The organism is Streptomyces liangshanensis, from assembly GCF_011694815.1.
GTDB lineage: Bacteria > Actinomycetota > Actinomycetes > Streptomycetales > Streptomycetaceae > Streptomyces > Streptomyces liangshanensis.
Genome location: NZ_CP050177.1, coordinates 2781078 through 2838748 on the forward strand (window position 1 = coordinate 2781078; position 57671 = coordinate 2838748).

Sequence of the window (57671 nt, forward strand, 5' to 3'; positions counted from 1 at the left end):
CGGTCAGGGACAGCGGCGGGATGATGACGTTGACACGCTCGCCCGAGGGGAGACGGGCGTCGACCATCGGATTGGCCTCGTCCACGCGGCGGTTGACGGTCGACACGATGCGCTCGATGGTCTGCATGAGCTGATCGTTCGACGCGAACCGCAGGGGCAGCATCTCCAGCCGGCCGCCGCGCTCGACGAAGACCTGGTCGGCGCCGTTGACCATGATCTCGCTGATGGAGGCGTCCTCCAGCAGCGGTTCGAGGATGCCGAGGCCCAGGGCCTCGTCCACGACGCGGCGGATGAGCTGGGAGCGCTCGACGGTGGAGAGGACCGGGCCCTCGCGGCTGATGATGTGGCCGAGGACGCGTTCCAGCCGGGCCCGGCGTTCGGCGGCGGCCAGCGCGGACATCTCCGCGAGGTCGATCTCTTCGAGGAGTTTGGCCCGGTAGGCCCCGACGAGGAGGCTCTCCTCGCCGTGCCCGTTCGACGGCTCGGGGCTGTTGATGCGTGCCCGCAGGCTCATGTCCTCACCTCCCACGTTTCGTTCGTGTGTTGCCGGTGTGCCGGATGCGCGCGCCGTGCGCGTCGCCGGTGTGGCGCCGATGCCCGTGCCCCGGGGTCAGTCCTTGGGCATGGTGGCTCTCCTGACCGCGGGGCCGAACTGGAAGAGCGGCAGTACGGACGGGACTTGGACGGTGGCGGTGGCCGTCACCGCTTCCCCGGTGTCGCCCACGTCGACCTCGGCGTCGAGCCAGCCGCTGACGGCCGCGTTCCCCGCGGTGACGGGGTCGACGTCGGCCTCCCGGTAGGACGCGGTACGGGCCGCGGCCCGCGCCGCCGTCCCCGCCTGCTGTACGGCGTAGGCCGCCAGGCCCAGTTGTACGGCGGACAGCCCGACGATGAGCAGCAGCGTGACCACGCCGACGAACTCCAGGGCCGCCTGGCCCCTCTCCCGGTCCCGGCGCGCGCTCATGGCGTGGTCTCCCTCAGGGCGGACCCGTGGGCCGTGATGTTGACCGGGATGTTGAAGCCGGGGAAGAGCACGGGGGTGTTGAGGCCGATGTCCACGGTGACCAGGTCACCGTCGCCTCCGCCGCAGTCGACCGTGCCGAGGCTCCAGGAGCCGGGCAGGTCCTCCGCCGCGGCGGCGCCGCACGGCTCGCCCACCGCCGCGGCCCGCGCGGCCTTGTCGGCCGCGTTGCCCGCGAGCGAGAAGGTGTAGCCGATCAGGGCCGCCTGCCAGAGCAGGACGATCGTGCCGAGGATGATCGGGACCATGCCTGTGAACTCGAAGGCGGCCTGTCCCCGGTCCTCGCGCAGCCGCGCGCGGACCCTCTCCGGGTACGACGCGTCACCGGACCATGCGTGTCCGAAGCGCGCCTCTCCGTACCGTGTGCGTGTCCCCGTGGGTGTCCCAGGACGGTTCATGGCTCGATCTGCCCTCTCGCCCGCCTCGCTCCGATCGCGCTCGGGCCGGGGTTCCTGACCCGGTCCCGGTCCGCCCTGTTCCTCCCCGGCCTGCCGCCCGGCCGGCCGTGCTTCCGCTCGCCGCCCTCCTGGGCCTTCACCAGGCCCAGTTCGCCGGCCAGGCCCCAGATCGCCTGCTTCACGGTGGACTTGGGGTCCAGGTCCTGCAACCGGCCCGCGTCCACGACCGCCTGGAGTTCCTTGAAGTGCGCGGGGATCGCCGACCGTGCGACCCTGGTGCCGGTGATCCGCTCGATCAACTGGGGTTGGATCTCGGTGTTCTTCGTGTGGCGGTTGACGACCGTCACGGTCTCCTCGGCCTTGCGGATCTGGAGCCGGTCCCACAGCCGCACCATGCGCTTGGTCGCCCGCACCGCCACCACGTCCGGTGTGGTCAGCAGCAGGGTGGTGTCGGCCATCTCGATCGCCGCCGCGTTCGCGGCGTTCATCTGCGTGCCGCAGTCGATGACCACGACGTCGTAGCGGTTGCGCAGGGCGCTGACGATCTGCCGTACGGACCGCTCGCTGACCTCCTCGCCCCGCTCCCCCTCCCCCGGCGCCAGCAGCAGGCCGATGCCCGTGTGGTGGATGAAGACGGCGTCCTGGAGGACCCGGGGCGATATGTCCTGGATGGTGGCGAGGTCCACGATCGACCGCCGGAACTGCACGTCGAGGTACGAGGCGACGTCCCCGGCCTGGAGGTCCAGGTCGGCCAGCGCGGTGGTCATGCCCGACGCCCGCGCCGCCAGGGCGAGTTGTACGGCGGTCAGGGTCGTCCCGACACCACCCTTCGCGCCGCTGACCGTGACCACGATCCCGCCGGGGCCGCTGAACACCTCGGCGCCCTGGCCGAGGTGGCGCCGTACGCCCACCGACCATCCGGCGGCGGCCTGGACGCGCTGCGCCAACTCCTCGTACGAGAGGGGCAGTCCGACCAGGCCCCGGGCGCCGGAGTCCATGGCGGCCGAGAACAGCATGGGGCTGGCGTCGGAGGTGACCAGGACGACGCCGACGGCCGGGAAGCGCAGCGCCACCTCCCGGATGAGTTCGAGCGCGGGCACCGGCCCGATCCGCTCGTGGACCAGGACCACTTCCGGCAGTTCGTCGATCGACTCGGCGGCCAGCCTGGCCAGCGTGTCGATCAGCGAGGTCGAGTCCCCGACCGGCGCGGCCGGCTCCGCGTCGGGGAGCTGGCTGAGGAGGGTGGTGATGGCGCGGGCGGCGTCGGCGTCACCGACGACCGGAAGGATTCGGGTGGTCATGCGTCCCTCACTTGTCCCCTTCGAGCGTGTAGGTGCTCTCCCCGGGGCGCAGCGTGGTCGGGTTGCCGTCGGGGAGGAGGGCGAGTCGTACGTGGTCCGCGAAGGACTCGGCGTACGCGACCCGTTGGGCGTCCTTGGTCTTCAGCGCGAAGGTGATGGGGACGGCCTGCTGGAGTCCGCTCCGGTTCCGGTCGTTCTCCTTGGGTTCGAGGGCGGTGAGTTTGCCGACGTCGAGGACCCTGGCGTTGGGGACGATGATCCGGGACTGCGCCTTGGCGCCGTCGTTGTCGCCGGGGAAGGTCGCGAAGATGTTGACCAGGTCGCCGGGCCTGATCTTGCCCGCGACGCCGGTCTCCGCGTCGATCATGATGGCGATCTCCTGCTCGTCGGCGGCCAGTTCGGGCCGTTTGACGATCATGTCGTCCTGGAGCAGGGACCCCTTCTTCAACGTGGTGACCGCGATTTTCCCGTTCAGTACGGAAAGGTCGGTCACCGCGTTCTCGGACAGCCAGCGTTCCGGCATCTCGATCTTCTCGAACTGCGCGCTCCGCAGCGGTGTGTACGGGGCGACATCCGCCTTCAGCCGGTACGCGTCGACTTCCGGTCCGACCTTCGAATTCACGTCCCGTATCACCGAGAGCACCCCCGCGAAGGCCGCGACGGCGCAGAGGATCGAGAGGAGAAGGAGTATGACGCCGCGGCGTTGCCGTGCATTCATGGGAGGGGCAACCTCGTTCGAAGACGTGGGTCAGGGAAGCGTGACATGTCGGGGCACCTGTCGGGGCGGATACGGGGAGGTCGCCGGGGTGTCCGGCCGGCGGTCTACGCCCCTTGCCGCGTGGGGCTTCCCCTGGTCAGCGTGCCGGTGACGCGGCCGCGGCTCTCGGGCGGGCCGAGGGGCGCGGAGCAGAATCCGCAGCGGTCTCCTATGAGTTCTATTCCGCACCAGCCGCACGTCTCGCGGCGGACCGACGCGACCAGTTGGTAGAGCACGGAGATGTCCGGCAGGAACGCGGCGAACTCGATCATCTTCGGCGTGCCCCACCAGCGCGGGGATTCCGCCGGGAGCGCGCACTCCTGGACGCCCTGGACGCGCCAGGAGGGTGCGAGGGTCTCCGTCACCCAGTCGGATTGCAGGGTTCCCTGGCCGATGACGAGATGGGTGGCGAAATCGGGTCCGGTGAGTTCTCCGGACCCGATCTTGATCAATTGGGGATCGGGATTCGCGAGCACGCCGAACTGCGCGCCGGGAACCCAGGACTTGGCGTGCGCCTTCAGGCTCACCGGGACCCGGTCGAGCCGGGAGACCGAGTTCAGCAGGGCGCCCGCGTGAATGTAGTGCGACAGGAGCCGGGCGGCCGAGGCGATGATCCCGGGGTGGAAGTCGCAGAGGGACAACTGCCGCAGCTGGCGCACCAGTACGGCGACGCCGAGCGGGGGCAGGTCCACCTTGAGCAGCGCGATCCGGTCGCTCTCCAGGAGGGCGCGGACGGTGTGCAGCCGCTGTTCGTGCGCGGCGGGAATGGTCGCGGGATAGACGGCGACGACGTAGCCGTACTGCTCCACCAGCACCTGCGTGTCGGCCAGCGCGTCGCCCAACGGCTGGGCCTCGGGCGGCTGGAGCAGGGTCGCGGTGGGTGTCTGCTGGTCGGTCGGCGGCAGCACCAGGTCGGGGCTGGTGACAGCGATCGCGGTCGGCACGTTGGTTTCCCCGTTCAGCCCGGGACGCCGGAGCCCCGGCGACCGCAGATCTGTCCTGCTCCGTTCTCCTGCCCCAGCACTTTATCCACGCCTTACGGTGCAGAGAACATCTTTCGGATACCCGTGATGTGGCCGTCACATGACGGACAGCTACAAATTCGGGCGAAGCAGCGCGCCGGGGACGCCGGGGGCCGCGCGGGAGCGCTCCCGTATACGACCTTGTGCCAGAGGTCTTGACAACTTGATTGGTCTGGACCAGTTTCTAGGTCCAACGGTGGCCACCGTTCCCCCTCTCTTTACGTACCTCCATCCCCGAACCCCAGCGGAGGCAGCAAGTGGAACGTGCACCAGGCTCCAGAGGACGCGTCAGAACGTTGATCGGCGGGGCGGTGGCCGTCGCGGCCGCCGGAGCGCTGAGTGTGACCGGGCTCGCCGGGACCGCACAGGCCGCCGACATCAACGTGGCCAAGAACGCGGGGTTCGAGTCCGGGCTCGGGAGTTGGACGTGTACCGCCGGCAGCGGCTCCACGGTCGGCTCCCCCGTGCACGGCGGCGCCGCGGCCCTCAAGGGCACGCCCGCCGGCCAGGACAACGCCAAGTGCTCGCAGGTCGTCGCCGTACAGCCCAACTCGACCTACACGCTGAGCGCCTGGGTGCAGGGCGGGCTCACCTACCTCGGGGCCGAGGGGACCGGGACGACCGACGTGTCGACCTGGACGCCCGACGGCTCCTCGTGGAAGCAGCTCACCACCAGCTTCAGGACCGGCGCGTCGACCCGCTCCGTGACCGTGTACACCCACGGCTGGTACGGCACGGCCGCCTACTTCGCCGACGACATCTCCGTCTTCGGCCCCGACGGCGGCGGTGGCAGCGACCCCGGCCCGTCGATCCCCGGTTCGCCCTCGGGCCTCTCGGCCGGCTCGGTGACCTCGTCGTCCGTGACGCTCAACTGGGCGGGGGTGTCCGGCGCGACCGGGTACAACATCTACCGCAACGGTACGAGGATCCAGTCCTCGACCTCCCCCTCCGCGACCGTGACCGGCCTCTCGGCCAGCACGTCGTACTCGTTCCAGGTGACCGCGACCAACTCGGCCGGCGAGGGCCCCCGGTCCGCGACGGTCAACGCCACCACCTCGGCGACCGGCGGCGGCAACGGGGGCGGCAACAACCCCGCCGTGCCGAAGCACGCGGTGACCGGCTACTGGCAGAACTTCAACAACGGCGCGACCGTCCAGAAGCTCCGTGACGTGCCGTCGCAGTACGACATCATCGCCGTGTCGTTCGCCGACGCGACCGCCACACCCGGCCAGATCGCCTTCAACCTGGACCCGGCCGTCGGCTACTCCTCCGTCGCCGAGTTCAAGTCGGACATTGCCGCGAAGAAGGCCGCCGGCAAGTCGGTCATCCTCTCGATCGGTGGCGAGACGGGCACCATCAGCATCAACAACGCCGCCTCCGCGACGGCGTTCGCCAACAGCGCGTACGCGCTGATGCAGGAGTACGGCTTCAACGGCGTCGACATCGACCTGGAGAACGGCCTCAACTCCACGTACATGAGCAGCGCCCTGCACCAGCTGTCCGCGAAGGCCGGTTCGAGCATGGTCCTCACGATGGCCCCGCAGACCATCGACATGCAGAACACGAGCGGCGAGTACTTCAAGACCGCGCTGGCCGTGCGGGACATCCTCACCGTCGTCAACATGCAGTACTACAACAGCGGTTCGATGCTCGGCTGCGACGGCAAGGTCTACTCGCAGGGTTCGGTGGACTTCCTCACCGCGCTCGCCTGCATCCAGCTGGAGGGCGGCCTCGCCCCCTCGCAGGTCGGCATCGGCGTCCCCGCCTCCACCCGGGGCGCGGGCAGCGGTTACGTCTCCCCGACGATCGTGAACAACGCGCTGGACTGCCTCACCGTGGGCACCAACTGCGGTTCGTTCAAGCCGTCGAAGACCTACCCGGGCCTGCGTGGCGCCATGACCTGGTCCACCAACTGGGACGCGACGGCCGGCAACGCCTGGTCGAACGCGGTCGGCCCGAAGGTCCACTCGCTCCCGTAGCGGACCGCACGACCGAAGACCGCATTACCGAAGACCGCACCACCGCACGACCGCACGATCGAAGACCCCCCACAGGGCCGGCAGCGCCGTCGAACCCCACCCGACGGCGCTGTCGCGCGTCCGGCCCCGGACCACCCCGGAGGCCGCCGCCGCTGTCAGGGCGGGCTCACCAGATCAGGTCCTTCACCTGCTTCGCGCACAGCACCACGAACAGCAGCCCCGCGGCCGTGAGCATCACGTTGCTCAGCAGGCCGTTGCGCCACTGGGCGGGCGTACGGCCCGAGTTGAGCAGCCAGATCAGGGTCAGCGCCAGGAACGGCATGAAGAACGCGCCCAGGACGCCGTACACCACGACCAGCCCGAACGGCTCGTCCAGGAAGAGCAGGCCGATCGGCGGGAAGGTCAGCCACAGCAGGTACGCGCGGAACATGAAGGAGCGCTCCCGCTGCCCCGAGGCGACCATCTCCACCATGTCCTCGGTGTCGACCCCGAAGCGCTCCCGGATGAAGCGGTCCACGAAGTCGGCGAACATCAGGCTCACCCCGTGCCACACGCCGATCAGGGCGCCGAAGGACGTGGCGAAGAAGCCGACCAGGAAGAGCTTCGCGGTGACCACGCCGAAGCGGTCCTCCAGGATGGTGCCGAGGTCGATCAGGCCCCGGTCCCCCGAGGTCAGCGCGATCTGCGAGGAGTGCAGCAGCTCGGCGCCGATGATGAGCATGGCGACGACGAAGAACCCCGTGGTGATGTACGCGACGCGGTTGTCCAGCCGCATCACCTTCATCCAGCGGGAGTCGGTCCACCCCTTGGCGTTGACCCAGTAGCCGTACGCGGCCATCGTGATGGTGCCGCCGACCCCGCCGATCAGCCCCAGCGTGTAGAGCAGCGAGCCGTCCGGCAGCACCGGTACGAGCCCCGCGACCGCGTCGCCGAGGCGGGGCGCGACCCGAATCGCTACGTACATGACAATCAGGAACTTCATGCCGATCAGCACCGTCATGACCTTCTCGAAGACGGCGTACCGGTTGAACCAGACGAAGACCAGCCCCACCAGGCCCGTGATCACCGCCCAGGTCTTGAGGCCGGGGCCCTCGGGGAAGAGCGCGACGAGCGGCAGCGCGCTGGAGGACATGGCGGTCGCGCCGTACACGAAGCCCCAGACGACGACGTAGACGGCGAAGTAGACCGTCGTCCAGTGGCCGAGGCTGCGCCAGCCCTCGAAAAGGGTGGTGCCGGTGGCGAGATGCCAGCGCCCGGCGGCCTCGGCGAGCGAGATCTTGACGACGCAGCCGATGATCGCGGCCCACAGCAGGGTGTAGCCGAACGTGCTGCCCGCGATGAGCGTCGCGACGAGGTCACCCGCGCCGACCCCGGTCGCCGCGACGACGATCCCGGGGCCGATGTACCGCCAACTGGACCTGCGGGGGCCGGGGTTGGCGGCGGTCCCCGCCGGGGGAGCCGCCGCCGGGCCTGCCCGGTCAGGGGCGACGCCGCCCGTACCGCCGTACTCGCCCGTGCCGCTGTCCGTGGTGCCTGCCATGCGTATCGCGCCTCCACTCGTCCCCGTACGTGACCCAGGTCACGAAAGCGGGGCGGGCGGTGATCGCGCAAGAGGGCGTGCGGCGCCACGGACAGCGGTGCGAGGGGTACGAAGAGGAAGGGACCGGGCCCTACGACAGGCCCTAGATGACCAGGCTCAGCAGCGCCGCCACCACGAATCCCGCCACCGACAGGACCGTCTCCAGGACCGTCCACGACTTCAGGGTGTCGCGCTCCGAGATGCCGAAGTACTTCGCGACCATCCAGAACCCGCCGTCGTTGACGTGCGAGGCGAAGATCGAGCCCGCCGAGATCGCCATGATGATCAGGGCGAGGTGCGCCTGCGAGAAGCCCTGGCCCTCGACCAGCGGGACGACGATGCCCGCGGTGGTGACGATCGCGACGGTCGCCGATCCCTGCGCGACGCGCAGCACGACCGAGATCAGCCAGGCCAGCAGGATGACCGGCAGCCCCACGTCGTGGAAGGTGTCGGCGAGCGCGTCCGCGATGCCGCTGCCCTTGAGGACCGCGCCGAAGACCCCGCCGGCGCCGACGACGAGCAGGATGTTGCCGACCGGCTTGAGGGACGCGGTGGAGACCCGCTCCAGCGACTGGCGCGACCAGCCGCGCCGCAGCCCCAGCAGGTAGTACGCGAGCAGCAGTGCGATCGTCAGCGCCACGAACGGGTGGCCGAAGAACTCGATCACCGAGCGGCCGGTCGACGGGTCCAGCGCGATGGACGAGAACGTCGCCAGCAGGATCAGGACCAGCGGGGTGCCGATGATCGCGAGGACCGTGCCCAGGCCGACCGGCGCCTCCTGCGGGGCGACCCCGGCGGCGCGCTGCTCCTCGGCGACGGCGGCCTTGGCCTCCTCGGCCGCCTCCAGCATGTCCTGCGGGACCTCGACGTACAGGCGCTTGCCGATCCAGGCGGCGTACACCCAGGCGGCGAGGACGGCGGGGATCCCGACGAGCGCGCCCATCAGGATCATCCAGCCCAGGTCCACGTGGAAGAGGCCGGCGGCGGCGACGGGGCCGGGGTGCGGGGGCAGGAACGCGTGGGTCATGGAGAGGCCGGCGAGCAGCGGCATCGCGTACAGGACGATCGACTTGCCGGAGCGCTTGGTGGCCGCGTAGACGATCGGCGCGAGGACGAAGATGCCGACGTCGAAGAAGACGGGGATGCCGAAGATGACTCCGGTGACGCCCATGGCGAGCGGGGCGCGCTTCTCGCCGAAGAGGTTCAGCAGCCGGGCGCTCAACACCTCGGCGCCGCCGGACACTTCGAGGATCGCGCCGAGCATCGTACCGAGGCCGATGATGATCGCGACGTGGCCGAGGATGCCGCCCATGCCCGACTCGATCATCGAGACGGAGGTGGACCGCTGGACCGTCCCGAAGAGTTCGGTGACGGAGAGCCCGGCGGCGAGGCCGACGGCTATGGAGACGCCGAGCAGGGCGACGAAGGGCTGGATCCTGACCTTGATGATCAGGAAGAGGAGGAGTGCGATACCGAGGGCGGCGACGGTGAGCAGCCCGCCGGTACCGCCGAGTATGAGCAGGAACCCGCCGGTGTGGGGCGGGGTTTGAGGGGGTGCGTCGGCAGCGAGCAGCATGGGGGGACCTCGTGTCGTGGGCGTTCCGGGCAGGGGGGATCGCGGTACGGCGCCCCCTCGGACGGGCCGGAGGGGAGCGCCGTACCGGGCGGCGGCTGGAGGTAAGGCGGAAGGGCTCACCGGGGGTAAGGCGGAAGGGCTCAACCGAGGACGGCCAGCGCGTCGATCTCGATCAACAGCCCCTTGGGCAGGCCGACATAGACGGTCGTACGGGCGGCGGCGGCCTCCTTGAGGCCCTGCTCCTCGAAGTACGTGTTGTAGATCGCGTTCATCTCCGCGAAGTGGTCCACGTCCGTGAGGTAGACGCGGACCATCATGACGTCGTCCCAGCTCGCGCCGCCCTCCTCCAGGATCGCCTTGACGTTGGCGAAGGTCTGGAGCGTCTGCTCGCGCAGGGTGGGTCCGGCCGGGACCGGGGGCTGCCCGTCGACGGCGGGCAGGAAGCCGACCTGGCCGGCGACCTGGAGGAGGTTGCCCTTGCGGACGCCGTGCGAGAACTTCGCCGGCGGCGCGGTGTGCGTGGCGGGGGTCAGCGCGGTCTTCGGGAGCTGGGGCGTGTTCTCGCTCATGTGCGTGCTTCCTTGGAGTGGGTGGTGCCGGAGTACTCCCGGCTGATCGCGTCGGCGGTGCGGCGGAGCAGCGGGAGGAGGGTGAGGAGTTCCTCGGCGGTGACGACGACGTTCGGCGCGGAGACCGACATGGCGGCGACAACTCTGCCGTCCGTACCCCGGATCGGGGCGCCGATGCAGTTGATGGACTCCTCGTGGCCGCCGAGGTCGGTGGCCCAGCCCTGTTCGCGTACGGTCGCCAACTCCCTCAGGAAGGCGGCCGCGTTGGGGATCGAACGGGGTGTGTACATGGGGAAGTCGAGCCGCTCGGCGAGGGCGCGGCGCTCGGCCTCGGGGAGGTCGGCGAGGAGCAGCTTGGCGACGGCGGCGACGGTGATGGCGACCGGTTTGCCGATCCTGGAGTACATCCGGACCGGGTAGCGGCTCTCCACCTTGTCGATGTAGAGGACCTCGTTCTCCTCGTGGACCGCCAGGTGGACGGTGTGGCCGCACTGTTCGTTGAGGCCGACGAGGTGGGGGTGGGCGATCTCCCGTACGTCCAGGTTCTCCACGGCCTCCTGGGCGAGCGCGAAGAGGCGGGCGCCGAGGCGGTAGCGGTTGTCCTGCTGGCGGTAGACGAGCCCGTGTTCGTGGAGGGTACGGAGCAGCCGCAGCGCGGTGGACTTGTGGACGTCGAGGCGCTCGGCGACCTGTCCGAGGTCGGCGGGACCCTGCGCGAGCAGGGGGAGGATGCTCAGCGCGCGGTCGACGGTCTGGCTCATCGGGTACGTACCTCCTGCTCGATGGCCGCCGTCCAGCCGGGGCCGAGACGAAGTCTCCCCCAGGCGCGCGCGTCGAGGCCCGCGAGGCGGTCGGCGTCGGCCCTGGTGGGCGGGGTGCCGAGGTCGCCGGGGACGGTGAGGGTGGCGGCGGCCATGAGGTGGCCGTGGCGCAGGCGGGCGGCGGCGGGGAGGCCGCGCAGGGTCGCGGAGAGGAAGCCGGCGGCGAAGGCGTCACCGGCGCCGACGGGGGCGACGACGTCGACGTGGAGGGCGGGCATGTCGGTGACGGTGTCGGGGGCGGGGGCGTCCTGCGTGCTCTGAGCGGGGGCGCTTCCGGTGTCGTCACCGCTGTCACGCGCGCCGTCCGACCCCTCCCGCGTCAGCACCGTCGCCCCCGCGCTCCCGCGCTTCACCACCAGCGTGCGCGGCTCGGGGAGCGCCGCGCGGATCGCGTCCGCGCCCCGCAGCCCCCACGCCTGCGCCGCCTCGTCGTCGCCGACGAAGACCAGGTCGGCGCCGCGTGCCAGCTCCAGCAGGACGTCCGCGCCCGAGCCGTCGCGCCACAGGCCGGGGCGGTGGTTGACGTCGAAGGAGACGAGGGGGCGGCCGGGCCTCCGGCGGGTCAGCTCGCGCATGAGGGCCAGGCAGTCGGCGGAGAGCGCGGCGGTGATGCCGGACAGGTGCAGGACGCGTCCCGCCCACAGGTCGCGGTACGGCACGGTCGCCGGGGACATCGCGGAGGCGGCGGACCCGGCCCGGTAGTAGGCGACTTCGTGCGCGTCGGTGGCGCGGTCCGTGGCCGTACGGAAGTAGACGCCGGTGGGCCGGTCCGGGTCGCGCCGGACCCCCGAGGTGTCGACGCCGTACGCGCCGACGGCGGCCACCAGGTGGTCGCCGAAGCCGTCCGCGCCGACCCGGCTGACCCACTTCACCGCGTGCCCGGCGGCCGCTAGCGCGCACGCGACGTTCGACTCGGCGCCGCCGATGGCGCGGTCGAAGGACGGGACGTCGGCGAGGCGGCCGGGGCGGGAGGGCAGGAACGTGACCATGGACTCGCCGAGACAGACGACGTCCACGCGCGGGGGCACGGGTCCGGTCACTCCGGTCACTCTGGGGCTCCTCGCCGCTCGGCCGATGCGTGGAGGGGCCACCATTGACCCGACATCGGCTCGGATGTTAGACAGCGACAAGCGATATGCGCAATGGGTGTTGCAAATGTTGCAACGATGGTGATCAAACCGACCTCACTTCGACTCCGGAGGCCCGCATGGCGACCGACCGACCCGCCCCGCTCGGCGACGAGCACGGGGACCGCCCCGGCGACGTACGGGTGGACCGCCTCGCCGAAGAGCGGGTGGACCACCGGTTCAAGGGGCTCCCGCCGGACGCCGAGGGCCTCACGGTCGGCGCGCTCTCCGCGCAGCGCCGCGACCTGTTCACGGGCGGCTTCACCACCCCCGTGCTGGCCCTGTCGGCGGAGTCGCTCACGCACAACCTGGCCCTGCTGGAGACGTACGCCGAGCGCCACGGCCTCGCCTTCGCCCCGCACGGCAAGACCTCCATGTCCCCGCAGCTCTTCGCCCGCCAACTCGCCCACGGCGCCTGGGGCATCACCGCCGCCCTGCCCCACCAGGCCCGCGTCTACCGGGCGTTCGGCATCCAACGGATCTTCCTCGCCAACGAGGTGGTCGACGCGGCGGCGCTGCGCTGGGTGGCCGGCGAGCTGGACCGCGACCCCGACTTCCGCTTCCTCTGTTACGTGGACTCCGTGCGCGGCGTCGCGTTGATGGACGAGGCCCTGCGGGCGGCCGGCGCCACCCGCCCGGTGGAGGTCGTCGTCGAGCTGGGCGCGGGCGAGGGGGCCCGTACCGGAGCGCGTACGGAGGCGGACTGCGCGGCGGTCGCCGACGCGGTGGCCGCCGTGACCACCCTGCGGCTGGCGGGAGTCGCCGGGTACGAGGGCGAGGTGCCCGACGCCGACGCGGACCGGGTGCGGGCCTGGCTGCGCCGACTGGTCGCGCTGGCGGTGGAGTTCGACAAGGCCGGGCGCTTCGCGGGCGCGGAAGGAGAGGCAGGCCCGGACGAGATCGTCGTCAGCGCGGGCGGCAGCGCGTGGTTCGACGCGGTCGCCGACGTCTTCGCCGAGATCCCGGCGCTCTCCCTGCCCGTACGGAAGCTGCTGCGCTCGGGCGCGTACGTCTCGCACGACGACGGCCACTACAGCCGCCTCACCCCCTTCAACCGCGTACCCGAGGAAGGCGCCCTGGAGCCCGCGTTCCGGCTGTGGGCGCAGGTCGTCTCGCGCCCGTCAGCCGAGCAGGCGTTCCTCAACGCGGGCAAGCGGGACGCGGCGTACGACCTGGACCTCCCGCAGGCGCAGGTGATCCGCGACGGCCGGACGGGCGAGGTCAGGCCCGCGACCGGGCTGACCGTGACGGGCCTGTCCGACCAGCACACGTGGGTGTCGACGGACGAGGGCGCGGAGCTGGAGGTCGGCGACTGGGTCGGCCTGGGGCTGTCGCACCCGTGCACGTCGTTCGACAAGTGGCAGCTGATCCCGCTGGTGGAGGCGGACGGCACGGTCACGGACCTGATCCGCACGTTCTTCTGACGGCCCGTCAGGCACGCGGAGCAAGGAAACACGGCAGCGGAACCCGTAACCCGGACCCAGGACCCAGGACCCAGGACCCCAGGAGCGCAGACCATGGACCTCGTCATCCAGGACGTACAGGTCGTCGACGGCACCGGCGGCGCCTCCTACCGCGCGGACGTCGGCCTCACCGGGGGCCGTATCGACGCCATCCGCAGGGAGGACGGCGGCCCCCGCCTGAGCGGCGCGCGCACCCTCGACGCCGCCGGGCTCGCCCTCTCCCCCGGCTTCATCGACATGCACGCGCACAGCGACCTCGCCCTGCTGCGCGACCCCGACCACTCGGCGAAGGCCGCGCAGGGGGTCACGCTGGAGGTGATCGGGCAGGACGGCCTGTCGTACGCGCCCGTCGACGATGCGACGCTCGCGCAGGTCAGGCAGTCCATCACCGGCTGGAACGGCGACGGTTCGGACATCGACTTCGACTGGCGGACGGTCGGCGCGTACCTGGACCGGCTCGACCACGGCTTCGACGGCGCGGGCATCGCGGTCAACGCCGCGTACCTGGTCCCGCAGGGCACCGTCCGTATGTACGCGGTCGGTTGGGACGACCGCCCGGCCACCGCCACCGAACTGGCCCGCATGGAACAGCTGGTGGCCGAGGGCCTGGAACAGGGCGCGGTCGGCATGTCGTCCGGGCTGACGTACACACCGGGCATGTACGCGAACGACTCCGAACTGACCGCGCTGTGCCGGGTGGTGGCGCGGTACGGCGGCTACTACTGCCCGCACCACCGGTCGTACGGCGCCGGCGCGCTCCAGGCGTACGAGGAGATGGTCACGCTCACCCGGCGGGCGGGCTGCGCGCTCCATCTGGCCCACGCCACCATGAACTTCGGCGTCAACGAGGGCAAGGCCCCCGACCTGCTGGCCCTGTTGGACGGCGCGCTGGACGCGGGCGCCGACATCACGCTCGACACCTACCCGTACACCCCCGGCTCGACCACCCTCGCGGCGATGCTGCCCAGTTGGGCGAGCGAGGGCGGCCCCGACAGCGTCCTGGCGCGGCTGCGCGACGACGCCACCGCCGAGAAGATCCGCCACCACATGGAGGTCATCGGGGCCGACGGCTGCCACGGGGTGCCCATCGAGTGGGACACCATCGAGATCTCCGGGGTCTCGGCGCCCGGCCTGGCCTCGTACGTGGGGAGAACCGTCGCGGAGTCGGCGGCCGGGCTCGGGGAGGAGCCCTGGGTCACGGCGCGCAGGCTGCTGGTGGAGGACGGTCTCGGCTCGACGATCCTCCAGCACGTGGGCCACGAGGACAACGTCCGGGAGATCATGCGCCACCCCGTGCACACGGGCGGCAGCGACGGCATCCTCCAGGGCGCCAAGCCGCATCCGCGCGCGTACGGCACGTTCCCGCGGTATCTCGGGCGGTACGTGCGGGAGTTGGGCGTCCTGAGCCTGGAGGAGTGCGTGGCGCACCTGACCTCGCGCCCGGCCGCGCGCCTGCGCCTCCCCGACCGCGGGCTCGTCCGGGAGGGCTACCGCGCGGACCTGGTCCTCTTCGACCCGGCCACGGTCGCGGCCGGCTCGACGTTCGAGGCGCCGCGCACGCCGCCGGTGGGCATCCCGCACGTGCTGATCGACGGCCGCTTCGTGATCGAGGACGGCCGCCGCACGGACACGCTGGCAGGGCGGTCGGTGCGGCGCACGGGGTGAGCCCGCCCGGGGGGGGCGCGTCCGGGCGCGTGTCCGGCGGCGCGTCCGGGGGCACTTCCGGGGAGCACGCCGTACGAATCCTCAGGCCGACGCGAGCCGCAGCACCAACGCGGCGACGGCCAGCACCACGAACACCCCCGCCGGGGCGATCTCGTGGTTCTTGACGCGCAGGTGCGAGACGACAGCCCCGATGAAGTAGAGGAGCACCCCTACCGCGGCCGCCGCGCCGATCAGCGGCACCCACAGGCCCGCGACCAGTCCCAGCGCACCGAGCAACTTCAGGGTGGCCAGCCGCGGAAGCCAGGAGTCCGGGACGCCGACCTCCCGCATACCCGCGACGACCTTCTCGTCGCGTCGGAACGTACCGAAGGCGGAGAGAGTCAGTCCGAGGACGAGCAGCAGGCCGACGACGGCGTAGGCGATGAACACAGGGGCCCCTCTGGAGAAGCTGGAGAAGGTGGACGCGGAGGTGGAGGCGCGGAAGACCCGGCCGCCCCCGCACAACCTGGCGTCGCCAGGAGCGCCGAGGAAGTCCCGGCCGAGGCGGGTACTGGCAGGGCTACGATCGGAAGCCGGACCCGGCGTAGGTTGGCGGGGTGAGTCACAACGAGCTGGGCCTCTTCCTGCGCGCCCGCCGCGAGGCCCTGACACCGGCGCAGGTGGGCCTCCCCGGGGGTAGCCGCCGACGCACGCCCGGACTGCGCCGGTCCGAGCTGGCGATGCTGGCCGGCATCAGCGTCGAGTACCTGGCCCGCCTCGAACAGGGCCGCGACCGCCACCCCTCGCCCCAGGTCCTCGGCGCCCTCGCCGAGGCGCTGCGGCTGACGGACGACGAGCGTTTCGCGCTGATGCGCGCCGAGAAGGCCGCCACCGGCACGTTGGGGCTCTGCCCGGGGGCGGGCAGCGCGCCGGCCCGTACCGTACGGCCCAGCGTGCGCGCCCTGCTCGACCGGCTGGAGCCCACGCCCGCCGTCCTGGTCAACCGGCTGACCGAGGTGCTGGCGTACACGGAGGGGTACGAACGGCTCGTCGCCCCGCTGGGGGTGCTGGACTCCGCCGCACCGAATCTCGCCCGCTACGTGTTCACGGACCGGCGGGCCCGTACGGTCCTGGTGGACTGGGAGCGGGAGGCGGACGCGCTGGTCGCGCGGCTCAGGACGGGCTCCGTACCGGAGGACCACCACCTGGCGTCGTTCGTGGAGGAGCTGTCCGGAGCGGCGGGCGCGCTCTTCACGGACCGCTGGGCGCTCGCGGCCCGGACGCCCGAGAACCCGTTGGCGCAGCGGGTGGCTCATCCCGTGGCGGGCGCGCTCCACCTGACGACCGAGACGCTGGAGCTACCGGGTCTGGACAGCCCGCACCTGGTGGTGCACCTGCCGGCGGACGAGGCCACGTCCGCGGCGCTGGACCGGCTGACGGGGCGGAGGCCGGGGGCGCTGCACGTGGTGGCGGGCTGAGGCACGGCGACGCGACGCGGCGACGCGGGAGCCGTACGACCGAAATGGGCACTGGTGTCCGGGCCGGGTCCCACGAACTTATGACCATCCGGTGAGGACCGGATCCTCCCGCCCCCTCCGCTCGTCTCTCTCCCCGGACGACGCGACGCGACAGCGGGAGTGGTGGGGACGATGGCAGGCACGGGCATTCGACCGGCTCGAACAGCGGGGGTACGGGCAGGGACAGGGGTAGGGGCAGGGGCAGGGGTACGAGCGGAGGGCGGCGTACGGGCCCGGGCCGCCGTGCTCGTCCTGATCGCCGCCGTCCTGGTCACCGGCTGCGGTGGCCAGCGCGCGGACGGCTCCAAGGGGGCGGACGGCTCCGACGGCAAGGGCGGCGGCGTCCGGGTCGACGCACCCCGTACCCCCTCGGCCACACCCAGCACCCCCGCCACCCCGGCCGCTCCCACCCCACCCCCCACACCCCCCACCCCTCCCGGCCAGACCTCCTCCCCCGACCCGAAGCTCCCCCCTCCCCTCGTGAGCATGGACATCGCCCACGCGGTCGAGGGCGGCGGCCGGTCCGTCAACATCACCATCGACGACGGCCCCGACCCCACCTGGACCCCGAAGATCCTGAAGATCCTCCGGGACAACGGCGCCCGCGCGACCTTCTGCATGATCGGCCCGCAGGCCGAGGCCCACCCCGACCTGGTCAAGCGGGTGGTGGCCGACGGGCACCGGCTGTGCGACCACACCGTCACGCACAACACGTCGATGGACCACCGCTCGAAGGCGTACCAGAAGGACCAGATCCTGGTGGCGGCCGGGCAGATCACCCGGGCGTCGGGGGGCGTAAAGCCGCTGTACTACCGGGCGCCGGGCGGCGCGTTCACCCCGTACAGCCGGCAGATCGCCGCGTCGGCGGGCATGCGCCCGCTGGGCTGGAACGTCGACTCGAAGGACTACGAGGAGCCGGGCGTCCACGCCATCACGCACCTCGTGAAGCACGAGCTGGGCAACGGCCCGACCATCCTCTTCCACGACGGCGGCGGCGACCGCGGCCAGACGGCGGCGGCGCTGCGGAAGCTGCTGCCGTGGCTGCGGCACCACGGGTACGGCTTCGGCTTCCCGGTCCGCTGACGGGAGCGCCCTGATGTGTCCGCCCCGTAACCGGTACGGAGCAACGTGGGCAAAAACACGACGCGGCCTTCGTCACCCGGCCGTAAAGTGGCGGACATGCAGGTCATCCAGTCGACGAAGCTCGCCAATGTCTGTTACGAGATCCGGGGCCCGGTCCTGGAGGAGGCGACGCGGCTGGAGGCGGCGGGCCACCGCATCCTCAAGCTGAACACCGGCAACCCGGCGGCGTTCGGCTTCGAGTGCCCCCCGGAGATCCTGGAGGACGTGCTCCGCAACCTCGGGGACGCGCACGGCTACGGCGACGCGAAGGGCCTGCTGTCCGCGCGGCGCGCGGTGATGCAGCACTACCAGACCAAGGGCATCGAGCTGGACGTCGAGGACATCTACCTCGGCAACGGCGTGTCCGAGCTGATCCAGATGTCGATGCAGGCCCTGCTCGACGACGGCGACGAGGTGCTCGTACCGGCCCCTGACTACCCGCTCTGGACGGCGAGCGTGTCGCTGGCCGGGGGCACGGCCGTGCACTACCGGTGCGACGAGCAGGCCGAGTGGATGCCGGACCTCGCCGACATCGAGCGCAAGATCACCGACCGCACGAAGGCGATCGTGATCATCAACCCGAACAACCCGACCGGCGCGGTGTACGGGGACGAGATGCTCGCCTCGCTGACCGAGATCGCTCGCCGCCACAACCTGATCGTCTGCTCGGACGAGATCTACGACCGGATCCTGTACGACGGCGCCACGCACACCCCGACGGCCGCGATCGCGCCCGACCTGCTGACCCTCACCTTCAACGGGCTGTCCAAGAACTACCGCGTCGCCGGTTTCCGCTCCGGCTGGATGGCGGTGTGCGGCCCGAAGGCCCATGCCACGTCGTACATCGAGGGCCTGACGATCCTGGCCAACATGCGGCTGTGCGCCAACATGCCCTCGCAGCACGCGGTGGCCACGGCGCTGGGCGGCCGGCAGTCGATCCAGGACCTGGTGCTGCCGGGCGGCCGGATCCTGGAGCAGCGGGACACGGCGTACGACCTGCTCACCCAGATCCCCGGGGTGACGTGCGTGAAGCCGAAGGGCGCGCTCTACCTCTTCCCGCGGCTCGACCCGAAGGTCTACAAGATCAAGGACGACCGGGAAATGGTCCTCGACCTCCTCCGGGCCGAAAAGATCATGGTGGTCCACGGCACGGGCTTCAACTGGCCGGAACCGGATCACTTCCGCATCGTGACCCTCCCCACCACCCAGGACCTGACGGACGCTGTCACGCGGATCGGCAACTTCCTGGACGGCTACGCGCAGGTGTAGCCGTGGGCGACGGCATCCAGTGGCTCGCGGACCAGGACCACTGGGAGCACGGAGTGGTCTTCGCGCGCGGCATCGGGCCGACGGAACTGGCCGTGCGGATGGGCGGGATCCCGGGATCCCTCGCGTCCCCGCTCACGGAGACGGAGGCGTGGCACCTGGTCCTGGACCTGAGCACGGACGTCGAGGACGTGGTGCGGGTCGGGTCCTCCGGCGACTGGTCCTTCGCCGTCGAGTACGGGATGGGCGACGGCCGCGACAACCCGGCCGAGATCTCCCGGGACGGGGTGGAGGTCATCGTCCTGGAGCCGTCCCCCGACCATCCGCCCCGCACATTCTCCTACTCCAGGGACGGCGTGGTCGTCTGCGGCTTCGGACTGGGCGATGAACTTCGCCGCTGGGGCGAACACCCGTACCTCCTGCTCCCGGACCTGACAGCGGGAGCCACCCTGTATCCGGACGGCCGGTACGCCCGCCCGGATACGGAGCACTACCGCGCCCGCGACCGCCACACCCTGTCCCTCATCGAATCCCACTTCACCCTGTCCCTCCCCCGCGAAGAGGCGAACAACGAACGCCTCCCCGCTTTCGTGGTCGCCCTGTCGACCGAGTGGTGACGGCAGACCGCACGACCGCTGACCCGTACGGCCGACCCCGACGGGGCTCAACTTTAGACCGGATCCAATGTAGGATGGTTTCCTGACGTTGCCAGGAGGCCATCCCATGTACGAACCGATCCGTGCCAAGTCGGTCCACACGATGGCCGACGCCGACTTCCCCCACCGCAGCCGGGAGGAAGAGCTGGACATCCAGCTGGCGGGCCATCTCTCCGCGCTCCTCGCCGTGACCGATGAGCTGGGGCTTGTCGAGGCGGGTGGGGACATCGCGCGGCAGATCGCGCGGCTGCGGGGTGGGGAGCCTGTGCGGCTGTCCCCCGAGGCCGTCCGACCGGCGGAGGAGGGCCACGCCGACGCGGTCGCGGGTACGGGTGCCGATGTCGCGGGTACGGGTGCCGAGGGCGCCGGTCTCGCCGGGGTCGGGCGGGCCGAGCTGCACGCCCGGGCTCTCGCACTGGCCGGGCGGGCCCTCGTCGTCGCCGCCTCGCGGGCCGACACCGCCGCCGCGATCCTGTCCGCCGAGCGCATGGACGCGCACACCGCCGCCCTCGCCGAGCCGCCGGCCACCCCCGGCCGCCGGCTCGTGGGCGCCCACTGACGGCCCCGGTCCGCGGGCCGCGGAGGCGCGCGGGCCGGGTGCCACACACCCGGCCGGACCGGAGTCGGACGGGAGCCAGACCGGAGCTGATCCTGAGCCGATCCGGCTGACGTCCTGAAGGGCGCGCTCCGGTTCCTTACCGGGATGGGCACTTCACCCCCCGTACACCCAACTCCGCCCGGAATGTGGGTTTCCGCGAGCACGCTCGTCGTGTGAAACGCATCCTGGGAATCGTCCTGGCGGTGCTGCTGATCGGCGGCGTGGCAGCAGCCGTCGTGGCAGGCCGAGAGAGCCAAGACACCAGCACGGCAACGAAGACCGTGCGTGGAGTGATCGGGTCGGAGAAGGCGGAGTTCTTCGCCGATCCCGAGGTGGTGAAAGCGCTGGCTGCCCGGGGCTTCACCGTGAAGTCGGAGACCTCCGGCTCCTGGGCCATGGAGGAACTGCCCCTGAAGGGGTACGACTTCGCCTTCCCGTCCTCGAAGGCCCCGGCCGACGAGCTGGTGAGGAAGTACAAGGTGCAGGGCGGCCCCCTGCGCCCCTTCTACTCGCCGCTGGTCGTCGTCGCCCACCGCGGCGCCGCCCGGGTCCTCGCCGACAACGGCCTCGCCACCCTCGACGGCCCGTCCCGCGGCACCCTCCGCATGAAGCCGTACCTCGCGGCGGCCGGTGACGGGCGGACCTGGCAGCAGCTCAAGGGGGCCGCCGCGCATGCCGAGTTGAGCGGCACGGTCTTCATCACCAGCACCGACCCGGAGAGTTCCAGCTCGGGCGCGCTCTACCTCGCCGCCGCCTCCTACGTCGCGGACGGCGGACGCGTCGCCACCGACAAGGCCGCCGTCACCAGGACCGCCCCGCTGCTGAAGAAGCTCATCTCGGTGCAGGGCGCCCAACAGACCAGCTCGGACGCGCCGTTCAGGGACTTCATCAGCGGCGTCGGCAACCCGTTGGTGCTGGTGTACGAGTCCCAGGTCGCCTCGCTGCTGCTCCAGAAGCAGGACGTCGGGGACCTCGTGGTGCTCTACCCGGACACCACCGTCAACAGCGACCACACCCTCGTCCCGCTCACCGCGAACGGCCGGGCCCTGGGCGAACTGCTCTCCACCGACGCCACTTTGCGCGCGCTCGCGGTACGGCACGGCTTCCGCCCGCAGGGCGACGCGGCCGGGTTCACCGCCGCGACCGCCGGCGGCGCCGCCTATCTGAACCAGACACTTTCCGGGGTCCGCCAGGCACCCGTGCCCACCACCGAGGTGCTGCACGACATGGCCCTGCGCGCCCGGTCCTAGCACCACTCCCAGGGGGAAGAAGCACGATGAGCAACGAACTGATCCTCACCCCGCCCGAGCCGGTCGCCCCGGTACGCACCGAGCAGGCCGCGGGGCTCGTACCGCTGGACGACTCCGTGCACGACGAGATGACGCGGCGCGCCGCGGAGTACGTGGGGTCGCTGTCCGGGCTCGACGCGCGCTCGCCCGAGTTCAGCACGCGCGTCGGCGAGATCGCGAACCTCGGCTCCGGCGAGATCCGGGGCGCCGCCCAGCAGTCCAACCGCATGCTGGACCGTACGGTCCGTTCCCTCGCGTCGGGCGGCGAGGACGCGCAGTCGCGCGTGTCGTCGTCCCTGGTCGAACTCCGCCGTACCGTGGAGGACTTGGACCCCCGGGACACCCCGGGCAAGGGCGCCCGGCGGCTGCTCTCGAAGCTGCCCGGCGGCAACAAGCTGCGCGACCACGCGGCCAAGTACGCCTCCTCCCAGTCCACGTTGAACCGGATCGTCGGCTCGCTGCGGGGCGGCCAGGACGAACTGCGGCGCGACAACGCCGCGTTGCACACCGAGCGCAGCCGCCTGTGGGAGACGATGGGCAAGCTCCAGGAGTACGCGGTTCTCACCGCCGCCCTGGACGCGGCCGTCGGCGAGCGCATCGCCGAGGCCGACCTCACGGACCCCGCCCAGGCGGACGCCCTGCGCGCGGACGTGCTCTTCCCGGTCCGCCAGAAGCACCAGGACCTGCTGACGCAACTCGCCGTCTGCGCACAGGGTTACCTGGCGATGGACCTCGTACGGCGCAACAACGAGGAGCTGATCAAGGGCGTCGACCGGGCCGCCACCACCACCGTCTCCGCCCTGCGCATCGCGGTGATGCTGGCCTCGGCGCTGGAGAACCAGCGCAAGGTGACCGAGCAGGTGACCGTCCTGCGGGCGACCACGGAGGACCTGATCCGGGGCAACGCGGAGATGCTCGCCACCCAGAGCGGCGAGATCCAGCGGCTCGCGGCGGAGCCGGCCGTCGGGGCGGAAACGTTGCGCGCGGCCTTCCAGCAGATCTACACCACGCTCGACGCGATCGACACGTACAAGGTCCAGGCGACGGAGTCGATGGCGGCGACGGTCGAGTCGCTGACGACGGAATTGCAGAACGCGAGCGCGCACCTGGAGCGCACACGTTCGGCGGGCGCGCTCGAAGGCGGCGCCCGATGAGACGCCCGCCGTACAGGGGGCCGCTCCTGCGCGCGGCCGTCCATCTCGCCGCGCTCCTGACCGCCGTCACCACCGTCACCGCCTGCTCCTCGGGGGCCACCGGCGGCCCCGACACCACGAGCCGGCCGACCGGCGCACACGGGGACGCCCCGGACACCACGTACCGCAAGGGCACGCTCCGCGTGCTCGCCTCCAGTGAACTGTCCGACATGCAGGGCGTGTTGGACCTGGCGGAGAAGGCGACGGGGGTGAAGGTACGCCCCACCTGGAGCGGCACCCTGGACGCGGCGGACCTGATCGCCTCGGGCGGCGCCGACGGGAAGTACGACGCGGTGTGGCTGTCGTCCAACGACTACCTGCGGCTGAGCCCCGGCGTCTCGCGGCGCCTCACCAACGAGACCCCGATCATGTCCTCGCCCGTCGCCCTCGGCGTCAAGGCGGCGACGGTGAAGCGGCTCGGCTGGCGGCCGGACCAGGTCACCTGGTCCCAGGTGTACGAGGCGGTCGCGGCCGGCAAGCTCACGTACGGCATGACCGACCCCGTTCGGTCCAACTCCGGCTTCTCCGCCCTGATCTCGGTCACCTCCGGTCTCTCCGGCGCGCAGGCGGCGCTCACGGACGCCGATGTGCGGGGCACCACGGGGAAGTTGACGGAGTTCTTCGCCGGCCAGAAACTCACGTCCGGCTCGTCGGGGTGGCTCGCCACCGCGTACACCCGCCACGACACCGTCGACGCCCTCATCAACTACGAGTCGGTGCTGCTGTCCATGAACCGCGACAGCCACACCGGCCTCACCGTGATCCGCCCGAGGGACGGGGTGGTGACCGCCGACTACCCCTTCACGCTCCTCACGTCGGCGCCGCGGGAGGCGCGGGAAGCGGGCCAGGCCCTCACCACGTACCTGCGCGGCCCGGAGGCCCAACGGGCCCTGACGGAGGAGACGTTCCGCCGCCCGGTCGTCCCCTCGGTGAAGCCGGCCGCGGGCCTGGCCACCGACAAGCGCCGCGAACTCCCCTTCCCCGGAAGCCGATCGGTCGCGGACGGGCTGCTGGACGCGTACGAGAACCAACTGCGCCGCCCTTCGCGCACGGTGTACGTACTGGACACGTCCGGCTCGATGGAGGGCGGGCGCCTCGCCCGGCTGAAGGCCGCGCTGACCACCCTGACCGGCACGGGCGACTCGCCGACCGGCGACCGCTTCCGCGACCGGGAGGAGGTGACCTTCATGCCGTTCGGGGCGGAGGTGAAGGAGGTCACGAGCCACACCGTCGCCCCCGGCGACCCGTCGGCGGCACTGGACGCGATCCGCGCGGACGCCGCGTCCCTCACGGCGTCCGGCGAGACAGCGATCTACAGCAGCCTGGAGGAGGCGTACGCGCGCCTCGGGCAGGGCAGCACGGACACGTTCACCTCGATCGTGCTGATGACGGACGGCGAGAACACCACGGGCACGAGCGCCAAGGACTTCGACGCCTTCTACGCGCGGCTCCCGGCCGCGCGGCGCACCACACCGGTCTTCCCGATCGTCTTCGGCGACTCGGACCGGGGCGAACTGAACCACATCGCGGAACTCACCGGCGGGCGGCTCTTCGACGCCACGCGAGGTTCCCTGGACGGGGCATTCGAGGAGATCCGTGGCTACCAGTAGAGCGCTCGCGTTCCTCGAATCCCGCAAGAACCTCACCGGCAGCGCGTGCGGACTGGTGGGCCTGGCGGGCACGTTCACCGGAGTGGCCGGCACCTACTGGCCGTTGATCGTCGCGGGCCTGTACGGCGCTGGCGCGCTGATCGCCCCGCCGGAACGCCCCCGGACCCCGGCCTTCGACGACACGGCGGAACAACTCACCACCCTCCGGACGGACTTCACCACGCTCACCGCCTACCTGACCGAGGTGGACCTCCCTCCCGCGGCGGCCGGCCGCCTGACCGAACTGACAGAGGTCCTGGCCGCCCTCCTGGAACCAGGCTGGGTGGCGGACGCTCTCACGCAGGACCCGGAGGCGGTGCACGCCCTGTCGCGGGCGATCCGCCAGGACATCCCGGAGTCGGTGGACACGTACGTACGCACCCGCTGGTGGACCCGCCTCCAACCCACCACGGACCCCCCGGAACGCCACTTGGAACGCCAACTGACCGTCCTGTACGACGAATCCCGCACCCTGGCGACAGCCCTGCGCGAGGCGGAATCCCGCCGCCAGGAAACCCACACCCGCTACCTGGAGGACCGCCACAAGTCCCCGTGAGGGCCGCGCGGTCCGTGGTCTTGCCGCCGCCCGGCGCGATCGGCTCGACCACGAGCGGCGGCGTCGAGCGCAACGTGCAACCGGTACGAGGCGCGCCCGTGACGTACCCCCTTCACTCCTCCTCCAGCGGAACGCTCCCGCCCAGCCCCAACAACACCCGCTCCAGGAGCCGCCGGTAGGCCGACTCGGGCGGATCGGCCGTGACCGCGAAGACCAGCCCCTTCCCGGTGTGCGTCGGAACGACCCCCCACCCCGGCGCGAGCAGGTCGAGTAACTCCAGCCCCCGCCCATGGCTGTCCCACGCGGTGTGCGGGCGCCGCCGGGGCTCGGCCTTGCTGCGGTCGTGCACCTCGATCTGGACCGAACCCCGCACGGGCGAGTGGCAGATGAGGTCGAACCCACCACCGCCGGCGTGCAGCACGGCGTTGGTGGCGGTCTCGCTCACCAGCAGCTTGACGGTGTCGTGGTCCACCCACGGGTACGGCGCGTACACACGCCCCGCAAGCGCCCGCGCCTCCCCCACCGCGACAGCGGAACTGGGGTAGCGCTCGACCGCCAGTACGTATCCACGCTGATCCACCACTCGTACCTCCGGTAGGGGTCATGCCGGCCGTCGGGCGCGCATGACGGATGGGTGCGCATCCCGGGCGTCTCGCACTGGGGCGCGCCTTCAGCATGAGTCGCGCGACTAGTCGCGCGCAAGCAGAACCTGAGAAGTAGCTCGGACGAGTCATTCGCGTGGGTCTGCGCGCTACGCTGCTGCCCTCGGACGTCATGCCACCCGGAGGGACACCGGTGCCCGTCAGCGTGAACACCAACGCGATCTTCGCCATGCGAAAGGTCGGCGGGGAGCTCGCACGACTGCGCGAGCACGCGCGCCTCCGGCAGGACGACATCGCGGTACGCCTGGCGTGCTCGCGGCACAACATCAGCAAGATCGAACGCGGCAAGGCGTTCCCGAGCCCCGACCAGCTCGAACAGATGCTGGATGCGTACAAGGCGAGCATCGATGAACGCGCCGCCCTGAGGGCCGCGATCGACCAGGGCCGGTCGTTCGGCCGAGCCTGGTACGAACGCCCGGAGATCCAGGCCGTGTTCACGGCGGACTCGTACCGCTACCTCTACCTTGAGGACGCGGCGGAGAAGATCTTCTGCCACAGCGGCACGTACGTACCAGGGCTCCTCCAGACCAGGGACTACGTAGCCGCACTCGTCGAGTTCGGGCAACAGCACGAGGGCACCGAGCACCGCGAGATCTTCATCGACGTGCGCCAGAAGCGACAGGGTGTACTCACCCGAGAACATCCCGCTGCCCTGGACGCGTTGTGCCTTGAGTCGGCCTTGAGGGCCGTCGTCGGCGGACGGGACGTCATGCGGGCCCAGTTGGACCACATGCTGATGTCCGTCAAACGACAGAACGTCAACCTGCGCGTGATTCCGTTCGAGGCGGGCGCGGCCAGCGTCTCCAGCACACCTTTCTCCGTCCTTGACTTTCCCGGCGTCGAACACCGCAGTGTGGTCTCGTCCGAGATGCAACGGGGCGACTCCGTGACCGATGAAGCGGCGGCGATCCGGCATGCACGACGGAGGTACGCCGACCTGGCGGCCTTCGCCCTGAGCCCCGTACTCACCGTTCAGCTCATCGAAGAGATCAAGAAAGAACTGTCGTGACAGTCGAATCGAAGTCGGACCTGTACGAGCAGCCTCTCCACGGCGACTGGCAGAAGTCCGCGTTCAGCAGCGGTTCAAGCGAGAATTGCGTCCTCATCATGCCGATCGACGGCGGCGTCGCCTTCGGCGACTCCAAGCACCGCGCCCGCGACGGCGCACTCCGCTTCACCGACAAGGAAATGCTGGCCCACATACTCGCCGTCAAAGCCGGCCAGTACGACCACCTCATCCCCGACGGCACCGAACTCTGAGCAAACGGACCACCACGACCAAGACCGTGCCGGTCGAAAGGGAAGTTCGATGAGCGGCCCCAAGGACACCCTCTACTCCGCACCGCTCGACGGCGAGTGGGAGAAGTCCGCGTTCAGCAACGGCTCGGGAGACGCCTGCGTCCTCGTCATGCCGATCGAGGGCGGCGTCGCCTTCGGCGACTCCAAACACCGCAACCTCGACGGCGCACTCCGCTTCACCGACAAGGAAATGCTGGCCCACATACTCGCCGTCAAGGCAGGCCAGTACGACCACCTCATCCCCGACGACACCGAACTCTAGGCCCTGTCTTACGGATCTCGAGCCCCGCGGCCCGCAGGTATCCGGTGGCCGCCTTCTCTTCGGAGTCCGTACCGTAGGTGGAATGGCACAGAGCACTGCGGACCCGGCGGCAATCACGCCCGAGATGGCCACCCAAATCCGCACCTGGCGAGTAGATGAAGGCCGGACATGGCGTTCCGTAGCCCGCGCGGCGACCGACCTGTGGGGCTCGGAGTGGGGTAGCGCTCAGATCTACGGCCGTGACCTCTGCGTGGCCGCGGCGAGGATGAGGGGCGAAGACCCCGACCTGGAGCCGTGGAACTAACGTCCGCCGGACGGCTGGTGCGCGGGAAGAGCCCGGGATGAGTGGGCCCGGTCCGCCAGGGCCAAGAGCGGTGGGTGCGCGGTCGATCAACCCACCACACGAGCGCCCGGTGGCGTCGACCGGATCCCGTGGTCGGAAAGGACGGCCTAGCTGAGCAAGGCCGCCACCGTCATCGCGGTGGTGATCGAGTTGACGGCGATGTGCAGGTAGACCGAGACGCGTACCGACCCTGTCCTCCGTACGACAAGACCCATCACGCTCTGCACGACGAAGACGAACACCACCAACTCCGGCTCCCAGAAGTGGGTGGCGGCGAAGAGCGCCGCGCCGGTGACCGCGGCGGTCACCGGCCCGGTGGGCAGGCGTGCCATCAGGTGGCCCCGGTAGTAGAGCTCCTCGGCGACCGGGCTCAGCACACAGTCCCCGACGATGTTCAGCAGCAGGGCGACAACGGCCACCGTGGTGCTGAAGTGCGCCAGATCGTCGTTGCCGGACCGCATCCAGTCCGGCAGGTCCTCGAACACATGGTGTTCCAGGAAACCCGAGACCGGACTCAGTACCGCCAGCGTCACAGCGGTGAAGGCGATCAGCGCCACAACGAGCGGAACCAACCGCTGTACGGGCAGCTTCCGCCGGAAGCCGACCGAGGCGGCGACCGCCTCCCTCAGCGACCGGCCTCGCCCCCGCCCCCGCCGTACCAGATAGGCGAACTCGAAGGGCGTCACCAGCACCAGCCCGGCAAGGGTGAATCCGAGCGAGTCCGGCAGTCCCAGGCCCTCGGTCAAGGGCCGGAAGATCACGCACCCGGCGAAGAACAGCACCCCGGGCAGTAGATGCAGACCCACGGCGACGGGCCGGCGGTACGGCTCGGGCGCCTCGGCGGGCAGGACGGCCGAGGCGTCCACGGGTATCGACGAACCAACGGACATGACGCGCTTCGCTCTCGCTCGGACCGCGCGACACGCACACCAACACAGGTCGCGACAGCCAGGAATCGCCGCTCCCCTCCTCCCCCAGGAGGGCGGGACGCTGAGGCTGCCAGCATTCCCGACGGCACCCCCGCGACTCCATGACGCTTCCCGGCTTCCCCAGGTGGGGATAGCCCTACCGAGGGGAGCGCGGCGGAGTCGGGCTGCCCGTTGTTGTCAGTCGGTTGTCAGCGTTCTCAGGAAGTCCTGGAAAGTGTCGACGCCGCTGCCGGTCAAGGGCGCGCCGTGGGCGAAGCCGACCGCGTGGAGGTTGTCCGGGATACGGGCGAGGCTGCCCGGGCGCAGGGCCGGGTCGGCGGCCAGGGCGGCGGGGCCGAGGGCCAACTCGCCGCGGTTGAAGGCGGCGTCCCCCATGAGCACGGTGCGGGTGGGTTCGTGGAACAGGACGACGTGGCCGGGCGTGTGCCCAGGTGTGTGGATGACGCGGAGGCCTCCGCTGCCTTCGACCAGTTCTCCGTCGGCCAGGGTGCCGTCGGCAGGGACGGGGGTCCAGTGGAGTTTCGGCACCCGGTCGATGAGGCGGCCGAGGGCACCGGAGCGGCCTTCGGCCGGGACGCGGCCGGCTTCCAGCCAGGCACGGTCCGCCTCGTGGATGAGTATCCGCGCGCCGGTGCGGCGGCGCAGTTCGGCGGCGCCCTGGACGTGGTCGGGGTGGGCGTGGGTGATCACGATGCGGCGGATGTCGGAGGGGTGGTGCCCGAGTGCGGCGGCGGTGTCCAGCAGGGCGCCGGGGGCTTTGGCCCAGCCGACGTCGACGAGGGTGAGGCCGTCGTCGCCTTCGACGAGGAAGGCGTGGTCGCGTTTGGTGGTGGCGATCTGGGTGATGCCGGGGGCGAGTTGGGTGTGCATGGGGGTCCTTGAGAGGTGGGAGGGGGAACGGTGCTCGGCGACGAGGGAGGGTGGGGTGGTGGTCGTGCCTCGCCGGGACGGGGACATGGGGGGTGCCTCGCAGTTCGTGGTGGTCAGTCGAGGGCGCCGCGCACCGGTGCGGCGAGCAGGTGCACCAGGCGGTCGAGATCCGGCTGCGCTTCGAGGTCCAGGACGAGTCGTTCGATCTCCGCGGCCCGGTCGGCGTCGACGACGCGGGCGGTCAGCGCCCGGTACTTCTCGCGGATCTCGGTGTTCGTGAGCGGGTCGTCGGGTCCGCCGTGCGGCTGGTTGAGGGTCCGGGTGAGGGACGCGCCGCCGCGCAGGGTCACGGTGACGCGCGTGTTGTAGCCGGGCCGGTCCCACGACGGGTCCTGCCGCTCGTCGACCCGCTTCACCTCGGTACGGCGGATCACGTCCCACACGTCGTCGGCGTCGATCCGGCGGGGCAGGAACTGTTCGGGCCGCACATGACCGTCCAGGAGCGCGACGGCGGTGGCGTAGGCGATGTTCATCTGGGCGCCGACGGTGGTCAGCGGCCGTTCCGGCGGCCACCAGCCGTGGTGGTGGATGGCCTCCGGAACCTCGATCCGGACGGCCTCGATGTCGTCGGCGCCCAGCCCTCGATCGGCGCCCAGCCCGCGGCCGGCGGTCAGCCTGCGGTCGGCGGTCAGCCTGCGGTCGGCGGTCAGGGCGATGGCGGCGTCGATCGCGGGGTGCAGACCGCCCATCGCCGCGTGGATCTTCACCGTGATCTTCTCGGTGTTCCACGTCCGGCCCAGCTCCTTGGTGATCTGGGCGGGATCGGGGTGGTGGCCCTCGCCGAACGTGGAGAGGAAGCCGCCGTACGGCCGCTCGAAGACCCGCTTGATGCCCGTGTACCCGCCGTGGGCGAGCCCCGCGGCGTAGTAGCCGTTACGGGAGGCGAGGCCGTGGTGCATGCGCTTGGACATCGCCTCGTACTGCGCGGCCATCAGTCCGGCCGACTGGGTGCCGGCCAGGCCGAGCGCGTCCTCGAACTGCGCGGCGCTCAGACCGCGCAGCGCGCCGCAGGCGGCCGCCGCGGCGTGGGTGCCGAAGACGGACCCGGAGTGCCAGCCGCGCGCGAGCATCTCGGGGCCGTTCAGTGCCCTGCCCACCCGGGTGCCGGTCTCGAAGCCCAGCACCGTCGCGCGCAGGAACTCCGCGCCGCTCACGGGGCCCGCCTGCGCGGCGGTGGACAGGAGCGCGGGCAGCACGAGGGAGGCGCTGTGCAGGGGCGCGGCCGGGTAGTAGTCGTCGAGCTCGAAGCCCTGGATGAAGGTGCCGTTCAACACGGCGGCGGCCGGGGCGCCGGTGGTACGTCCCCAGCCGATGACCGGCACGTCCCCGGTGCCCTCCAGCGCCAGGACGGCCCGGACCGCGGTGCGCGACCAGGGGAGTTGGGCGCCGATCAGCGCGCAGGCCAGGCCGTCGAGCACCAGGTGTGCGGCCCGCTCGCGTACCGGGGCGGGGATGTCGGCCGACGTGGTGGTGGCCAGCCAGCCGGCCAGCTGCCCGGTGGGGCCTTCGGGGGCGCTGGGGGCGCGGGGGTCGCTGGGCTGTCGGGTGGTCGTCCGAGCCGGTACGGACACCGCGCTCACCTCCTCGTCGTAGGCCCCGGTGGGGCGGACGTACGGCCCTGCGGCCCCCCGAATCACCGTACATTCTAATTTATAACATCTAGTTTCGCGCGATCCCTGGGTACGATGACGACGTGGCCCTCCATCGAACCTCCCTCCCCCGTACCGCCGAGGCCGTGGCTCTCTTGGAGCTTCGGGAGGCGATCGTCCGGGGCGACCTGGCCCCCGGGGCGCCGATCCGCCAGAGCGCGGCAGCCGAGGAGCTGGGGCTGAGCGTCATCCCGGTCCGGGAGGCCCTCAAGACCCTGGCCGGGGAGGGGATCGTCACGTACGTCCCGCAGCGCGGCTACACCGTCACCGAACTCGACCCGCGCGGCGTGGAGGGCATCTTCCGGGTCAGGGAACTCCTGGAGGGCGAGGCCGAGGCGAACGCCGCCGCCCGGATGCGGCCCGAGGACATCGCCGCGCTGCGCGGCGCCCTGGACGCCCAGCGCGCCGCGGTCGCCGCGACGGACGTGCAGGGCGTGATCACCGGCAACCGGCGGTTCCACTTCGCGCTGCTCAACCGCTGCGACAACGAGTGGCTGCTGCGCTTCGTGACCCAGTTGTGGGAGGCGCTCGAACCGCACCGCGCCCTGTCCTACCGACGCGGAGCCGCCGCCGGAGACTATGCACGCGCCGAGGCGATCCTCGCCGAACACGACGCCATCGCCACCGCCTTCGAGAACGCCAGAATCCCCGACGCCTTGCGCCTGCTGGCCGAACACCGCTCGGGGGGCCTAGCCGACTTCCAACGCCTGCTCACCCCGGCCGAACAGAACAAGTAGGAGAGCAGCCCGCCGACGGCGGAAGCGGGGACGACTCAAAGCGGGCCGGCGCTTCACGAGGCACGAAGACCGCGACCGTCGACGCGCGGGCAGCCGCGGCCTGTCAGCTCATCCAGCACGGACTGGCACACCCCGAACCCCGAGCCAGCAACCCCAGAGCCCCCACACAACACACCCGCGCGCAACAGCCACACCTACGCAGTTCTGGCCTCAGCCACAGAAAGCGAGCCACAACGACGGTTGCGCCGAACGATCACCCGCCACGTATGCCCCCCTCAGCCCCGCACCCACACCAGCCCAGCTATTCAGTGTCTTCCGCCCCGCCATCGACTCCCCCGCAGGATGCTCAGTCAGCGACGAAGGGCGTATAGCCCGCCGGGACCTCGCTCACCCGAAGGTCGGAGAAGACCAAGGCCAGGTTGTGCGCGTCAGTTTCGATGCGAACCTCGTGGAAGTCGATCCCCACAGCAGCCGACCAACGGCGGGCTGCCTCCGACTCGGGGACTGATCTCGCCCCCGGGTACAGGCAGTGCCACTTCACGCCCCAGACGTATCCGTCCAGGTCGACCCCGGATTCGTGCTCGATGAGCCGGTCGTCCAACGAGTCCCGCCAGGTCTCCGCCGCCAGCGATGTCTCGCAACGGGCCTCGACGCAGAACCGGAAGAGATACCGCAGGTAGGACGGTACGGCGCCGGTACGAGGATCGGCAGTCGCGTGAACGATGACCTCGTAGTCACGCATGTAGTTGGTGTATCCGTGATGCACGACAGCCTGGTCGAAGACGTCGTCCAGCAACTGTTCCAGTACGCCGGTGTCCATAGCGCTCTTCTACCGCACCCGACGCGGTGTCCGACATCGCCATACGCGGCGCTCGGGCATCGGGTTCCGTGGCCGCAACGAACGACCGCCCGCCTCCGAGGGGTGGAGACGAGCGGTGCAAGCCGAAGAGCTACGCCGTGGCGCTAGTTCTTCGCCAACTCCCGGTCCGTAGTCGTCCGCTCAGGCGTCCCCGCCGGGGCCGACTCGCTCAGGCCGAAGCGGGTGTGGACCCTGCGGAGGAAGGGTGGGGCGTACCAGGCCGCGGGGCCCAGGAGGCGCATGGCTGCCGGGACCAGGATGCCTCGTACCGCCACCGCGTCGATCAGGATCGCCAGGCCGCTGCCCAGGCCGAACATCTGCATGAAGCTGAGCTTCGCCGTGCCGAAGGCGAAGAAGCTCACCGCCAGCAGGCACGCCGCCGCCGTCACGATGCGGCCCGTGTGGCCGAGGCCGTGCGTCACCGCGGACCTGTTGTCCTCGCCCTGGTCGTGGAGTTCCTTGATCCGGCTGGTCACGAACACCTCGTAGTCCATCGACAGGCCGAACGCGATGCAGAACATCAGCACGGTCATGGACACCTCCATCGGCTGGGCGGTGAAGCCGAGCACGGAGGAGAGGTGGCCGTCCTGGAAGATCCACGTCATGACGCCGAGGGTGGCGCCCAGGCTGAGCATGTTGAGGACCAGCGCCCGCAACGGCTGCACCACACTGCCGGTGAAGAGGAAGAGGAGGACGAAGGTGGTGACGGCCACCAACGCCACGGCGAGCGGGAGTTGGCCGCCGATCGACGTCTTGGAGTCGACCAGTTCGGCGTCGACTCCGCCCACCAGCGGGTGCGTTCCGGCGGGCGGGGCGACCGCCCGTACCGTCCCCACCAGGCTCTGGGCCTCGGCCGACTTCGGGGCCAGGGAGCTGACCACGCTGAGCTGTTGGGCGTCCGGGCGGCCCAGGTGGGACGCCGCGGGGCCCGCCGTCCCCGAACGCCCCTCGGTGTACGCCCCCCCGCTCGTCTCGACGCGGATGACGCCCTGGAGCGAGGACAGTTCGGTCGCGTACGACGCCAACGGGGCCTGGCCCAGCGGCTCGTCGATGACGATCCGCAGCGCCGCGTCGTCGTTGCCGTTGAACTTCTCCCGCAGCACCGACGACACCTGGCGGCTCTCCGCCGAGTCCGGCAGCACCCGTTCGTCCGGCGTGCCGAAGGTGATGCCGAGCAGCGGGCTCGCGGCCAGCAGCAGGACGGCGAGTACGGGGAGCGCGGTGAGCGCGGGCCGCCGCATGACCGTGCCGGCCAGCCGGCCCCACAGCGGCGCCCGCCCGCCGTCCGGGCGCGGCTTGTTCCCCCACGGCATGCGCCCGCTGTTGACCCGGTGGCCCAGGACGGCGAACAGCGCCGGCATGACGAACAGCGTGCTCAGCGCGGCGATGACCACCACGCCGATCCCCGCGTAGCCGAACGACCGCAGGAAGTACTGCGGGAACACCAGCAGCGCCGCCAGCGCCGCCGCCACGGTCGCGGCGGAGAAGGCGACCGTACGGCCCGCCGTGCTCACCGTCCGCCGCACGGCGTCGTCCACGCTCGCCCCCGTCGCGAGCTGCTCACGGAAGCGGCTGATCATCAACAGGGCGTAGTCGATGCCCAGTCCGAGTCCCAGCGCCGTCGTCAGGTTGACCGCGAAGACGGAGACGTCGGTGACGCTGCCGAGCACGAACAGCTCCGCGAACGTGCCCGCGATGGCGATGAGTCCGATCGCCAGCGGCAGCAGGGCGGCGACCGCGCTGCCGAAGACGAGGAGGAGCAGGACGAGCGTGAGCGGTACGGCGATGGCCTCGGCCAGCAGGAGATCCTCGGCCGACTGCGTACCCATCTCGCTGGTCACGGCCGCGGCGCCGCCCGCCCGGACCGTGAGCGCGTCCTTGTACGGCCCCCGGTACGCGTCGATGACGGCCTTCGCGTTCTCGTCCCGCTCGATGCCGTCGCCCTTCACGTGGGCGAGGACCACGGCTTCGCGGCCGTCCTCGGACAGGAGGTCGGGACTGGACGTGTCCCAGTACGAGATGACGTTGTCGAGGTTCCGCTCCTTCTTGAGGTCCGCCGCCAGGGCCCGGCCGCTCGCCTCCGCGGCGGGGGCGTCGACGCGGCCTTCGGGGGTACGGACCAGCAGGACCAGGTTCGTCTCCCCGCCGAACTTCTTGTCGAGGACCTCCTTGGCGCGGGAGGACCCGGAGGCCGGGTCGTCGTAGCCGCCTCCCAGCAACGTGCCGAACGCGCCCGCGCCCAGGACGCCCATGAGGGCCACAGCCACGACGGCGACGATGAGTACCAGCCGGGAACGGCGAATCGCCAGCTCGGCTATGCGTTCGAACACGCCCGATCTCCTTCGAATTCGATGTATGTACGGTGAAAACGGCGCGCGACAGCCCGAGTTGGCGTGCAGGGGGGCCGGCGTGGAAGAGGGGCGCGGTGTCGCGTTCCTCGTTGTCGCCGTGAACGACGTTAGCCACGGCTCAGCAGATTTGGCAGTGTTAGATTTTCCTCACACCCTGACGCTGCCGGGCGCCGGCGTCGTACGGTCGTCCCATGCCCGCAGAGGAACACCCCCCGGCCTCCCCGCCCGCCGCCCCGCCCTCCCTCCGCGAACGCCGCCGGGCCGCGGCCACGCAGGAGATCCTGGACGCGGCGGAAGGCCACATCACCGAACACGGGCCCGCGGCGCTGTCGTTGAGGGCCGTGGCCCGCGGCCTCGGCATGACCGTCCAGGCGCTCTACCACTACTTCCCGAGCCGGGACGCACTCGTCACCGCGCTCGTCACCAAGGGGTACGACGACCTCGCCGCCGCCGTACAGGCCGCGGTCGACACGGCGCCGCCCCACTCCCCAGTACCGCGCCTGGTGACGGCCGCCGAGGGCTACCGCCGCTGGGCCATCGCCCACCCCGAACGCTTCCAGCTCCTGTACGGCACCCCGCTACGGGACTACGCGGCCCCCGCCGAAGGCCCCACCACCCAGGCCACGCGGCGCATGAGCGCCATCTTCGAACGCGAGATGTTCGACGGCTTCACCGAGGCGCAACTCGCGGCGATCGACACCGCCACGCTCTCGCCGTCCCTGCACACCTACCTCGCCCAGCTCCCGCACTTCGGCGAGGGACCTCTCCCCCCACCCGCGACCGCACTCCTGATGAGCGCCTGGGGCCACCTGCACGGCCTGGTCGTCCTGGAGGTGTTCGGCCACACGTCGTTCCTCGGCGACCACCAGGCCGAGATCTTCCGCATGGCGATGGAGAACCTCCTCACGGACCTCCACCACCGCATCCCGCCGCCCTGAACATCACCACGCCACAAGGGCGTTCACCGAACCCACGGATCCGACCACCGGGCAACCAGTTCACCATCCGCCCCCGGCACCACACCCTGAAGGAACGCGACACCGGCATCGCCTTCCTCGGGCCAGCCGAAGACCCCGAATTCGTCGCCCGGAGGCAACTCGTCCTCGCCCGGCAAGGGAATCCCCTCCCCACACACCACCGTGCGGAGCGCCACGCCGCCCGACCGCACGAAGACCACAACACGCTGATCGTCGTCAGCACTCGTCGATTCCACGGCCCGCGGTAGCGCACTCCGCGCCGCCCAGCGCGTCTCCACGCCGAGGAAGGCGGTGACCAAGGACTGCCGCCTCACCGAGCCGGCCACGGGCAAGAGGCCGCCGTCCTCCACGAGATACCACCGGTGCCCATAGGCCCCGTGCGCCCACCGTTCCAGGACAAGCGTCGGCGCGCCGCCCACCGCGGCCCGTCCCCGCTCTCCAGCAGGGCCGGGCTCGTGCCGTGCCGCAGGTCCTCCCCGGAGCAGCCGCAAGCCCGCCGCCAGGTCGACCACCCGCCCGTCGTGCATCTCCCCGAGCCACGACGGCTCGGGCGCGTTCAGGAAGACGTGCCGCAGGGCGAAGCGATCCACGCCGACAGCCCTGGCCAGCAGCTCGATCGCCGAGATGTACAGATCGAAGCGGTCACCGGTGGATCATCCCCCGGACATGGGAAAGCCCCCGCCGGCCGTCGGATCACGCGGGCCGGGCGGGGGTTTCGGCGGCGTCAGGTGAGGCGGTTGATCAGGGCGTCGTACTCGTCCCACAGGGCCTTCGGGGTGTGGTCGCCGAAGGTGTTGAGGTGGGCGGGGATCAGGGACGCCTCGTCGCGCCAGACCTCCTTGTCGACCGAGAGGAGGAAGTCAAGCTGGGAGGAGGAGAGTTCGAGGCCCTCCGTGTCCAGGGACGCGCGCGTCGGGAGGATGCCGATGGGGGTTTCCACGCCCTCCGCCGTGCCCTCCAGGCGCTCCACGATCCACTTCAGGACCCGGCTGTTCTCCCCGAAGCCCGGCCACACGAAGTGACCGTCGTCGTCCTTGCGGAACCAGTTCACGTAGTAGATCTTCGGCAGCAGCTCCGGGTCCTTGTCCTCGGCCACCTCCAGCCAATGGGCCATGTAGTCACCCATGTTGTAGCCGCAGAACGGCAGCATCGCGAACGGGTCGCGGCGCAGTTCGCCGACCTTGCCCTCGGCCGCCGCCGTCTTCTCGGAGGCCACGTTCGCGCCCAGGAAGACGCCGTGCCGCCAGTCGAAGGACTCCGTCACCAGGGGTACGGCGGAGGCGCGGCGCCCGCCGAACAGGATCGCCGAGATCGGTACGCCCCGGGGGTCCTCCCACTCGGGCGCGATGATCGGGCACTGGCCCGCCGGGACGGTGAAGCGGGCGTTGGGGTGGGCGGCCGGGGTGCCCGACTCCGGCGTCCAGTCGTTGCCCTTCCAGTCCGTGAGGTGCGCGGGCGCCTCCTCGGTCATGCCCTCCCACCAGACGTCACCGTCGTCCGTGAGCGCCACGTTCGTGAAGACCGAGTTGCCCCACAGCGTCTTCATCGCGTTGGCGTTGGTGTGCTCGCCCGTCCCCGGCGCGACGCCGAAGAAGCCGGCCTCCGGGTTGATCGCGTACAGCCTGCCGTCCTCGCCGAACCGCATCCACGCGATGTCGTCGCCGATGGTCTCCACCGTCCAGCCGGGGACGGTCGGCTCCAGCATGGCGAGGTTCGTCTTGCCGCACGCGGACGGGAACGCCGCCGCCACGTACTTCGACTCCCCCCGGGGCGGGGTGAGTTTGAGGATGAGCATGTGCTCCGCGAGCCAACCCTCGTCGCGTGCCATGACGGAGGCGATGCGCAGCGCGTAACACTTCTTGCCCAGCAGGGCGTTGCCGCCGTAGCCGGAGCCGTACGACCAGATCTCGCGGTCCTCGGGGAAGTGCGAGATGTACTTGGTGGTGTTGCACGGCCACGGCACGTCCGCCTCGCCGGGGGCGAGCGGCGCGCCCAGCGTGTGGACGGCCTTGACGAAGTCGCCGTCCTCGCCCAGCTCCTGGAGGACGGCACCGCCCATGCGGGTCATCGTGCGCATGGAGACGGCGACGTACGCGGAGTCCGTGATCTCGACGCCCATGGCGGAGAGCGGCGACCCGATCGGGCCCATGCAGAAGGGGACGACGTACATCGTCCTGCCGCGCATCGCGCCGCGGAAGATGCCCTCCTCGCCGGCGAAGAGGTCGCGCATCTCGGCGGGGGCCTTCCAGTGGTTGGTCGGGCCCGCGTCCTCCTCCTTCTCGGAGCAGATGAACGTACGGTCCTCGACGCGCGCCACGTCGGACGGGTCCGAGGCGGCGTAGTACGAGTTCGGCCGCTTGACGGCGTCGAGTTCGGTGAAGGTGCCCGCCGCGACGAGCTCGCCGCACAGGCGCTCGTACTCGGCCTCGGAACCGTCGCACCAGACCACCCGGTCGGGCTCGGTGAGGGCGGCGATCTCCCGCACCCAGCGGTTCAGCTCGCGGTGGGGGGAGGGGGAGGCGGGGGTGCCGGGGGCTGACGTGCTCGGTGCCGTTGTCGGGAAGGTGGAGGGAGCCGCGATGTCGCGCGCCACGATTGCTCCTAAAGGAGGGATTTGAGTTGTCTGCCCCGTGGGGGCCTCGACCCGGACGCCTTCGTAGCCCGCTCATCCGGTGCCGACCGCACTCATTTGATCATCCGACGATAGCGCCCATCTGTCCATAGGGCCTCACATGTGAGCATGACCACTGCGCCAGGGCCCGCCACCGCCCGCACGACCGTTTTGTACCGAAACGTAACCTACGGTGGCGTAGGTAGCATGACCGTATGACTCCCGCCGCGCCCGACTCCTTCGCGAACCCGCCGCAACCCGAAGGGGGACCGGTCGAGATCCAGCTGCCGAGCCCGGTCAAGCCCAAGCTGCGCGGCTGGCTGCACGCGGGCATGTTCCCGGCCGTCCTGGTCGCGGGAGTGACCCTGATCGTCCTGACCGACTCGGTGCGGGCCCGGGTCGCCTGCGGGGTGTACGTCCTGACGGCCTGTCTCCTCTTCGGCGTCAGCGCCATATACCACCGGGGTACGTGGGGGCCGCGCGGCGAGGCCGTCCTGCGCCGGCTCGACCACGCCAACATCTTCCTGATCATCGCGGGCACCTACACCCCGCTGACCATGCTGCTCCTGCCCGACGCGTCGGGCCGCGTGCTGCTCTGGGCGGTCTGGATCGCCGCGCTGGCCGGCATAGCCTTCCGGGTGTTCTGGGTCGGCGCCCCGCGCTGGCTGTACACCCCCTGCTACATCGCGCTCGGCTGGGCGGCCGTCTTCTTCCTGCCCGACTTCATGCGCGCCGGCGGCATCGCCGTCCTCGTCCTGGTGATCGTCGGCGGAGTCCTCTACAGCGCGGGCGGGGTCATCTACGGCCTCAAGCGCCCCAACCCGTCACCGCGCTGGTTCGGCTTCCACGAGGTGTTCCACTCCCTCACCCTGGCGGCCTTCATCGTGCACTTCATCGGGATCGCGCTGGTGGCGTACGAGTACTCCTGACCGGCACCGCGTACTCCACCATCGCGGTGCCGGACAATGGGGATCATGGCCGCCTCCGCACCTGACCCGCTCCACGACCACCCGCCGCGCCCCGGCCTCCGCGAGCGCAAGAAGCTCAGGACCAGGAGCGCGATCCGCCGGGCCACGTACCGGCTCATCGCCGAGCAGGGGTACGAGGCGACCACCGTCGAGCAGATCGCGGAGGCGGCGGAGGTCTCCCCCTCCACGGTCTCCCGCTACTTCCCGGCCAAGGAGGACATCGTCCTCTCCCACGGGTACGGGACGGTCCTGGCGGCCGCGCTGCGGGCGCGGCCCGCGGGGGAGGCGCCCCTGGACTCGCTGCGGTACGTCACGACCGACGCCCTCCGCACCCTCCTCGCCGAACGGCCCGACGCGCTGGTCCGGCGCGCCCGGCTGATGGTGGAGGTCCCCGCGATCCGCGCCCGGACGGCCGAGAGCCGGGCGGTGACGGGCGGGCTGCTCGCGGACGTCCTCGCCGAGCGGACCGGGCGGGAGCCCGGGGACCTGGAGCTGCGCGTCCTCACGGTGGCGGTGCTGGGCGCGCTGGCCGAGGTGAACCTGTACTGGGGCGAGCGTGACTGCCGGGACGACCTGCTCGGTCTGGTCGACCGGGCGTTCGACACGCTGGAGAGTCGGCTGCGGGTGTGAGGCGTACGTGTCCGGTCCGGGCCAGGTTGGTCCCGGACCGGATCAGGCGTGCGCCCCCACCCACCCCGTCCTCACTCCCCCAGCGCCGCCTTCACCCGCTCCGGGCTCAGCGGCAGGGAGCGGATACGTTTCCCCGTGGCGGCGAACACCGCGTTCGCGAGCGCGCCCGGGATCGTCCCGATGGTGGGCTCGCCGCCGCCGAGCGGCGGCTTGTCCGGGCGGTTGATCAGAATCGTCTCGACCACGGGAATCTCGTCGAAGCGCAACACCTCGTACTGCGGCGTCGGGTTGAAGGAGTTGGACTCCCACACCACCGACGTGACGCGGTCGGCGGTGTAGCGGACCTCCTCCTTCAGCGTCCGGCTCACCCCCTGCATCACGTTGCCCTCGATCTGGTTCCGCAGCCCGTCCGGGTTGACGATCAGCCCGCAGTCATGGGCCACGACCACCCGCCGCACCCGCACCCGCCCCGTCCCGAGGTCCACCTCCACCTCCGCGTAGGCGGCGGCGTACGCGTCATGGACCTCGTACTGCTGGAAGGCCACGCCCGCCCCCACGCCCGCCGTGCCGCGCGGCCGGTCGCGCCACAGGCTCCGCAGCGCGCGGCACACGGCGACGGCCCGCGGGTCGGGCAGGGACGCGATCCTCAGCTCCAGCGGGTCGTGGCCGCCCGCGTGCGCCATCTCGTCGAAGAACGACTCGTTGGCGAAGTTGTTGGAGAAGCCGCCCAGCGAGCGGAGCGACGAGGTGCGCGGCAGGCGGTAGACGAGCGGGCCGGCCGGCACGCCCGCCGGGGTGCCGGTGGTCTCGAACGGCTTCACCAACCGGGCCTCCACCCGCTGGGGGAAGCCGTACGTCACGGGCGCGTTGCGGCCCGAGTTGTTGACCGAGGACTGCGGCAGCGCGGCGGGCAGCCGGCCGGTGAGCGCCCCGGCCAGCAAGGTCCCGGAGTTGCCCTGCTGGGGGCGGCTGCTCGCCGGGACGGCGTAGAAGCGGTGGGACCAGGCCGTGATGCCGTCGGGCCCCAGGGCCCCTCGCATGTCGTGGGCCTGGGCGCCGCCGAGGGGCTCCCAGGCGTGTTCGTTCTGGCGTGTCCACTGGACCTGTACGGGGCGGCGCGCCGCCCGGGACAGCAGGACGGCGTCCGCGGCGGCGTCGTCGGCCCCGTTGTGGCCGTAGCAGCCGGAGGCCTCCTCGAAGAGGATCCGCACCCGCTCCGGCCCGATGCCCAGCAGGTGGGCGAGCGAGCCGCGGAGATTGGTCACGTTCTGCGAACTCGCCCACACCGTCACCTGGATCCCGGTCTCCGGGTCAGGACTCTCCCGTACGTCGGCGACCGCGCTCGACGCGCCCATCGCCCCGTGCATGTGGAACGGCGTGAAGTACTCGGCGGTCAGGACGGTGTCCGCCGCGTCGAAGACCGGGTCCACCCCGCCGTCCTGTTCGAGCACGGTCCGGTAGTGGTTGGCCGGGTCGCGCAGGGCGGTGGCCAGCTCGGCCTGCGGGATGAGCGGGGGTCCCGGCGTCCACGCGACGGTGATCCCGGTCGCGGGGGCCGCCGCGCGGGCCGCCGCCCACTCCGACTCGGCGACGACGCCGACGAAGCGGCCTTCGCGCACCACGGCGACGAACCCGGGGACGGCCTGCGCGCGGGCGAGCTGCCCCACGACGGGGTCGGTCGCGTTACGGCCCGGCGGCCTGACGACGCGTCCGTACAGCATCCCGGGAAGGCGCAGGTCCGAGAGGTAGCGGAAGCGTCCGTCCAGCTTGCCCGGGAGTTCGACCCGGCGGACCGACCTGCCGACCACGCGGTAGTCGCCGGTCGGGACGAGGGGCGCGGTGGCGTCGAGCGGAACGACGTCGACACCGGATTCCAGGAGCCGGCGGTACGACACGCTCCTGACGTCCTGGCCCGTGCTTCCCGCCTCCCGGTCGGCGCTCCCCGCCTCGCGGCCCGAGCGCACCCGGAACGACCCGTTCTCCGCGGTCAACCGGTCGGCGGGCACGTCGAGATGCGCCGCGGCCCGCCGCAGCAACTCCCGGTAGGCGGTGGCCGCCGCCTGCCGCAGTTCGATGCCGCCTTCCTGGAGGCTCTTCGAGCCGGTCGTGCCCTCCTGGCTCACGCTCAGCAGTGTGTCGCCCTGCACGTACGCCACGTCGGCCACGTCGAGCCGCAGTTCCTCGACCACCATCTGGGTCAGGGCCGTACGGATGCCGGTGCCCAGTTCGACCTTTCCGCTGTACACCGTGATCCGGTCGGCCGTCAGCACGAGCCACGATTCGCGCGCCGCCGGTGCGCTTCCCTCGGCGCGGACCCGGACGAGCCCCTTTTCCCCGGGGGCGGCCGCCGCGGCGGATTCCCGCGCGGAGGGCTGGAAGGAGAAGGCGACCACCAGCGCGCCCGTACCCGAGAGAAAGCCGCGCCGGCTCAATGTGCGCACGGTGTCGGTCACCGGACCATCTCCTTCGCGGCGTCGCGGATCGCGGCGACGATCCGCTGATGTGCCCCGCACCGGCAGATGTAGTTCTCGGCGCCCTCTCTCCCGTCCGTCCCGGACAGGAACGCCTTGATCTCGTCGTCGGACGGCACCTTGCGGTCCCCGGCGGCGATACGTTCCTCCAGCCAGGCGAGCACCCCCATGACGATCCCGGCGAGGCAGAATCCGCACTGCCCGGCCTGGAGGGACACCACCGCCCGCTGGAGCGGGTGCGGCCGGTCGCCGGCCAGGCCGTCCAGCGTGCGGACCTCGGCGCCCTCGGGCACCGTGTGCATCTGCCGCGTGCAGGAACGGACCGCGGCCCCGTCGACCAGGACCGTGCACGCCCCGCACTGCGACACACCGCAGGCGTACTTGGGGCCGTACTGGTCGTGCTGCTCGCGCAGCCAGTAGAGGAGTTGTTCCGACGCCTCGGAATCGCCCGATCCCACCGATGCGTAATCGGCCGAGGATTCCGTGCCGTTGAGCCGGACATTGCGTAAGGGCACGTCAATTCCTCCGCTTTCCCTGCTCTTTGCTGCTTCTTTACCCGACTGTCCTCATCCTCATCCGGGCATGACGGGGCTGTCCAGCGGGGTTCCGGCCAATCGATTCAATGGAGTTCGCCGGAATCCGCCGGAAGAAGGAAAGTTCCCCTCGCCGCGCTTTCTTCACACATTCCGTCAGATCTTCAATTGCTGGGGCTTTCCGTGCCGAATGCGCGCACCCGCGCGGTAATCGTCTTGGGCCGCTGGTACTCGTGCAGCGCCAGGGTGCTCAGATCCGTGCCGTGGCCCGAGGCGCCCCGGCCGCCGTGCGGAAGCTCCGCCGTCTGGACGAGGTGGCAGTTGATCCAGGCCTCCCCCGCGTTCAGCCGGGCGGCCAGGCCGAGGCCCGCCGAGAGGTCCCGCGTCCACACGCTCGCGGCCAGCGCCTGCGGCACCCCGTTCGCCAGGTCGACGGCCTCGTCCAGGCTCTCCGCCGCCTGTACGGTCAGCAGCGGGCCGAACACCTCCTCCACCACGGCCGGATCGTCGTCCGGCAGCTCGGAGAGCACCCGCGCCGCCCGCCAGTGGCCGCCTTCCTCCCCCTCCCCCGGGGAGAGTGCGCCGGCCGCCGACACCTTCGCCCCCGAGCGGGCCACGATCCGGTCGTAACGCGCCGCCTGGTCCGCGTTGTTGAGCGGGCCGAAGTCCCGCCCCGCCTCCCGCTCGCGCATCGCCGCGGCCAGCAGGGCGACCACCGACGCGTGGTTCTCGCGCAGGGTGATCACCCTGGCCGGTACGGCGCAGCTCTGCCCCGCGTTGTACGTCGTCGCCTCGGCCAGCGCCCGCCAGGTGTCCTCCGGGGCGTCGGGGAGGACCACCACCGGGCTGTTGCCGCCCAGTTCGAGGCTGACGCGCCGGGTCCCGGCCCGCGCCGCGACCTCCGCCCCGGCGACCGCGCTGCCCGTGAAGGCGATCAGGTCGACGTCCGCCGCCACCAGCAGCCGCCCGGTGTCCCGGTCGCCCGGCAGCGTCTGCACGACGCCGTCGCCGAGCGCCTCGCGCGCGTGCTCGGCGAGGAGCAGCACCGAGTCGGGTGTCGTCTCGGCGGGCTTGACGACCACCGCGTTCCCTGCGGCGACGGCGGGGGCGCAGCGCCAGGCGGCCATCATCAGCGGGTAGTTCCAGGGCACGACCACCGCCGCGACCCCCAGGGGCTCCCAGCGGACCCAGCTCTCATGGCCCGCGACGAGGCCGCCCGCCGCCGGGGACGACTGGGTGCGCGCCGCCCAAGCGTAGAAGCGGAAGAGGTCGGCGGCGTTCCCGACCTCGGCGGCGGCCTCGTGGAACGGCTTGCCCGTACCGGCCCGTTCGGCGGCGGCGTACCGCTCCGCGTGCTCCTCGATGAGGCCCGCGAGCCGGTCGAGGCGCCGCGAACGCTCCCGCGGGGTCAGGGCGCGCCAGCCCGCGTGGGCGAGGCGGCCCGCCGCGACGACGGCGGTGACGCGCGGCTGGCGCGCGGCGGCGGAGCTGCCCCGTACCCGCCCGGTGCGGGGATCGAGCAGCGGGACCGGGTCGGCGAAGTCGGTGTCGGCGAGGCCGGTGTGCGCGTCGCCCGCGCCGTGAGTGGCATCCATCGTGTCCTCCGTCAGCTGATGTCGTACGCCCGCAGCCACAGTTCGAGGGTGAGGACGAGCCAGAGCTTGCCGCCCTGCCGGGGCAGCAGCGCCCCCTCGCCCCGCATCCACGCGCGGACGGTGTCCTGCCGGAACAGCCCCCGCGCCCGCGCCTCCCGGCCGAGCAGCAGGTCGCCGGCCAGCTCCCGCAGCGGCCCGCCCAGCCACTGCTGGACCGGGACCCGCATGCCGCTCTTCGGCCGGTCCACGACCGTGTCCGGCAGCAGGTCCCGTACGGCCTCCTTGAGCACCCACTTCTCCACCGCCCCGTTCAGCTTCCACCGGGGCGGTGTGGCGAAGGCGTGGTCCACCACGCGGCGGTCGAAGAGCGGGGAGCGGCCCTGGACGGACTGCGACGAGGTGAGCCGCTCGACCTTGGTGAGGATGTGGTGGGCGCCCTTGGTCCGCAGGTTGCAGTGGAGGAGCTGGTTGAGCAGGTGGTCCATCCGGCCGTCCCTGGGCGCGGGCCGCAGGTAGGGCGTGACGAAGCGCTGCGGCGCGGGGGCGGTGGCGAGGGCGTCCAGGACACCGGGGGTCAGCAGGTCGGGGAGGTCGGTGAAGCACTTGCGGTACGAACGCAGGTACGCGGTCTCACGCGCGTCCTCGGCCTCGCCGCCCGGCAGTTGGCGACGGTGCATCTCGTTCACCAGCATCGGCAGGTTCTTCGGGCCGCCGAACACCGGGTCCCCGCCCTCCCCGTTGAGGACGACCCCGAGCCCGTCCCCCGCGACGGCCTCGGCGAGCATCAGGTTCGGCACGGTCAGCGGATCGCCCACCGGGCTGTCGAGCAGCGCGGCCACCTCCGCGAGACGCGCGGCGACCGCGTCCCCCGAGACCGAGAGCACGCGGTGCCGGGTCCCGCAGTGCGCGGCGACGAGGCCCGAGTACCCCAGCTCGTTGGGGAGTTCGGCGCCGAAGCTGATGGAGTACGTGTGCACGGGGTGGGAGTGCAGCTTGGCCGCGAGCGCGGTCACCAGCGAGCTGTCCACACCGCCGGAGAGCAGGACCCCCACCGCCTCGGCCCCGGGCAGCCGCATCGCGGTCGCCTCCTCCAGCAGCTCGCGCAGCCGCAGGGCGTAGGACTCCCCCGAACGCCCCTCGCCGTCACGGGCGTCGGCGGCGAGCCGCTCCGCCGGCTCCCAGTAGTGCTCCTCCTTCACCGAGCCGTCGGCCGCGAGGCGCAGACAGCGGCCGGGCAGCACCTCCCGCACCCCGCGCAGCAGGGTCTCCTCGCCGGGGAGGTAGGCGAAGGTCAGGAAGGAGCGGACGGCGGCCAGGTCGAGCCCGGTGCCGAGCGCGGGCCAGCGGCGCAGCGCCCGCAGCGAGGTGGAGGCGGCCCAGCAGTCCCCGGCGCGGGCGTAGAACAGCGTCCGGGCGCCCATCTGGTCGCGGATCAGGACGAGGTGGTCGTCCTCCCGCACGGCCAGCGCGAACATGCCCTCCGCCGCGAGGATCCCGGCCGTGCCGAGCCGTACCCAACAGCGCAGCAGCAGCTCCCCGTCCGGGCAGTCGGGCGGGGCGGGCGAACCGGCCGCGGCCAGGGCGGCGAACAGCACGGGCCGGTTGTGGAGCGGGACCTCGCCGACGGCGGTACGCCCGTACGCGCCGAACGGCCCGGTGGCGTAGCCGGGTTCGTCCTCGATCAGCGCCAGCGCGGGCGCCCCGTCGCGCACCGGGAGCCCCATCGAGGCCAGTTGGTCCCGGGCCCGTCCGGGCTCCGCCGCCAGGCAGGCGCAGAACCGCGCCATGGTCACCTCTCCCGCTCGTCGTTCCGTACGTCCGCGCACCCCGCCGACTCCGCGAACCCGCCCTGCCACCAAGCGCGTTCGGGGCCGGGCGGCTCACCCGAAGTCGTCGTCGTTCCAGCCGCCGTCGTCGTCGGAGTCCCAGTCGCCCGTGTCGGCGTACCCGCCGCCCGAGTCCCCGCCGGACGAACTCCCCGCCGCCTCCTGCCGCTGTCGCAGTTCCTCCTCCTCTTCGGGGGTGAGGCTCTCCGGCGGGTAGTGGGCGGCCGTGATCGCGAGGGCGGCGAGGCCGAGTCCGCCGAGGACGACACCCGCGCGGCCCCCGAACGACGTCCGGTTGACCATGACCGTCTCGCCCTGGCCCCAGACCGTACGGCCGTAGCCGATGTCCCGGCCGTACGTCACGCGCCCGTCCTCGTGGACGCGTTTGATGACGCGGTCGCCGAGGAGTTCGTCGGTGCCCGAGGCGCCCCGGTTGTCACGCCAGCGCACCTTCCCGCCCTCGCGCCGCCGCCACTCCTCGCGGCCGCCCCGGGGGTCGCCGTCGGCGTCCTCGTAGACGCGGTGGACGGTGCCGTCGGCGAGCAGGTCGTCGCTGTAAGGGATTTCGCGTGGCCGGTTCATCGTCTCTGGTCCTCGGTTCGCCGGATCGGTTTCCTGCCGAAGGGGTCGGTCGCTGCCGTGGACGGTCGCCCCCGGCCGGTCAGTGGTCCGGCCGGTCAGTGGTCCGGCCGGTCAGTTGTCCGGCCAGGTCATGAACCCCGCCGCCCGCAGCTCCCGCAGGCCCGTCCACACCGAGTGGACGGGCGTCCGCGGCCCCCGCACCAGGCGCTGGACCGTACGCAGCAGCCGCGCCGGGTGCACGGCCTCGACCTCGGCCGAACGCCCCCGCGCCAGCCACTCCCGCTCGCGCCGGTCCAGGCCGGCCGGGAGCCTGGCCTCGCAGGGCACCCACGCCGGGCCGCGCGCCGCGGTCAGCCGCATCGCGATCGCGTGCCGCGGGACGAGGCCGAGCGAGGCGACCCGTACCCCCGGATGGCCGTCCCGCAGGCGCGCGGTCAGCGCGAGCCCGGCGACGCTCGCGTCGTGCAGGACGTGCACCGTGGCCCCCTCCACCCGCGCGAGTCCGGCCAGCAGCCGGGGGTCCAGCGGCAGGTCGTCGGCGGCGAGCACGGGGCAGGCGGCCTCCAGATGCAGATCGTTGGCGAGCAGCATGCGGGCCACGGAACGGCTCTGGCAGACGAGCAGCCGGGGCAGCCCGTAGTCGTACAGATCGGGCTCGCCGGACGCGCCGGGCGCGAAGGAGTCGCCCACCGGGAGGCCGTCCGCCGTCCCGCCGCCGTCCCCCGTCCCCGTATCCCACGCCCCCGCGCCCCACGCGCCCGTCCCCGAGGCCGGATCCGGCCCCAGCAGCCCCCGTATCTCGCCGCGCCGCCGGGACAGGGCTTCCTCGAAGCGTCCGTACGGTACGGGCGGGGCCGGCGTGAAGCGGAGCACGCGCGGCAACCGGCCCACGGGGCGCATCACCCGGCACAGCTCGTAGTAGAGCTGGCGCTCGGTGAACAGGATCCGCCCGGGCGCGCCCGCGCGCGCGACGGCCGCGTCGAGCGCCCGGTCGAGGAGTCGCCCGCGTACGCCGCGCACACCCCCGGCGCCCTTCGCGCCCCGTACGCGCCGCCCTGCCCGTACCCCTTCGGCGCCGGTCGTCCCCCGCGTCACCGGGTCCCCCGCCCGAGGGGCCCCTCCAGCGCGGACGCCGCCCGCCGCAGGCCGGCCGCCAGGCGCTCGCGCACGGTGGTGGTGCCCACGCCCTCCACCCGCTGGACCCGCTCGATGTCCCGCAGGGCGGCGGCGAGCAGCCCGAAGTCCGTCGCGACGCGGCTGACCGTGCCCACCGCCCGGCGCGGCTCGCGCACCACGTCCTCGGTGGCGCGGCGCTCCGCCTCGGCGGCGGTGATCGCGTAGTCCTCGTGGTCGATGCCGAAGCCGGTGTTGGCGGCGAGGATGTTCAGCGGCCGCCCGCCCCGGTTGGCGAACGAGTGGGGCATCATCTCGGGGATCCGGATCATCGCTCCGGGGACGAGCCGGATCTCGGTGACCTGGCCGCGCGCGGCGTCGTAGAGACCGCACGACGCGTGGCCGAGGCTGAGCACGACGTGCTCGCCGCCGTGCGCGTGCGGGGTGAACGCGCTGCGCGGGCCGACCACGCCCAGCTTGAACGTGGCGTTCGACGGGCGCTCGGGCGAGGTCTCCGCGTCGCCCACCAGGTAGTGGGCGAACTGCCCGTCGTCGATGAACGGGAGGAACTCCTCGCGCGGGCCCAGCTCGCGCGCCCCCTCCCGGTCGGCGAACAGCACGCGGCCGTCGGCGCCGAGGCGGAACACCTCCACGCCGAAGGGGAGGCTCCGGGAGAGCTGCTCCATGTCGCGCAGCGCACCCCGCACCCCGCCGCGCGGTGCCCGTGCGTCACCCTGCCCCTGCCCGCCGGGGCCGACGTCCATGCGGGACATCAGCGTCCCCTCTCGTCTGGATCGGTACGAGGCTCACGTCGCGCCCCGGTCATGCCGTACCCGCGTCCGGCCAGGTCAGGAAGCCGAGCGTCTCGGCCCTGCGCCGGTCCGGGTCGTTCGCGTCGGCCGACCCGGTGACCCGCTCCAGGACGGTCGAGACGGCGTTCAGGAGCTTGACCGGAGGCGCCCCCACCAGCGGGCTCCACCAGCCGTCGGCCAGCCACGTCAGCTCCTCGGCCGTCAGCGTGCCGGCCGCCCGCAGCCGCCGCACGTCCGCCGCCGAGGGAGCGGTCCCGTGGGGCACCACCGCGCCCTTGGCCTTCATGACCACCCGCGGACGCAGCCCCGCGTCGACCACCCGCCGTCCCGGCAGCGCGTCCCGGGCAGCGAGCACCTGCACGCTGCCGATGGCTCCCGCGTCGTGCAGCACGACGACGGGCACGCCGTCCGGCAACGCCTGGACGGTGGTGGAGATCTCGACTCCGTACCGCGCGGGAAGGTCGTTCGCGGCCAGGAAGGACGCGACGGCCAGGTCCGCGCAGAGCAGCGCCGCGCGCGGCCGTTCGGGGCGGGGCGTGCGGCGCAGGGTCGCGTCGTCCACGATCCCGGGCGGCAGACTTCCGTACGCGAACTTCCAGCGGGCCATGGCCTGTTCACGGAAGGGGCTGAGCGGAAGGGTGTCGTACCGCTTCCTGCCGTCCTGTACGTTCCCCACCGCGCCGCCGACGGCGGCCAGGACGAGGAGTGCGCCCAGCACGACGAGGAAGTACGCGCCGCCGCCGACGGCCACGCCCGTGAAGCACAGTCCCGCTCCCACCGGCAGCCCGAACGCCAGGCACCCGATCGCCGTGGGGACCCCGCTCCGGGGGCCGCGCACGGAGTTCAGGGTCTTGCGGGACAGCACGAACCAGAACTGGCTCTCGGTGATCTTCATGCGGCCGTTGTCGGTGAGCTTCGCGGCCACGCGCAGGAAGCGGGCGTCGTGGAGGCGCAGGGAGTTGGCCCTCGGCTCCAGGGCGAACGTCCTACGGCACTTGGAACAGGTGTAGGAGGGGCGTTCCTTGTAGAGGACGTTCTCCTGGCAGTTCGGACATATCACCGAGGTCCCCCCGTCGGTCCGTCGCTCGCGGTCGGGTACCCGATCACGACCGCGATCGCCGCCCCATCGTAGATCCGGGACGGTGACGCGGCCAGAGTCGGACGTACGACCTTCCGTGAAAGCCGTCATGAACAGTTCCCCGGCACGCAGGGGGACGGGTGCCCGCCACAGCCGCGGGGCGGCGGCTGTGACGGACACCCGGAACGTCGGAGCGCGCGGGTCGGTCCCCGGCCCGGGGACCCCAGGACCTCGGGCCCTCAGGACCTCAGACCCTCAGGACCTGGCGCTCCTCACATCTCCCTTGCCGCAGGCCACCCCGTCCCGGTCCGGGTCGAGCCGCAGCGGGTCGTCCTTGCCGTTGACCTTCAGCCGGCCGTACTCGTTCGCCGCCAGCCAGTCGCAGCGCGCCTTCGTCGTCGCCCTCACCGTGTCGGGGAAGACCGTCGGGACGCAGACGTTGGCCGAGCCGTAGTGCCGGTCGCAGCCCGCGATCTGCTTGCTCACCGGCGCCGACGTCCGCTTCTTCTGCGGCTTCTTCGCCGGCTTCGCCAGGTCACCCGCGAAGTCGTGGACGTGCGCGGAGGCGTGCGCCGGGTCCGCCGCCTTCGCGGCGAGCGCCGGCGGGCCGCCCAGGTGCACCCACTTGGCGACGGACGGGATGCCGTTGGCGTCGACGGCGAAGAGCATGTACCAGCCGGGCGGCGCCAGGTTCGGGTTGCTCGTGACGTTCAGGTCGACGTTGTTCCCGTCGACCGACAACGGCAGGTCCACGAACCGCTGGTTGGGGTCCGAGGAGTGCGTCACCGCGGCCGGGCGGATCAACTCCGCCTTGGCGATGGGCCGGTCGACCGTGATGCGCTGCGTGTCGCCGTACAGCCACTCGGTGTCGATCAGCGAAGTGATCTCCGGGCGCGGGCCCTTGAGCAGGTACGGCGGGGTGTAGAGCGAAACGGCGTGGTTCCAGGTGCCGTTGCCCGGGTTGTCGCCCGTCGTCATGACCCGCCCGTCGGGGAGCAGGAACGCGGACGAGTGGTAGCCGCGCGCCTCCGGGTCGGGTGCGACCGGGTCGTAGGTGTTGGTGACCGGGTCGAACAGGGACGACTCGTAGACCGGGTTGGCGCGGTTGTGCAGCGCGCCGCCCGTCTCCAGCACCTTGCCGTCGGGCAGCAGCACGGCGGAGCCGTACATCTTGCCCTGGCCGCCGGTCTGCGGCTGCGGCCCCGCGCCGAGGTCGACCGTGCCCTGGGGCAGCGGCGGGCCCGCGACGTACTGCGGGCTGGGCGCCTTGAGGTCGATCAGGTCGGTGAGGCGGTTGGCCTCCGGGTTGGAGTCGATGTTGCCGCCGCCGATGGTCAGCACCCGCTGGTCCTGCGCGGGCGGCAGCAACACGCTGGCCGACTGGTCGCGTTCGTCCTTGTTCCGCAGGCCGGGGATGTCGGTGACGGTGTTGGTGTCGTAGTCGTAGATGGCCGAGCCGGTGCCGGGGGTGCCGTTGCCGAAGACGTGGCTGCCGGAGTAGAAGAGGCGGCCGTCCTGCATGAGGATCATCGACGGGTACAGGCCCCAGTACGACCAGGTCTGGTTGACCTGCCAGAGCGGGAGCCACTGGTTCTGCGCGGCCGACCAGCGTTCGGCGGTGACCGATCCGCTGGAGTCCTCGCGCAGCCCGCCGAACGACAGGACGTCACCGTTGCCCATGACCGTGGCGGACGGGTACCAGTGGCCGTCGTTCAGGTCGTTGGTCCTGGTGTACGTCTCGGTGTCGGGGTCGAAGAGGTACGAGTCCTTCAGCCCCTGGTAGCCGATCGTGCCGTCCGCGGACGGGTAGCCCTTGTTGCCACTCATCACCAGCACGCGGCCGTCGGCGAGTTGGACGTGGCCGGAGCAGAACATGTCGTCGGGGGTGGGGATGACGCGGTACGTGCCGGCCGCGGGGTCGTAGACCGCCGAGGTGAACGTACCGGCCTCGAAGTTGTCGGTGTTGTTGCCCGAGCCCGCGATCAGCAGCACCTTGCCGTTCTTGAGCACCACCGAGTGCATCGAGCGCACCGGGTTGTCGGTGGGCAGGATCTCCCACCGGCCGTCGGCGCACTCCGCGGTGGTGCCGGTGCAGGTCGGCCCGACGGGCGGCAGGGCGACCTCTTCCATGACGTAGTCGTCGGTGGTCACACTGCCCGTGCCGTACACGGAGGCACCCCAGGTGATCCGGTCGGTGCCGGGCGGGATCTCCGGGGTACGGACCTCGGCGCGCTGGTAAGTGGCGCTGAGATCCAGGGTCTTGAGGTCCGTCCAGTACTGCCAGCCGGCCGTGGTGTCGTGCCGGAAGAGCGTGACCGACACGTCGGGAGTGGTGGACTTGTACCAGAGCGAGAGGTCGTACTGCTTGCCCGCCGACACGGCCGGGGCGCAGGCCGCCGACTCCGTGATGAGCGCCTTGCGGTCGCCGTCGACCCGGCGGGTCAGCTCGACCTTGAGTGCCTTGGTGCCGGTGTGGGCGTCCGCGACGGTGTCGAAGGTGAAGTCGTTGTCGCCCCAGCCGGACCGCTCCCAGCAGTACGGCATCCCGTCGCCGCCGGTCCCCGCGGTCTCGAAGCCGGGGTTCTTGATGAGGTTGGGCCCGGCCGCCGCGGGCTGCTGGGCGCTGAGGAACAGCCCGCCGGTCAGGGCGGCGACGGCGAGCAGCGCGGTACGGCGCCGGGGGCGCGGGGGCGTACGGAAACCGTGCCGGAACCCGTGCCGGACGCGGCTCGTGCGGAGTCGGAGGAGCGATGTCACCGGCTGATCCTTTCGGTACGGGTCAGCGCCACCCGGCTCTCCGGGACTGCGTGCCCGGCGCCGCCGCGGCGGCGCTCCCGCTTGGGCAGGTAGACCAGCGCCTCCGTACCCGCGAACCGCAGGACGAACGTCGCGAGCAGCGCGCACGCGGTGGCCGTCAGCACGCCCATGGAGAACTGCGAGACGAACAGCGCGATCAGCGGGATGCGCAGCAACAGGTCGGCGTTGGCGAGCAGCGCGAATCTCCCGACCCGGTCGGCCCAGTGCCGGTGGACCCGCCGGCTGCGGAAGAGCAGCACCTCGATGAGGACGAAGTTCCACAGCACGCCGAACTGGTTGGCCAGCACCTCGGCCGGCAGGTAGTGCAGCCCGGCCGCGGTCAGTCCGGACAGGGCGAGCAGGTTCGGTACGAAGCCGGTGAGCCCGATCAGTCCGAAGGCCAGCATCCGGGCGACCGGCGAGGCGGTCCGCAGCTCCACCAGGTGCCGCAGGAAGCGCAGGCCCTCCTTGGCGGACGACTTGGACTCGCCCGCGAACCGGTCGCGGAAGACGAACGGCACCTCGGTGGGCTGCTCGGGCCGGCACCGTACGGCCAGCTCCAGCAGGATCTTGTAGCCCAGCGGCCGCAGCGCCTCGGAGGTGACGGCGCTGCGCCGGATCGCGAAGAAGCCGCTCATCGGGTCGCTGATGCCGCGCAGGCGCCCCGGGAAGACGCCCTTGGTGAGCCAGGTCGCGGCGCGGGAGACGGCGATGCGGTAGCCGCCCGCCAGTCCGGCGCGGCTGCCGCCGTCGATGTAGCGGCTGGCGACGACGAGGTCGGCGGACTCCCGTTCGCCCGCCGCGACCAGGTCGGGCACGAGGGCGGGCGGGTGCTGGAGGTCGGCGTCCATGACGACGATCCACTCGGACCCGGCGGCCTTGAGGCCGACGACGACGGCCCCGCCGAGGCCGCCTTCCGGGGTCTCGCGGTGGATGACGTTGACCGGGAAGGGGCAGTCCTGCGCGGCGGCGGTGATCACCTCGGGGGTGTCGTCCGTCGAGTCGTCGACGAAGAGCACCTCGCAGGGCAGTCGGGCGGGGACTGCGTCGGTGAGCTGGCGGAGCAACTCCCGTACGTTCCCTGACTCGTTGAAGGTCGGGATGATGACGGTGACGGCTCCGGGCTCGGCCACGGCCGTCGCTTCGAGCTCCGGATCGCCGAGCTCGCCGGCTCCGACGGGGGGAAGAATGCTCATCGCTTGCCTCCCACGATCTGCCGGATCTCGATCCGGTCCTCGCCCGCGCCGAACACGGCGACGGCGGTCGAATGGTTGAGGGCGTCCCGCACGTTCGGCAGGTCGCGCGCGTCGCGCCGTACGGTCGGGGAGGCCACCACGTAGTCGAGGTCGCGCCACCCTCCGGGCATCGTCTTGGTGACGGCGGGGTCGAGGTCCGCCTTGTAGAACCAGATGGCGCCCAGGCCTGGTTCATACCCGGCGTGGACGAGGTCGAGCCACAGCGCGTCGTCGACGAGGACCCGGGCCGAGGACGGGTCGGGCACTTCCTTCGCCATCCATGAGGCGGCGGCCCGGTAGGGGGCGTTGGCGTCGGCGGTGATGGCGGTGTGGTTCCCGTCGTACCACCGCGGTACGACGTACACGAGCGCGGTCGCGGCGAGCACCCCGAGAGCCGTCCAGCGGGCGACGGTGAGCGTCCGCCCCTCCTGGGGGCCGCGCCGCTTGCGCAGGATCGCGTGGGTGACGCTCGCGGCCCCGCCGGCCAGCACCAGGGCGAGGAACGGCAGCCCCTGGATGACGTACATCGCGGGGAGGTAGCCGGACGGGCGCAGCGCGACGAGGGTGAGGATCACCACGGCGAGGGCCGGTCCGGCGAGCGCGCGGGCGGTGACGGACCAGCGCAGGGTGAGCATGAGCAGGACGGCGCCCGCGATGCCGCCGAGCGGCAGGATCCGGTCGTAGTAGAGCCAGGAGCGCAGCACCCCGTTGGAGCCGGTGCCGCTGTCGAGCACGAAGCCGGAACCGGGCCGGCTCATCTGGTAGACGATGCCGTCCCACAGCGACACGTGCCCGGCGCCCGCCAGCAACTCCCCCTTGAGCAGGGCGAAGAGGGGGTACGAGAGGCCGATCAGCGCGCAGGCGGTGATGGCCCCGGTGAGCGCGAACTTCCGGGTGTCGCGATGGCTGTGCCGCCACATCGTCAGCAGCAGCGCCGGCAGGATGACGAGCATCGTCTCCTTGGTGAGCACCGCGACGGCGGCGGCGAGGCCGGCCGCGAAGTGGTGCCAGAGATGCCGGTTGGGCGAGGCCGCGAGGCAGAACGCCAGCAGCATCCACATCACGGCGATGTTGTCGAGGAAGATCTCCCGCTGGAGCACCACGGACAGCGGCGAGAGCCCGAAGAGGACCATCGCCAGGCCGGCCGCCCAGCGCGGCAGCCACAGCCGCCGGGCGAGCACGTACAGCAGGACGGCGCTGGCGGCGCTGACGAGCAGCATCGAGAAACGCATCGGCGCGACGGTCATCGACTCGGGCGAGATGAGCGACGGCAGCCAGGTCAGGAACGCGATCTGCATCCAGCCGAGGGGCGGATGGTCGTACCAGTACGTGTAGTGGGCGAGCCCGCGGCCTTCCTGGACGGCCCAGGCCTGGGCGAGGTAGGTGCCCTCGTCGTCGCTGAGGCTCGGATAGTGCTGGATGTTCCAGCCCTGGACGATCAGGATCGCGACGAGCAGCAGCCCGCACAGCAGCAGGTCGGACCGCGAACTCCGGAAGCGCACCACGGGGCGGACGGTGAGGTGCCGCTTGTCCTTGTTGCCGCCGCCCTGGTCATGGGCAGGCCTTCGCTGCGCGGGGACGGCCGTCTTGGTCGTCACCGCGGGGAGGGTGGAGGTCACGCGTGGACGTCCTCTCGGATGAGGTGCGCGCCGACATGACTGGTCAGCTCCCAGTCACTGCGTCCCCGCTGTTCGCGGTAGACGGCCCGGATGGCGGCGCCGGCGAGGAGCACCTGGTAGAAGGGGCCGCCGACGACGAGCTTCAGGTAGTGCCAGAAGCGGACGCGCAGCCCGTACTGCTTGCCGAAGTCGTGGAGTCCCACGACCTCGAAGACGAAGGTGACCATGGCGGTGACCAGCGGCAGGAAGGTGACGAAGGCGACGGCGACGGAGACGTCGAGGAACAGCGCGATCGCCACGTTGAGCGGGATGATGATGCCGGTGAACGCCTGGAGGAACGGTGTCATGAGGGTGTAGCGGGCGAGCATCCGCTGCCCGCGCGTGGGCAGTTGCTTCCAGTCCTTCTTGCGGTAGACCTGAAGGAAGCCCTGGTTCCACCGGGTGCGCTGCTTGAGCAGGGACATCAGGGAGCCCGGGGTCTCCTCGCGGGTCACCATGTCCGAGTCGTACGCGACGACGACCTTCTTGCCGACGCTGGAGAGCCGGACGCCCAAGTCACAGTCCTCGGCGAGGCAGTTGGGGTCCCAGCCGCCGGCCTCGCGCAGGACGTCGGTCCGTACGAAGACGGTGTTGCCGCCGAGCGGGATGAAGCCCTTCTGGGCGTGCAGGTGGAGCCTGCTGCGGAACCAGAAGAAGTACTCCAGGCAGTTGCGCAGGCTGTACCAGCTGGAGTGGAAGTTGATCAGCTGCACGCCGCCCTGGACGACGTCGGCGCCGGTGGTGCGGAAGGCGTGGTCGACGTGGGTCAGCAGTTCGGGATGGACCTGGTCCTCGGCGTCGAAGACCCCGACGACCTCGCCGGTGCAGTACGGCAGCGCGGTGTTGAGCGCCTTGGGCTTGTTCTTCGCCTCGTGGGTGTCGACGACGACCCGGACGCGCCCGGGGTCGCGGGCCGCGGCCCGCTCGGCGACCTCGGCGGTCTCGGGGTCGTCGTGCCCGACGATGACGATGATCTCGAAGTCGGCGTGGCTGGACTCCAGCAACCGCTTGATGGTCTGCTCCAGCACGGCCTGTTCGTGACGGGCGGGCAGGAGCAGCGAGAACGAGCCCGCCCGGCCGCCGTCGGGCCGGTCGAAGCTGGTCGAGGCCAGCGTCTCCGGCGTTCTCCAGGCATGCATCTGCCACCACAGCGTGAACGCGGCCATCCAGAAAAGTGCAAGTGAAACGGCGGCAATGAACACGGACGTGACCACACGGCCCCCCTCGGCCTGGGCACACCGCGGCAAAGGCCCCCCTTGGCCACCGGCTGCCCGTCAATCCCCCTGGGACGCAGGTCCCCCCTGCGTACCCCTTGTGTCTCTCGTGAAGAGACTAGGGGGGACCTGTGACGGTCGGAGGGCCGATTTGGTGAATACTGCGTTTCAGGCCGATTCGCGTCGCGTCACAATCCGGCCACGGCCGGGGTCTTACCGGTCAAATCCGCCCAACTCGCTTCTGAGGGTGGCCACTTCGGTGGTCGGGGCGGCGCAGACGAAGTGCCGGCAGACGTACGCGGCGGCCTGTCCCGCGACCAGTGGCCGGTCGGCGAGGAGCGGGAACTCGTCGCTGCCGGGTGTCCCGGCGGCCACGACCGCGCCGGGCGCGGTCGCCAGCAGGGCCGTACGGTGCAGCTCGGCCGTGCGCACGTCGCCGACGGGGCCG

The 57671-nt window shown here is 71.5% G+C and carries 52 protein-coding genes (2 of these 52 cut by a window edge); 19 read left to right on the forward strand and 33 right to left on the reverse strand.

Annotated features, from left to right (window positions below; translation table 11 throughout):
- The 6 genes from HA039_RS11790 to HA039_RS11815 form a co-directional block, all read right to left on the reverse strand.
- Positions 1–514 carry the beginning of a TadA family conjugal transfer-associated ATPase gene (locus HA039_RS11790; RefSeq protein ID WP_167027817.1) on the reverse strand. It extends 827 nt beyond the left edge of the window, so 514 of the gene's 1341 nt are visible here — the first part of the coding sequence; the start codon lies at positions 512–514; its stop codon lies beyond the left edge, outside the window.
- A 96-nt stretch (positions 515–610) separates the two neighbouring features.
- Positions 611–964, reverse strand: coding sequence for a TadE/TadG family type IV pilus assembly protein (locus HA039_RS11795; protein WP_167027820.1), 354 nt, complete (start codon positions 962–964; stop codon positions 611–613).
- Positions 961–1269 (reverse strand): pilus assembly protein, encoded by a 309-nt coding sequence (locus tag HA039_RS11800; RefSeq protein ID WP_167027823.1) that lies wholly within the window; start codon positions 1267–1269, stop codon positions 961–963. Before HA039_RS11800 ends, HA039_RS11795 begins: the two co-directional genes overlap by 4 nt.
- 146 nt (positions 1270–1415) lie before the next feature.
- Positions 1416–2720 (reverse strand): CpaE/TadZ family protein, encoded by a 1305-nt coding sequence (locus tag HA039_RS11805; RefSeq protein WP_167027826.1) that lies wholly within the window; start codon positions 2718–2720, stop codon positions 1416–1418.
- A 7-nt stretch (positions 2721–2727) separates the two neighbouring features.
- The gene (gene cpaB / locus HA039_RS11810) at positions 2728–3438 is read right to left on the reverse strand and encodes a Flp pilus assembly protein CpaB (RefSeq protein ID WP_167027829.1); all 711 of its coding nucleotides are present in this window, start codon (positions 3436–3438) and stop codon (positions 2728–2730) included.
- 104 nt (positions 3439–3542) lie between these two features.
- Positions 3543–4421 (reverse strand): hypothetical protein, encoded by an 879-nt coding sequence (locus tag HA039_RS11815; RefSeq protein WP_167027832.1) that lies wholly within the window; start codon positions 4419–4421, stop codon positions 3543–3545.
- Positions 4422–4756: 335 nt separating this feature from the next.
- Here HA039_RS11815 and HA039_RS11820 point away from each other — a divergent pair, with 335 nt between their 5' ends.
- Positions 4757–6478 carry a chitinase gene (locus HA039_RS11820; protein WP_167027835.1) on the forward strand — a complete coding sequence of 574 codons (1722 nt, stop codon included), beginning with the start codon at positions 4757–4759 and terminating at the stop codon, positions 6476–6478.
- Positions 6479–6644: 166 nt separating this feature from the next.
- Here HA039_RS11820 and HA039_RS11825 read toward each other — a convergent pair whose 3' ends face one another.
- From HA039_RS11825 to HA039_RS11845, 5 genes are all read right to left on the reverse strand, one after another.
- Positions 6645–8018 (reverse strand): Nramp family divalent metal transporter, encoded by a 1374-nt coding sequence (locus HA039_RS11825; RefSeq protein WP_167027838.1) that lies wholly within the window; start codon positions 8016–8018, stop codon positions 6645–6647.
- A gap of 142 nt (positions 8019–8160) precedes the next feature.
- The gene (locus HA039_RS11830) at positions 8161–9633 is read right to left on the reverse strand and encodes a GntP family permease (RefSeq protein WP_167027840.1); all 1473 of its coding nucleotides are present in this window, start codon (positions 9631–9633) and stop codon (positions 8161–8163) included.
- Positions 9634–9773: 140 nt separating this feature from the next.
- The gene (locus HA039_RS11835) at positions 9774–10202 is read right to left on the reverse strand and encodes a RidA family protein (RefSeq protein WP_167027843.1); all 429 of its coding nucleotides are present in this window, start codon (positions 10200–10202) and stop codon (positions 9774–9776) included.
- A complete protein-coding gene (locus HA039_RS11840) occupies positions 10199–10963 on the reverse strand; it encodes an IclR family transcriptional regulator (RefSeq protein ID WP_167027846.1) in 765 nt (254 codons plus the stop codon). Before HA039_RS11840 ends, HA039_RS11835 begins: the two co-directional genes overlap by 4 nt.
- A complete protein-coding gene (locus HA039_RS11845; protein WP_167027849.1) occupies positions 10960–12117 on the reverse strand; it encodes a sugar kinase in 1158 nt (385 codons plus the stop codon). Before HA039_RS11845 ends, HA039_RS11840 begins: the two co-directional genes overlap by 4 nt.
- 113 nt (positions 12118–12230) lie before the next feature.
- Here HA039_RS11845 and HA039_RS11850 point away from each other — a divergent pair, with 113 nt between their 5' ends.
- Together HA039_RS11850 and HA039_RS11855 are read left to right on the forward strand one after the other, a co-directional pair.
- Positions 12231–13574 carry an alanine racemase gene (locus tag HA039_RS11850; RefSeq protein ID WP_167027852.1) on the forward strand — a complete coding sequence of 448 codons (1344 nt, stop codon included), beginning with the start codon at positions 12231–12233 and terminating at the stop codon, positions 13572–13574.
- A 93-nt stretch (positions 13575–13667) separates the two neighbouring features.
- The gene (locus HA039_RS11855) at positions 13668–15278 is read left to right on the forward strand and encodes an N-acyl-D-amino-acid deacylase family protein (RefSeq protein WP_167027855.1); all 1611 of its coding nucleotides are present in this window, start codon (positions 13668–13670) and stop codon (positions 15276–15278) included.
- Positions 15279–15359: 81 nt separating this feature from the next.
- Here HA039_RS11855 and HA039_RS11860 read toward each other — a convergent pair whose 3' ends face one another.
- Positions 15360–15707, reverse strand: coding sequence for a DoxX family protein (locus HA039_RS11860; protein ID WP_167027858.1), 348 nt, complete (start codon positions 15705–15707; stop codon positions 15360–15362).
- A 167-nt stretch (positions 15708–15874) separates the two neighbouring features.
- On the opposite strand from HA039_RS11860, the gene HA039_RS11865 reads away from it, so the two are divergent.
- The 9 genes from HA039_RS11865 (at position 15875) to HA039_RS11905 (ending at position 25103) form a co-directional block, all read left to right on the forward strand.
- The gene (locus HA039_RS11865; protein WP_167027861.1) at positions 15875–16735 is read left to right on the forward strand and encodes a helix-turn-helix domain-containing protein; all 861 of its coding nucleotides are present in this window, start codon (positions 15875–15877) and stop codon (positions 16733–16735) included.
- 282 nt (positions 16736–17017) lie between these two features.
- Entirely contained in the window at positions 17018–17857 is an 840-nt protein-coding gene (locus tag HA039_RS11870; protein ID WP_243869361.1) for a polysaccharide deacetylase family protein, read from the forward strand.
- A 96-nt stretch (positions 17858–17953) separates the two neighbouring features.
- Positions 17954–19165 (forward strand): pyridoxal phosphate-dependent aminotransferase, encoded by a 1212-nt coding sequence (locus tag HA039_RS11875; protein ID WP_167027867.1) that lies wholly within the window; start codon positions 17954–17956, stop codon positions 19163–19165.
- Between the two features lie 2 nt (positions 19166–19167).
- Positions 19168–19779: a hypothetical protein gene (locus HA039_RS11880; protein WP_167027870.1), complete on the forward strand. Its 612-nt coding sequence runs from the start codon at positions 19168–19170 to the stop codon at positions 19777–19779.
- A gap of 106 nt (positions 19780–19885) precedes the next feature.
- Complete coding sequence (locus HA039_RS11885; RefSeq protein ID WP_167027873.1) at positions 19886–20377, forward strand: SCO4983 family protein; 492 nt, start codon at positions 19886–19888, stop codon at positions 20375–20377.
- Positions 20378–20562: 185 nt separating this feature from the next.
- Entirely contained in the window at positions 20563–21666 is a 1104-nt protein-coding gene (locus HA039_RS11890) for a substrate-binding domain-containing protein (RefSeq protein WP_208298596.1), read from the forward strand.
- 26 nt (positions 21667–21692) lie between these two features.
- Positions 21693–22859: a toxic anion resistance protein gene (locus HA039_RS11895; RefSeq protein WP_167027876.1), complete on the forward strand. Its 1167-nt coding sequence runs from the start codon at positions 21693–21695 to the stop codon at positions 22857–22859.
- The gene (locus HA039_RS11900; RefSeq protein ID WP_167027879.1) at positions 22856–24508 is read left to right on the forward strand and encodes a substrate-binding and vWA domain-containing protein; all 1653 of its coding nucleotides are present in this window, start codon (positions 22856–22858) and stop codon (positions 24506–24508) included. The genes HA039_RS11895 and HA039_RS11900 overlap by 4 nt, the downstream gene beginning before the upstream one ends.
- Positions 24495–25103: a hypothetical protein gene (locus tag HA039_RS11905; RefSeq protein WP_167027882.1), complete on the forward strand. Its 609-nt coding sequence runs from the start codon at positions 24495–24497 to the stop codon at positions 25101–25103. Before HA039_RS11900 ends, HA039_RS11905 begins: the two co-directional genes overlap by 14 nt.
- Positions 25104–25215: 112 nt before the next feature.
- On the opposite strand, the gene HA039_RS11910 is transcribed toward HA039_RS11905, so the two are convergent.
- Positions 25216–25683: an ATP-binding protein gene (locus HA039_RS11910; protein WP_208298597.1), complete on the reverse strand. Its 468-nt coding sequence runs from the start codon at positions 25681–25683 to the stop codon at positions 25216–25218.
- Positions 25684–25898: 215 nt separating this feature from the next.
- On the opposite strand from HA039_RS11910, the gene HA039_RS11915 reads away from it, so the two are divergent.
- Genes HA039_RS11915 through HA039_RS11925 form a run of 3 tightly spaced genes read left to right on the forward strand, consistent with a single transcriptional unit; the run spans position 25899 to position 27326 of the window.
- Positions 25899–26774: a helix-turn-helix domain-containing protein gene (locus HA039_RS11915; protein WP_167027885.1), complete on the forward strand. Its 876-nt coding sequence runs from the start codon at positions 25899–25901 to the stop codon at positions 26772–26774.
- The gene (locus HA039_RS11920) at positions 26771–27025 is read left to right on the forward strand and encodes a DUF397 domain-containing protein (RefSeq protein WP_167027888.1); all 255 of its coding nucleotides are present in this window, start codon (positions 26771–26773) and stop codon (positions 27023–27025) included. The genes HA039_RS11915 and HA039_RS11920 overlap by 4 nt, the downstream gene beginning before the upstream one ends.
- A 49-nt stretch (positions 27026–27074) precedes the next feature.
- Positions 27075–27326: a DUF397 domain-containing protein gene (locus HA039_RS11925; RefSeq protein WP_167027891.1), complete on the forward strand. Its 252-nt coding sequence runs from the start codon at positions 27075–27077 to the stop codon at positions 27324–27326.
- Between the two features lie 450 nt (positions 27327–27776).
- Here HA039_RS11925 and HA039_RS11930 read toward each other — a convergent pair whose 3' ends face one another.
- From HA039_RS11930 to HA039_RS11940, 3 genes are all read right to left on the reverse strand, one after another.
- The gene (locus HA039_RS11930; protein WP_167027894.1) at positions 27777–28559 is read right to left on the reverse strand and encodes a CPBP family intramembrane glutamic endopeptidase; all 783 of its coding nucleotides are present in this window, start codon (positions 28557–28559) and stop codon (positions 27777–27779) included.
- Positions 28560–28775: 216 nt separating this feature from the next.
- Positions 28776–29468 carry an MBL fold metallo-hydrolase gene (locus HA039_RS11935; protein ID WP_167027897.1) on the reverse strand — a complete coding sequence of 231 codons (693 nt, stop codon included), beginning with the start codon at positions 29466–29468 and terminating at the stop codon, positions 28776–28778.
- A gap of 113 nt (positions 29469–29581) precedes the next feature.
- The gene (locus tag HA039_RS11940; RefSeq protein WP_167027900.1) at positions 29582–31099 is read right to left on the reverse strand and encodes an MmgE/PrpD family protein; all 1518 of its coding nucleotides are present in this window, start codon (positions 31097–31099) and stop codon (positions 29582–29584) included.
- A 122-nt stretch (positions 31100–31221) separates the two neighbouring features.
- Between HA039_RS11940 and HA039_RS11945 the strand changes: the two genes are divergently transcribed.
- Positions 31222–31914: a GntR family transcriptional regulator gene (locus tag HA039_RS11945; RefSeq protein WP_167027903.1), complete on the forward strand. Its 693-nt coding sequence runs from the start codon at positions 31222–31224 to the stop codon at positions 31912–31914.
- Positions 31915–32260: 346 nt separating this feature from the next.
- On the opposite strand, the gene HA039_RS11950 is transcribed toward HA039_RS11945, so the two are convergent.
- Together HA039_RS11950 and HA039_RS11955 are read right to left on the reverse strand one after the other, a co-directional pair.
- Entirely contained in the window at positions 32261–32734 is a 474-nt protein-coding gene (locus tag HA039_RS11950) for a YxiG-like protein (RefSeq protein ID WP_167027906.1), read from the reverse strand.
- A gap of 143 nt (positions 32735–32877) precedes the next feature.
- Entirely contained in the window at positions 32878–35103 is a 2226-nt protein-coding gene (locus HA039_RS11955; protein ID WP_167027910.1) for an MMPL family transporter, read from the reverse strand.
- Positions 35104–35315: 212 nt separating this feature from the next.
- Between HA039_RS11955 and HA039_RS11960 the strand changes: the two genes are divergently transcribed.
- Entirely contained in the window at positions 35316–36062 is a 747-nt protein-coding gene (locus HA039_RS11960) for a TetR/AcrR family transcriptional regulator (protein ID WP_167027913.1), read from the forward strand.
- Between the two features lie 23 nt (positions 36063–36085).
- On the opposite strand, the gene HA039_RS11965 is transcribed toward HA039_RS11960, so the two are convergent.
- Both HA039_RS11965 and HA039_RS11970 read right to left on the reverse strand, forming a co-directional pair.
- Positions 36086–36691 (reverse strand): hypothetical protein, encoded by a 606-nt coding sequence (locus HA039_RS11965; RefSeq protein ID WP_167027916.1) that lies wholly within the window; start codon positions 36689–36691, stop codon positions 36086–36088.
- Positions 36692–36825: 134 nt separating this feature from the next.
- Positions 36826–38694, reverse strand: a complete 1869-nt coding sequence (locus tag HA039_RS11970; RefSeq protein WP_208298598.1) for a phosphoenolpyruvate carboxykinase (GTP) — start codon at positions 38692–38694, stop codon at positions 36826–36828.
- A 233-nt stretch (positions 38695–38927) separates the two neighbouring features.
- Here HA039_RS11970 and trhA point away from each other — a divergent pair, with 233 nt between their 5' ends.
- Positions 38928–39641, forward strand: coding sequence for a PAQR family membrane homeostasis protein TrhA (gene trhA / locus HA039_RS11975; protein ID WP_167027918.1), 714 nt, complete (start codon positions 38928–38930; stop codon positions 39639–39641).
- 45 nt (positions 39642–39686) lie between these two features.
- Positions 39687–40310 carry a TetR/AcrR family transcriptional regulator gene (locus HA039_RS11980; protein ID WP_243869363.1) on the forward strand — a complete coding sequence of 208 codons (624 nt, stop codon included), beginning with the start codon at positions 39687–39689 and terminating at the stop codon, positions 40308–40310.
- 71 nt (positions 40311–40381) lie between these two features.
- On the opposite strand, the gene HA039_RS11985 is transcribed toward HA039_RS11980, so the two are convergent.
- The 13 genes from HA039_RS11985 to HA039_RS12045 form a co-directional block, all read right to left on the reverse strand.
- Entirely contained in the window at positions 40382–42763 is a 2382-nt protein-coding gene (locus HA039_RS11985; RefSeq protein ID WP_167027926.1) for a xanthine dehydrogenase family protein molybdopterin-binding subunit, read from the reverse strand.
- A complete protein-coding gene (locus HA039_RS11990) occupies positions 42760–43296 on the reverse strand; it encodes a (2Fe-2S)-binding protein (RefSeq protein ID WP_208298599.1) in 537 nt (178 codons plus the stop codon). Before HA039_RS11990 ends, HA039_RS11985 begins: the two co-directional genes overlap by 4 nt.
- 182 nt (positions 43297–43478) lie before the next feature.
- On the reverse strand, positions 43479–44909 hold the full coding sequence (locus tag HA039_RS11995) for an aldehyde dehydrogenase family protein (RefSeq protein WP_167027929.1): 1431 nt from the start codon (positions 44907–44909) through the stop codon (positions 43479–43481).
- An 11-nt stretch (positions 44910–44920) separates the two neighbouring features.
- Positions 44921–46735: an asparagine synthetase B family protein gene (locus HA039_RS12000; RefSeq protein WP_243869365.1), complete on the reverse strand. Its 1815-nt coding sequence runs from the start codon at positions 46733–46735 to the stop codon at positions 44921–44923.
- A 54-nt stretch (positions 46736–46789) separates the two neighbouring features.
- Complete coding sequence (locus tag HA039_RS12005; RefSeq protein ID WP_167027932.1) at positions 46790–47317, reverse strand: hypothetical protein; 528 nt, start codon at positions 47315–47317, stop codon at positions 46790–46792.
- 111 nt (positions 47318–47428) lie between these two features.
- The gene (locus tag HA039_RS12010; RefSeq protein WP_243869367.1) at positions 47429–48412 is read right to left on the reverse strand and encodes a hypothetical protein; all 984 of its coding nucleotides are present in this window, start codon (positions 48410–48412) and stop codon (positions 47429–47431) included.
- The gene (locus tag HA039_RS12015) at positions 48409–49203 is read right to left on the reverse strand and encodes a cupin domain-containing protein (RefSeq protein WP_243869370.1); all 795 of its coding nucleotides are present in this window, start codon (positions 49201–49203) and stop codon (positions 48409–48411) included. The genes HA039_RS12010 and HA039_RS12015 overlap by 4 nt, the downstream gene beginning before the upstream one ends.
- A gap of 49 nt (positions 49204–49252) precedes the next feature.
- Positions 49253–50302, reverse strand: coding sequence for a hypothetical protein (locus tag HA039_RS12020; RefSeq protein WP_167027935.1), 1050 nt, complete (start codon positions 50300–50302; stop codon positions 49253–49255).
- A gap of 273 nt (positions 50303–50575) precedes the next feature.
- A complete protein-coding gene (locus HA039_RS12025) occupies positions 50576–52984 on the reverse strand; it encodes a galactose oxidase family protein (protein ID WP_243870073.1) in 2409 nt (802 codons plus the stop codon).
- Positions 52985–53073: 89 nt separating this feature from the next.
- Complete coding sequence (locus HA039_RS12030) at positions 53074–54312, reverse strand: glycosyltransferase (protein ID WP_167027941.1); 1239 nt, start codon at positions 54310–54312, stop codon at positions 53074–53076.
- On the reverse strand, positions 54309–55970 hold the full coding sequence (locus HA039_RS12035) for an ArnT family glycosyltransferase (RefSeq protein WP_167027944.1): 1662 nt from the start codon (positions 55968–55970) through the stop codon (positions 54309–54311). The genes HA039_RS12030 and HA039_RS12035 overlap by 4 nt, the downstream gene beginning before the upstream one ends.
- Entirely contained in the window at positions 55967–57223 is a 1257-nt protein-coding gene (locus HA039_RS12040) for a glycosyltransferase (protein ID WP_167027947.1), read from the reverse strand. The genes HA039_RS12035 and HA039_RS12040 overlap by 4 nt, the downstream gene beginning before the upstream one ends.
- Before the next feature lie 213 nt (positions 57224–57436).
- A protein-coding gene (locus HA039_RS12045; protein ID WP_167027952.1) for a thioredoxin domain-containing protein crosses the window boundary here: on the reverse strand, positions 57437–57671 show its end. Its footprint extends 1829 nt past the window's final position; 235 of the gene's 2064 nt are visible here — the last part of the coding sequence; its start codon lies beyond the right edge, outside the window — the gene reads right to left on this strand; it ends in the stop codon at positions 57437–57439.

Excerpts from the sequence above, each read along its gene's own strand:
- HA039_RS11795 (WP_167027820.1), bottom strand. The coding sequence starts at position 964 with ATGAGCGCGCGCCGGGACCGGGAGAGGGGCCAGGCGGCCCTGGAGTTC.
- HA039_RS11800 (WP_167027823.1), bottom strand. The coding sequence starts at position 1,269 with ATGGTCCCGATCATCCTCGGCACGATCGTCCTGCTCTGGCAGGCGGCC.
- HA039_RS11805 (WP_167027826.1), bottom strand. The coding sequence starts at position 2,720 with ATGACCACCCGAATCCTTCCGGTCGTCGGTGACGCCGACGCCGCCCGC.
- cpaB (WP_167027829.1), bottom strand. The coding sequence starts at position 3,438 with ATGAATGCACGGCAACGCCGCGGCGTCATACTCCTTCTCCTCTCGATC.
- HA039_RS11825 (WP_167027838.1), bottom strand. The coding sequence starts at position 8,018 with ATGGCAGGCACCACGGACAGCGGCACGGGCGAGTACGGCGGTACGGGC.
- HA039_RS11830 (WP_167027840.1), bottom strand. The coding sequence starts at position 9,633 with ATGCTGCTCGCTGCCGACGCACCCCCTCAAACCCCGCCCCACACCGGC.
- HA039_RS11835 (WP_167027843.1), bottom strand. The coding sequence starts at position 10,202 with ATGAGCGAGAACACGCCCCAGCTCCCGAAGACCGCGCTGACCCCCGCC.
- HA039_RS11840 (WP_167027846.1), bottom strand. The coding sequence starts at position 10,963 with ATGAGCCAGACCGTCGACCGCGCGCTGAGCATCCTCCCCCTGCTCGCG.
- HA039_RS11845 (WP_167027849.1), bottom strand. The coding sequence starts at position 12,117 with ATGGTGGCCCCTCCACGCATCGGCCGAGCGGCGAGGAGCCCCAGAGTG.
- HA039_RS11850 (WP_167027852.1), top strand. The coding sequence starts at position 12,231 with ATGGCGACCGACCGACCCGCCCCGCTCGGCGACGAGCACGGGGACCGC.
- HA039_RS11855 (WP_167027855.1), top strand. The coding sequence starts at position 13,668 with ATGGACCTCGTCATCCAGGACGTACAGGTCGTCGACGGCACCGGCGGC.
- HA039_RS11875 (WP_167027867.1), top strand. The coding sequence starts at position 17,954 with ATGCAGGTCATCCAGTCGACGAAGCTCGCCAATGTCTGTTACGAGATC.
- HA039_RS11885 (WP_167027873.1), top strand. The coding sequence starts at position 19,886 with ATGTACGAACCGATCCGTGCCAAGTCGGTCCACACGATGGCCGACGCC.
- HA039_RS11895 (WP_167027876.1), top strand. The coding sequence starts at position 21,693 with ATGAGCAACGAACTGATCCTCACCCCGCCCGAGCCGGTCGCCCCGGTA.
- HA039_RS11900 (WP_167027879.1), top strand. The coding sequence starts at position 22,856 with ATGAGACGCCCGCCGTACAGGGGGCCGCTCCTGCGCGCGGCCGTCCAT.
- HA039_RS11925 (WP_167027891.1), top strand. The coding sequence starts at position 27,075 with ATGAGCGGCCCCAAGGACACCCTCTACTCCGCACCGCTCGACGGCGAG.
- HA039_RS11930 (WP_167027894.1), bottom strand. The coding sequence starts at position 28,559 with ATGTCCGTTGGTTCGTCGATACCCGTGGACGCCTCGGCCGTCCTGCCC.
- HA039_RS11935 (WP_167027897.1), bottom strand. The coding sequence starts at position 29,468 with ATGCACACCCAACTCGCCCCCGGCATCACCCAGATCGCCACCACCAAA.
- HA039_RS11950 (WP_167027906.1), bottom strand. The coding sequence starts at position 32,734 with ATGGACACCGGCGTACTGGAACAGTTGCTGGACGACGTCTTCGACCAG.
- HA039_RS11960 (WP_167027913.1), top strand. The coding sequence starts at position 35,316 with ATGCCCGCAGAGGAACACCCCCCGGCCTCCCCGCCCGCCGCCCCGCCC.
- trhA (WP_167027918.1), top strand. The coding sequence starts at position 38,928 with ATGACTCCCGCCGCGCCCGACTCCTTCGCGAACCCGCCGCAACCCGAA.
- HA039_RS11980 (WP_243869363.1), top strand. The coding sequence starts at position 39,687 with ATGGCCGCCTCCGCACCTGACCCGCTCCACGACCACCCGCCGCGCCCC.
- HA039_RS11995 (WP_167027929.1), bottom strand. The coding sequence starts at position 44,909 with ATGGATGCCACTCACGGCGCGGGCGACGCGCACACCGGCCTCGCCGAC.
- HA039_RS12005 (WP_167027932.1), bottom strand. The coding sequence starts at position 47,317 with ATGAACCGGCCACGCGAAATCCCTTACAGCGACGACCTGCTCGCCGAC.
- HA039_RS12015 (WP_243869370.1), bottom strand. The coding sequence starts at position 49,203 with ATGTCCCGCATGGACGTCGGCCCCGGCGGGCAGGGGCAGGGTGACGCA.
- HA039_RS12030 (WP_167027941.1), bottom strand. The coding sequence starts at position 54,312 with ATGAGCATTCTTCCCCCCGTCGGAGCCGGCGAGCTCGGCGATCCGGAG.